The 52,114-nt window shown below is 58.7% G+C and carries 77 protein-coding genes (1 of these 77 cut by a window edge); 6 read left to right on the forward strand and 71 right to left on the reverse strand.

Features of this window, described 5'->3' with window-relative positions:
• Positions 1–104 precede the first annotated feature (104 nt).
• From BDI24065_RS34590 to BDI24065_RS34620, 7 genes are all read right to left on the reverse strand, one after another.
• Complete coding sequence (locus BDI24065_RS34590) at positions 105–347, reverse strand: hypothetical protein (protein ID WP_175034966.1); 243 nt, start codon at positions 345–347, stop codon at positions 105–107.
• 18 nt (positions 348–365) lie between these two features.
• Positions 366–650 carry a hypothetical protein gene (locus BDI24065_RS34595; protein ID WP_175034967.1) on the reverse strand — a complete coding sequence of 95 codons (285 nt, stop codon included), beginning with the start codon at positions 648–650 and terminating at the stop codon, positions 366–368.
• 47 nt (positions 651–697) lie between these two features.
• Complete coding sequence (locus BDI24065_RS34600) at positions 698–1,180, reverse strand: hypothetical protein (protein WP_175034968.1); 483 nt, start codon at positions 1,178–1,180, stop codon at positions 698–700.
• Positions 1,181–1,727: 547 nt separating this feature from the next.
• Positions 1,728–2,045 carry a hypothetical protein gene (locus BDI24065_RS34605; protein ID WP_175034969.1) on the reverse strand — a complete coding sequence of 106 codons (318 nt, stop codon included), beginning with the start codon at positions 2,043–2,045 and terminating at the stop codon, positions 1,728–1,730.
• 45 nt (positions 2,046–2,090) lie between these two features.
• A complete protein-coding gene (locus tag BDI24065_RS34610; RefSeq protein ID WP_085503812.1) occupies positions 2,091–2,285 on the reverse strand; it encodes a hypothetical protein in 195 nt (64 codons plus the stop codon).
• 28 nt (positions 2,286–2,313) lie between these two features.
• On the reverse strand, positions 2,314–2,523 hold the full coding sequence (locus tag BDI24065_RS34615) for a hypothetical protein (RefSeq protein ID WP_175034970.1): 210 nt from the start codon (positions 2,521–2,523) through the stop codon (positions 2,314–2,316).
• Positions 2,524–2,576: 53 nt separating this feature from the next.
• On the reverse strand, positions 2,577–2,741 hold the full coding sequence (locus tag BDI24065_RS34620) for a hypothetical protein (RefSeq protein ID WP_175034964.1): 165 nt from the start codon (positions 2,739–2,741) through the stop codon (positions 2,577–2,579).
• Between the two features lie 592 nt (positions 2,742–3,333).
• Between BDI24065_RS34620 and BDI24065_RS34625 the strand changes: the two genes are divergently transcribed.
• Positions 3,334–3,810, forward strand: coding sequence for a hypothetical protein (locus BDI24065_RS34625; RefSeq protein ID WP_175034971.1), 477 nt, complete (start codon positions 3,334–3,336; stop codon positions 3,808–3,810).
• Positions 3,811–3,887: 77 nt separating this feature from the next.
• Positions 3,888–4,223, forward strand: coding sequence for a hypothetical protein (locus BDI24065_RS34630; protein ID WP_175034972.1), 336 nt, complete (start codon positions 3,888–3,890; stop codon positions 4,221–4,223).
• A 207-nt stretch (positions 4,224–4,430) separates the two neighbouring features.
• Here the strand turns inward: BDI24065_RS34630 and BDI24065_RS34635 are convergent, their stop codons facing one another.
• On the reverse strand, positions 4,431–5,390 hold the full coding sequence (locus BDI24065_RS34635) for a hypothetical protein (RefSeq protein WP_175034973.1): 960 nt from the start codon (positions 5,388–5,390) through the stop codon (positions 4,431–4,433).
• Between the two features lie 428 nt (positions 5,391–5,818).
• A complete protein-coding gene (locus BDI24065_RS34640; RefSeq protein WP_175034974.1) occupies positions 5,819–6,025 on the reverse strand; it encodes a hypothetical protein in 207 nt (68 codons plus the stop codon).
• Between the two features lie 203 nt (positions 6,026–6,228).
• Here BDI24065_RS34640 and BDI24065_RS34645 point away from each other — a divergent pair, with 203 nt between their 5' ends.
• The 3 genes from BDI24065_RS34645 to BDI24065_RS34655 all read left to right on the forward strand — a co-directional run bounded on the left by BDI24065_RS34645 (position 6,229) and on the right by BDI24065_RS34655 (position 8,543).
• On the forward strand, positions 6,229–6,420 hold the full coding sequence (locus BDI24065_RS34645; protein WP_175034975.1) for a helix-turn-helix domain-containing protein: 192 nt from the start codon (positions 6,229–6,231) through the stop codon (positions 6,418–6,420).
• Between the two features lie 189 nt (positions 6,421–6,609).
• Entirely contained in the window at positions 6,610–7,290 is a 681-nt protein-coding gene (locus BDI24065_RS34650) for a hypothetical protein (protein WP_175034976.1), read from the forward strand.
• Between the two features lie 143 nt (positions 7,291–7,433).
• The gene (locus BDI24065_RS34655) at positions 7,434–8,543 is read left to right on the forward strand and encodes a hypothetical protein (RefSeq protein WP_254609920.1); all 1,110 of its coding nucleotides are present in this window, start codon (positions 7,434–7,436) and stop codon (positions 8,541–8,543) included.
• A gap of 91 nt (positions 8,544–8,634) precedes the next feature.
• Here the strand turns inward: BDI24065_RS34655 and BDI24065_RS34660 are convergent, their stop codons facing one another.
• The 8 genes from BDI24065_RS34660 to BDI24065_RS34695 form a co-directional block, all read right to left on the reverse strand.
• Complete coding sequence (locus BDI24065_RS34660; protein WP_175034977.1) at positions 8,635–9,951, reverse strand: hypothetical protein; 1,317 nt, start codon at positions 9,949–9,951, stop codon at positions 8,635–8,637.
• A 73-nt stretch (positions 9,952–10,024) separates the two neighbouring features.
• The gene (locus BDI24065_RS34665) at positions 10,025–10,654 is read right to left on the reverse strand and encodes a hypothetical protein (RefSeq protein ID WP_175034978.1); all 630 of its coding nucleotides are present in this window, start codon (positions 10,652–10,654) and stop codon (positions 10,025–10,027) included.
• 123 nt (positions 10,655–10,777) lie between these two features.
• The gene (locus BDI24065_RS34670; RefSeq protein WP_175034979.1) at positions 10,778–11,950 is read right to left on the reverse strand and encodes a type II secretory pathway component PulF-like protein; all 1,173 of its coding nucleotides are present in this window, start codon (positions 11,948–11,950) and stop codon (positions 10,778–10,780) included.
• Between the two features lie 52 nt (positions 11,951–12,002).
• Positions 12,003–13,940 (reverse strand): ATPase, T2SS/T4P/T4SS family, encoded by a 1,938-nt coding sequence (locus BDI24065_RS34675; protein WP_175034980.1) that lies wholly within the window; start codon positions 13,938–13,940, stop codon positions 12,003–12,005.
• Between the two features lie 3 nt (positions 13,941–13,943).
• Entirely contained in the window at positions 13,944–14,861 is a 918-nt protein-coding gene (locus tag BDI24065_RS34680) for a hypothetical protein (RefSeq protein WP_175034981.1), read from the reverse strand.
• A gap of 7 nt (positions 14,862–14,868) precedes the next feature.
• Complete coding sequence (locus BDI24065_RS34685) at positions 14,869–16,194, reverse strand: hypothetical protein (protein WP_039341437.1); 1,326 nt, start codon at positions 16,192–16,194, stop codon at positions 14,869–14,871.
• On the reverse strand, positions 16,191–17,963 hold the full coding sequence (locus tag BDI24065_RS34690) for a hypothetical protein (protein WP_039341440.1): 1,773 nt from the start codon (positions 17,961–17,963) through the stop codon (positions 16,191–16,193). The genes BDI24065_RS34685 and BDI24065_RS34690 overlap by 4 nt, the downstream gene beginning before the upstream one ends.
• A 13-nt stretch (positions 17,964–17,976) precedes the next feature.
• On the reverse strand, positions 17,977–18,471 hold the full coding sequence (locus BDI24065_RS34695) for a toxin co-regulated pilus biosynthesis Q family protein (protein ID WP_069586053.1): 495 nt from the start codon (positions 18,469–18,471) through the stop codon (positions 17,977–17,979).
• Positions 18,472–18,820: 349 nt separating this feature from the next.
• Between BDI24065_RS34695 and BDI24065_RS34700 the strand changes: the two genes are divergently transcribed.
• Complete coding sequence (locus BDI24065_RS34700) at positions 18,821–19,312, forward strand: lytic transglycosylase domain-containing protein (RefSeq protein WP_095145691.1); 492 nt, start codon at positions 18,821–18,823, stop codon at positions 19,310–19,312.
• A 22-nt stretch (positions 19,313–19,334) separates the two neighbouring features.
• Here BDI24065_RS34700 and BDI24065_RS34705 read toward each other — a convergent pair whose 3' ends face one another.
• The 54 genes from BDI24065_RS34705 to BDI24065_RS34965 all read right to left on the reverse strand — a co-directional run.
• Positions 19,335–19,703 carry a DUF6283 family protein gene (locus BDI24065_RS34705; RefSeq protein ID WP_141715653.1) on the reverse strand — a complete coding sequence of 123 codons (369 nt, stop codon included), beginning with the start codon at positions 19,701–19,703 and terminating at the stop codon, positions 19,335–19,337.
• An 11-nt stretch (positions 19,704–19,714) separates the two neighbouring features.
• Positions 19,715–19,933, reverse strand: a complete 219-nt coding sequence (locus tag BDI24065_RS34710) for a hypothetical protein (protein WP_175034982.1) — start codon at positions 19,931–19,933, stop codon at positions 19,715–19,717.
• A 5-nt stretch (positions 19,934–19,938) separates the two neighbouring features.
• Positions 19,939–20,226, reverse strand: coding sequence for a hypothetical protein (locus BDI24065_RS34715; protein WP_046196920.1), 288 nt, complete (start codon positions 20,224–20,226; stop codon positions 19,939–19,941).
• Between the two features lie 21 nt (positions 20,227–20,247).
• Complete coding sequence (locus tag BDI24065_RS34720; protein WP_175034983.1) at positions 20,248–20,835, reverse strand: hypothetical protein; 588 nt, start codon at positions 20,833–20,835, stop codon at positions 20,248–20,250.
• A complete protein-coding gene (locus BDI24065_RS34725) occupies positions 20,832–21,401 on the reverse strand; it encodes a TrfB-related DNA-binding protein (RefSeq protein ID WP_069586055.1) in 570 nt (189 codons plus the stop codon). The genes BDI24065_RS34720 and BDI24065_RS34725 overlap by 4 nt, the downstream gene beginning before the upstream one ends.
• Positions 21,402–21,523: 122 nt before the next feature.
• Positions 21,524–21,850 (reverse strand): hypothetical protein, encoded by a 327-nt coding sequence (locus BDI24065_RS34730; RefSeq protein ID WP_039341454.1) that lies wholly within the window; start codon positions 21,848–21,850, stop codon positions 21,524–21,526.
• A gap of 151 nt (positions 21,851–22,001) precedes the next feature.
• Positions 22,002–22,286 (reverse strand): H-NS histone family protein, encoded by a 285-nt coding sequence (locus BDI24065_RS34735; protein ID WP_039341459.1) that lies wholly within the window; start codon positions 22,284–22,286, stop codon positions 22,002–22,004.
• Between the two features lie 16 nt (positions 22,287–22,302).
• Entirely contained in the window at positions 22,303–22,584 is a 282-nt protein-coding gene (locus BDI24065_RS34740) for a hypothetical protein (RefSeq protein WP_039341462.1), read from the reverse strand.
• 53 nt (positions 22,585–22,637) lie between these two features.
• A complete protein-coding gene (locus BDI24065_RS34745; RefSeq protein ID WP_039341464.1) occupies positions 22,638–22,904 on the reverse strand; it encodes a hypothetical protein in 267 nt (88 codons plus the stop codon).
• Positions 22,905–22,946: 42 nt separating this feature from the next.
• Positions 22,947–23,375, reverse strand: coding sequence for a hypothetical protein (locus BDI24065_RS34750; protein WP_039341467.1), 429 nt, complete (start codon positions 23,373–23,375; stop codon positions 22,947–22,949).
• Positions 23,372–23,623, reverse strand: a complete 252-nt coding sequence (locus BDI24065_RS34755) for a hypothetical protein (protein WP_039341469.1) — start codon at positions 23,621–23,623, stop codon at positions 23,372–23,374. Before BDI24065_RS34755 ends, BDI24065_RS34750 begins: the two co-directional genes overlap by 4 nt.
• 43 nt (positions 23,624–23,666) lie before the next feature.
• Entirely contained in the window at positions 23,667–24,431 is a 765-nt protein-coding gene (locus BDI24065_RS34760) for a hypothetical protein (protein ID WP_069301969.1), read from the reverse strand.
• Positions 24,432–25,682: 1,251 nt separating this feature from the next.
• A complete protein-coding gene (locus BDI24065_RS34765; RefSeq protein WP_223274457.1) occupies positions 25,683–26,696 on the reverse strand; it encodes a replication initiator protein A in 1,014 nt (337 codons plus the stop codon).
• Positions 26,697–26,760: 64 nt separating this feature from the next.
• Positions 26,761–27,144 carry a helix-turn-helix domain-containing protein gene (locus tag BDI24065_RS34770; protein ID WP_157644983.1) on the reverse strand — a complete coding sequence of 128 codons (384 nt, stop codon included), beginning with the start codon at positions 27,142–27,144 and terminating at the stop codon, positions 26,761–26,763.
• 4 nt (positions 27,145–27,148) lie between these two features.
• A complete protein-coding gene (locus BDI24065_RS34775; protein ID WP_039341476.1) occupies positions 27,149–27,778 on the reverse strand; it encodes an AAA family ATPase in 630 nt (209 codons plus the stop codon).
• The gene (locus tag BDI24065_RS34780; RefSeq protein WP_083264185.1) at positions 27,775–28,029 is read right to left on the reverse strand and encodes a hypothetical protein; all 255 of its coding nucleotides are present in this window, start codon (positions 28,027–28,029) and stop codon (positions 27,775–27,777) included. The genes BDI24065_RS34775 and BDI24065_RS34780 overlap by 4 nt, the downstream gene beginning before the upstream one ends.
• A gap of 334 nt (positions 28,030–28,363) precedes the next feature.
• The gene (locus BDI24065_RS34785) at positions 28,364–28,696 is read right to left on the reverse strand and encodes a hypothetical protein (protein ID WP_069301968.1); all 333 of its coding nucleotides are present in this window, start codon (positions 28,694–28,696) and stop codon (positions 28,364–28,366) included.
• Entirely contained in the window at positions 28,686–29,336 is a 651-nt protein-coding gene (locus BDI24065_RS34790) for a hypothetical protein (protein WP_175034984.1), read from the reverse strand. The genes BDI24065_RS34785 and BDI24065_RS34790 overlap by 11 nt, the downstream gene beginning before the upstream one ends.
• A gap of 231 nt (positions 29,337–29,567) precedes the next feature.
• Positions 29,568–30,062, reverse strand: a complete 495-nt coding sequence (locus tag BDI24065_RS34795; RefSeq protein ID WP_039341481.1) for a hypothetical protein — start codon at positions 30,060–30,062, stop codon at positions 29,568–29,570.
• 20 nt (positions 30,063–30,082) lie between these two features.
• Complete coding sequence (locus tag BDI24065_RS34800; RefSeq protein WP_175034985.1) at positions 30,083–30,526, reverse strand: hypothetical protein; 444 nt, start codon at positions 30,524–30,526, stop codon at positions 30,083–30,085.
• A gap of 17 nt (positions 30,527–30,543) precedes the next feature.
• Positions 30,544–30,897, reverse strand: a complete 354-nt coding sequence (locus BDI24065_RS34805) for a hypothetical protein (RefSeq protein ID WP_254609921.1) — start codon at positions 30,895–30,897, stop codon at positions 30,544–30,546.
• A 60-nt stretch (positions 30,898–30,957) separates the two neighbouring features.
• Complete coding sequence (locus BDI24065_RS34810) at positions 30,958–31,509, reverse strand: hypothetical protein (protein ID WP_175034987.1); 552 nt, start codon at positions 31,507–31,509, stop codon at positions 30,958–30,960.
• A 9-nt stretch (positions 31,510–31,518) separates the two neighbouring features.
• Positions 31,519–31,758, reverse strand: a complete 240-nt coding sequence (locus tag BDI24065_RS34815; protein ID WP_175034988.1) for a hypothetical protein — start codon at positions 31,756–31,758, stop codon at positions 31,519–31,521.
• The gene (locus BDI24065_RS34820) at positions 31,755–32,057 is read right to left on the reverse strand and encodes a DUF7673 family protein (RefSeq protein ID WP_175034989.1); all 303 of its coding nucleotides are present in this window, start codon (positions 32,055–32,057) and stop codon (positions 31,755–31,757) included. Before BDI24065_RS34820 ends, BDI24065_RS34815 begins: the two co-directional genes overlap by 4 nt.
• On the reverse strand, positions 32,003–32,275 hold the full coding sequence (locus BDI24065_RS34825) for a hypothetical protein (RefSeq protein WP_175034990.1): 273 nt from the start codon (positions 32,273–32,275) through the stop codon (positions 32,003–32,005). The genes BDI24065_RS34820 and BDI24065_RS34825 overlap by 55 nt, the downstream gene beginning before the upstream one ends.
• Before the next feature lie 5 nt (positions 32,276–32,280).
• Positions 32,281–32,556, reverse strand: coding sequence for a hypothetical protein (locus tag BDI24065_RS34830; RefSeq protein WP_175034965.1), 276 nt, complete (start codon positions 32,554–32,556; stop codon positions 32,281–32,283).
• Between the two features lie 769 nt (positions 32,557–33,325).
• Positions 33,326–33,502 (reverse strand): hypothetical protein, encoded by a 177-nt coding sequence (locus tag BDI24065_RS34835; protein ID WP_175034991.1) that lies wholly within the window; start codon positions 33,500–33,502, stop codon positions 33,326–33,328.
• A 286-nt stretch (positions 33,503–33,788) separates the two neighbouring features.
• Entirely contained in the window at positions 33,789–34,262 is a 474-nt protein-coding gene (locus tag BDI24065_RS34840) for a hypothetical protein (protein ID WP_175034992.1), read from the reverse strand.
• A 26-nt stretch (positions 34,263–34,288) separates the two neighbouring features.
• Positions 34,289–35,083 carry a hypothetical protein gene (locus BDI24065_RS34845; RefSeq protein ID WP_039341497.1) on the reverse strand — a complete coding sequence of 265 codons (795 nt, stop codon included), beginning with the start codon at positions 35,081–35,083 and terminating at the stop codon, positions 34,289–34,291.
• 394 nt (positions 35,084–35,477) lie between these two features.
• Positions 35,478–36,026 carry a phospholipase D family protein gene (locus BDI24065_RS34850; RefSeq protein WP_039341499.1) on the reverse strand — a complete coding sequence of 183 codons (549 nt, stop codon included), beginning with the start codon at positions 36,024–36,026 and terminating at the stop codon, positions 35,478–35,480.
• 12 nt (positions 36,027–36,038) lie between these two features.
• On the reverse strand, positions 36,039–36,503 hold the full coding sequence (locus tag BDI24065_RS34855; protein ID WP_039341501.1) for a hypothetical protein: 465 nt from the start codon (positions 36,501–36,503) through the stop codon (positions 36,039–36,041).
• A gap of 103 nt (positions 36,504–36,606) precedes the next feature.
• Positions 36,607–36,729 (reverse strand): hypothetical protein, encoded by a 123-nt coding sequence (locus BDI24065_RS41430; RefSeq protein WP_256103105.1) that lies wholly within the window; start codon positions 36,727–36,729, stop codon positions 36,607–36,609.
• Positions 36,730–36,780: 51 nt separating this feature from the next.
• A complete protein-coding gene (locus BDI24065_RS34860) occupies positions 36,781–37,194 on the reverse strand; it encodes a DUF6573 family protein (protein ID WP_069586059.1) in 414 nt (137 codons plus the stop codon).
• Between the two features lie 388 nt (positions 37,195–37,582).
• Entirely contained in the window at positions 37,583–37,945 is a 363-nt protein-coding gene (locus tag BDI24065_RS34865) for a hypothetical protein (protein WP_069586060.1), read from the reverse strand.
• Between the two features lie 70 nt (positions 37,946–38,015).
• Positions 38,016–38,240 carry a hypothetical protein gene (locus tag BDI24065_RS34870; RefSeq protein WP_039341503.1) on the reverse strand — a complete coding sequence of 75 codons (225 nt, stop codon included), beginning with the start codon at positions 38,238–38,240 and terminating at the stop codon, positions 38,016–38,018.
• Positions 38,241–38,284: 44 nt separating this feature from the next.
• Positions 38,285–38,938, reverse strand: coding sequence for a hypothetical protein (locus tag BDI24065_RS34875; protein WP_039341504.1), 654 nt, complete (start codon positions 38,936–38,938; stop codon positions 38,285–38,287).
• Positions 38,939–39,030: 92 nt separating this feature from the next.
• Positions 39,031–39,240: a hypothetical protein gene (locus BDI24065_RS34880; protein WP_039341506.1), complete on the reverse strand. Its 210-nt coding sequence runs from the start codon at positions 39,238–39,240 to the stop codon at positions 39,031–39,033.
• A gap of 18 nt (positions 39,241–39,258) precedes the next feature.
• A complete protein-coding gene (locus tag BDI24065_RS34885; protein WP_175034993.1) occupies positions 39,259–39,525 on the reverse strand; it encodes a hypothetical protein in 267 nt (88 codons plus the stop codon).
• A 14-nt stretch (positions 39,526–39,539) separates the two neighbouring features.
• Positions 39,540–39,938, reverse strand: coding sequence for a hypothetical protein (locus BDI24065_RS34890; RefSeq protein ID WP_175034994.1), 399 nt, complete (start codon positions 39,936–39,938; stop codon positions 39,540–39,542).
• Between the two features lie 16 nt (positions 39,939–39,954).
• Positions 39,955–40,251 (reverse strand): hypothetical protein, encoded by a 297-nt coding sequence (locus BDI24065_RS34895; RefSeq protein ID WP_175034995.1) that lies wholly within the window; start codon positions 40,249–40,251, stop codon positions 39,955–39,957.
• Between the two features lie 48 nt (positions 40,252–40,299).
• Entirely contained in the window at positions 40,300–40,542 is a 243-nt protein-coding gene (locus BDI24065_RS34900) for a hypothetical protein (RefSeq protein ID WP_039341511.1), read from the reverse strand.
• Positions 40,543–40,554: 12 nt separating this feature from the next.
• On the reverse strand, positions 40,555–40,905 hold the full coding sequence (locus tag BDI24065_RS34905; protein ID WP_039341512.1) for a type II toxin-antitoxin system ChpB family toxin: 351 nt from the start codon (positions 40,903–40,905) through the stop codon (positions 40,555–40,557).
• Positions 40,899–41,150 (reverse strand): AbrB/MazE/SpoVT family DNA-binding domain-containing protein, encoded by a 252-nt coding sequence (locus tag BDI24065_RS34910; protein ID WP_076841588.1) that lies wholly within the window; start codon positions 41,148–41,150, stop codon positions 40,899–40,901. The genes BDI24065_RS34905 and BDI24065_RS34910 overlap by 7 nt, the downstream gene beginning before the upstream one ends.
• Positions 41,151–41,356: 206 nt before the next feature.
• The gene (locus tag BDI24065_RS34915; protein WP_175034996.1) at positions 41,357–42,838 is read right to left on the reverse strand and encodes a KfrB domain-containing protein; all 1,482 of its coding nucleotides are present in this window, start codon (positions 42,836–42,838) and stop codon (positions 41,357–41,359) included.
• A gap of 32 nt (positions 42,839–42,870) precedes the next feature.
• On the reverse strand, positions 42,871–43,011 hold the full coding sequence (locus tag BDI24065_RS34920) for a hypothetical protein (protein WP_175034997.1): 141 nt from the start codon (positions 43,009–43,011) through the stop codon (positions 42,871–42,873).
• Positions 43,012–43,014: 3 nt separating this feature from the next.
• Complete coding sequence (gene virB11 / locus BDI24065_RS34925) at positions 43,015–44,133, reverse strand: P-type DNA transfer ATPase VirB11 (protein WP_175034998.1); 1,119 nt, start codon at positions 44,131–44,133, stop codon at positions 43,015–43,017.
• Positions 44,130–45,413, reverse strand: a complete 1,284-nt coding sequence (locus BDI24065_RS34930; protein ID WP_175034999.1) for a TrbI/VirB10 family protein — start codon at positions 45,411–45,413, stop codon at positions 44,130–44,132. The genes virB11 and BDI24065_RS34930 overlap by 4 nt, the downstream gene beginning before the upstream one ends.
• Positions 45,413–46,327: a TrbG/VirB9 family P-type conjugative transfer protein gene (locus BDI24065_RS34935; protein ID WP_175035000.1), complete on the reverse strand. Its 915-nt coding sequence runs from the start codon at positions 46,325–46,327 to the stop codon at positions 45,413–45,415. Before BDI24065_RS34935 ends, BDI24065_RS34930 begins: the two co-directional genes overlap by 1 nt.
• Positions 46,324–47,142, reverse strand: coding sequence for a type IV secretion system protein (locus BDI24065_RS34940; protein ID WP_175035001.1), 819 nt, complete (start codon positions 47,140–47,142; stop codon positions 46,324–46,326). The genes BDI24065_RS34935 and BDI24065_RS34940 overlap by 4 nt, the downstream gene beginning before the upstream one ends.
• A gap of 185 nt (positions 47,143–47,327) precedes the next feature.
• Positions 47,328–48,320 carry a type IV secretion system protein gene (locus tag BDI24065_RS34945; RefSeq protein ID WP_175035002.1) on the reverse strand — a complete coding sequence of 331 codons (993 nt, stop codon included), beginning with the start codon at positions 48,318–48,320 and terminating at the stop codon, positions 47,328–47,330.
• 12 nt (positions 48,321–48,332) lie between these two features.
• Positions 48,333–48,653: a hypothetical protein gene (locus tag BDI24065_RS34950; RefSeq protein ID WP_175035003.1), complete on the reverse strand. Its 321-nt coding sequence runs from the start codon at positions 48,651–48,653 to the stop codon at positions 48,333–48,335.
• A gap of 23 nt (positions 48,654–48,676) precedes the next feature.
• The gene (locus BDI24065_RS34955; RefSeq protein WP_254609922.1) at positions 48,677–49,372 is read right to left on the reverse strand and encodes a type IV secretion system protein; all 696 of its coding nucleotides are present in this window, start codon (positions 49,370–49,372) and stop codon (positions 48,677–48,679) included.
• Positions 49,373–49,377: 5 nt separating this feature from the next.
• A complete protein-coding gene (locus tag BDI24065_RS34960; RefSeq protein ID WP_175035004.1) occupies positions 49,378–51,927 on the reverse strand; it encodes a conjugal transfer protein TrbE in 2,550 nt (849 codons plus the stop codon).
• Positions 51,911–52,114 carry the 3' portion of a VirB3 family type IV secretion system protein gene (locus BDI24065_RS34965; RefSeq protein WP_175035005.1) on the reverse strand. Its footprint extends 132 nt past the window's final position, so the window shows 204 of its 336 coding nt (coding positions 133–336); the start codon falls outside the window, past its right edge — the gene reads right to left on this strand; its stop codon occupies positions 51,911–51,913. The genes BDI24065_RS34960 and BDI24065_RS34965 overlap by 17 nt, the downstream gene beginning before the upstream one ends.

The raw sequence follows: 52,114 nt of genomic DNA on the forward strand, positions 1-52,114 counted from the left end.
CGGCGCGCCGTTCCCATCGAGCGCAGCGCGCGAGCTGGATAGCAAAACGCCCCAGCGCGGGAAGCTGCTGGGGCGTCGATCAATCTCCGCTGGAGCTGGAGTGGTTAGGCGAAGTGTAGAACACCGCCAATCGAAACGTAGGGCTTCGCAGTCACCCAGCCACGGCGGAAGTGGCTGTAGTAGGACTGGCCGGAGAACATGCGCGACTGAGAATCGTAGGACTTCGCAAGGCCGGCTGCGACCAGGGCGCGAGCTGCCGATGCTTCGCGGGCGCCTTCGATAACGACGCTATCGCCGCCTCCACGGCGGTTCAGAAGCGTTTGCATCGTCTTGGTCAGCTTTGCCATCTCCGCCCCCTGCGTCGTTCACCGGCTGCGCGGCTGTGCCACTGACCACAGCCACTCCTGTCTATCCAGCATCCAGTCAACCCCGGTCGGAATCCGCAACGTGTCTTCCGCGACATACGCTCCGATCATAATTGACACGTCGATTTCGAGCGACTGCGTTTCCCCCTCGATCTCACCCATCTCTTCCGTGAGGTCGGCCAACACAAGATCTTGTGCGCTTTGCTCGTCCTCGGCCGGCTTCAAGAATGTGCCGAACTCTGCATCGCTTCCGCTAAGTCTCGCGACGATCAAAAAAAGGTACATGACTCCATTCCTCATCAGGTTGGCCCGCACCAAGCGGGCCGCTTCCATCACATCACTTCGGAAAATGCGTCGGCAAGGGTCACGGCTCCCGCGATCAGCCGGTTCGTCTCGTCGTTGTCTGCGTGGTCGGAGATGACATCCCAGCCGGAATTTCCGTAAACCAGATCCATCGAACCGACGCGCACCAGCTTGCGCCGGTTCTCTTCCGTGTGAGGCCGGTGGATGATGAGGGCATCCGAGTCCGTCGCCATGATCGCGCCCATGATCTCGACCAGATCGCGAGACGACTTGATGGCATATGCTTCGCCGTCCCACACTCGAACGGTATAGCCTTCGCGGTCGGCCAGAATATCGCTCACTGCACGACGAATGATCGCTCGTTCAATCAGGATTCGCAGAATCACGGCATGATCTTCGATGTAGCTGCTGCTCACAAAATACTGACGATCATCGCTCTCTGCAAAAACACGGGTGGACGCTTGCGCGCGCAGATTTTCCAGAACGGCGGCAACTTCGATTTTGTCTTGCATCTCTGATCTCCAGTGGTCGTGCATCATCATGGAAACCATTTTACTCGCCGTATCTCGTTTTGTCTATCGCTTGGCGATTGATTGTCCCAATGGTCGGCAGATATAGATAGACGCGGCGAATTACGCGACGCGCCCGGCAGACCCCCTTTCCTGCAAAGCCAATCCGGAACGTCGATCACCACCAGGCGCTTGCCCCGCCGGTGTCGTCCCTTGCCCGACCGTCCAGTGGACGGGCGGGTGCGACGGTAGGGGGCCGGGTCGGTAGACCTCGGGGCCGCGTAAGCGGACACGACCCCCGTAGCCCGGCGCAGGACTCCGGCGGCCGCCGGCACTCGCATACCACCGCGGCGCGCATGCGCCGCCCGTCGTCGGCATCGAGCGCGGCCGCCAGGACGCGCGAGCTGGATCGAAAACCGCCCCCACGTCGCCGGCGGCCGGCCCCGCGATCGCGACCCGTAGCGGCGCGCCGTCCCCATCGAGCGCAGCGCGCGAGCTGGATAGCAAAACGCCCCAGCGCGGGAAGCTGCTGGGGCGTTCGGGCGCGTTGCTAGGCACCGGTACGACGCAGGACTTCTCGCTCGTACCCCGCACGCGGAATGCAGCGCGCCGGATGAATCAAGCGAGCCGCAGCCTTGGCGCGCCGTGCTACGGCCTTCGTCGCGCCATCCATGCAGACGACTTCGAACGCGGCACCGGCCTGTTCGAGCGCGAGCGCTTTGTTGCGATCGTTGCGGAACGAGCAATCGAAGTGAGCGAGGTTCGCCCAGCGCGTGGCGACAGTGAAACGAAAACGCGCTTCGTTCCAAAGCAGCTCGACGCGAATGCCGTCGATGTCGAAACTGCTGCGGATGATTTCGGTTTGCATCGTCGTTCTTGGGTTGCTCAGTGTCCGCCGTAGCGGGCCAGGTGGTCAGGCGCGATGGATGCAGCAGCCGACGCCGAGGAATTCGCTCACGATGTACGTTTCGCGGAATTTCCGGAAGACGCGCACGCCGAGCGCCGGGTGAGCATTGCGGTTCTTGCGAATCTCGCGGGCTGCCTTCGCGCGGGTGATTGCTTGTTCTTCGCCGTCGTTCCAGCGAAGCATCATTTGCGGCTTGCTCATGTCTTTCTCCTGTAGCGGGAGCGGTTGGTCAGGATTTGGTCGACTCGATCACGTTGCTGCGCCGGGTTTCGATCTCGGCCTCGCGCAGCGTGTCGAAACCCCTGACGCCGCAGCCGGGGTCGTCTGCGAAGTCATAGCCGTTCGCGAGCATGACCATGTAGCCGTTGCCTGCGTCACGCTCGTCGTCAACGTGCGCGACCCATGCGCGGGACTCAATGCGTTCGATCATCGTTGCCACGTCTTTCTCCTGTAGCGTGAGCGGTTAGCGGGTGCGGTTAGCGGGTGCGGTTGTTACCAATTACCTGCCATACCATTCAGGCGGAACAATTGCTTACGTGCAGCGTCGTCCCAAGCCTTCGCGATACCTTCGTCCTTTTCATACTTGCGATAGCCACGTGCTACCTCTGCGCTACCGAGCATTTCCCGACGTGCTGCGCGCTTTTGTTTGTAGTCCATCGTCGTTCTCCTACCGCTTAGCAGTTGTACCAAACCGCGACACTAATCCGCACTACGCGACTACGGTACGGCGTGACACGGGCATGACGCGAAGCGCATCCGCAACAATCGTGCTCGTGCGCGCACCCGTACGTGGAAATGCTATCTTCGATCGCACTACGCCATTCGGCTGCATTGACGCCGGCTGGCAGCCGGGCAAAGGCCACGTAGACGGGGCCATTCGATACGTCTGCGCCATCATCACGCGCAGGACTGTATACCTTGCGAAACGGCGTGTGCTTGACCGTGCCCAACTCATCCCATGCGTCAAGGTGTTGGAATGCACCGACAAACTTGCGCGTAACCCGACGTTCGACATGCAACGTATTCATCGTTCCTCCTTCGCTTCGACCATGTAAACTATTTTACGCCATGTATCTCGTTATGTCTATCGCTTTACGATTGATTGCTTCAATGCTCGGCATGCGGCGATAGACCATACGAATTACATCATAAACCTGACAGCGCGCCATGCGATACAGCGGCCGCCGGCACGCAGCAGCGGTGCGTTGTCCGGGATATACTGTATATCCATACAGCACTGGCGCTAAAAATGGGGACTGTTTGGGAATACCAGTGGGAGTACACCGATCTCGATAGCGGACAGGTGAAGCTGTACCCGTTCTGGTTGACGAAGAGCGAGGGCTTTCGGTCGGACAGGCTTACTGAGGGATGGGGCCGGTGCCTAGCCCATACGCGCCGCGAGCGCGTAGGGCCGCCAGAGTGGCGCGAAGCGCTTAAGGTCAAGCCGTACGGCACGCGACCGCTGCCAGAGTTCGAGCCGCCGATGCATGGCGAACTGGTTGATCTATACCGGCGCGAACGCGACCAGGACGTGAGGCGCGTAATCCTCGAAGTCGTGCGTGCTCGACGTGTAATGGCTGAGATTGAGCATCTGGTTGCTATCGTTCGCCGTGAATACGGCGACGGGTTAGTTGCGATGAATCTACTCCGGTGCCTCGCTCAAAATGAACGGTGGCGAGTTGGAGACTTTGGAGACTCGAAGAAGGGCGGCAAGTCCGGCGAGTGATCTGCCTCGATCTCCTGATGAACGGCGAAGGCAACCCACACCGCTTCATGCCGCCTCGCTCTAGGAAGGAAATGGGGATGCGGTTATCCACCGGCCGCCGCTGGCGGCCCGTGGATAACCGCATCGCGCCCCTGCCTCTTGCGGGCCGGGCGCTTCCCCATTTTTTTGACCTCGATACATCAGCTCTCAGTCCGCTTCCGCGCACTCCGGTCAATCTCTTGCAGCTTTACGCTGTATCTCTCTTCAGCGGTTCTTTGGCGGATAGCGAGCGCATCCAGCGCCTCTTGAATCGTCGTCTTGAGCTGCGGGAGGCTCGTTGCCATCTCCAACGCGCCGGATATGGTTTCGATTGCTGTCCGCTGCAACTGGCGAATCTCTGCGCTATGCCTGATAACAAGGTCTTTGAGTTTTGACATACGCCCTCTCTTTGTTTGTATAACGTTACGTCTATCGTATGCCATGTAACTCGCTACGTCTATCCTTTTGCGTGCCGATTTTTTCTATCGGTTTGCTATCTCAATAGCTGCCGGGCACGGACGAAAAAAAGCCCCTGAATTACAGGGGCAAACGAGGGGCGGGACGTGCAAACTGGTTTCGCTACTTACTTCCTCCGATAAGGCTCAGGACTCTTCACCCAGCAGACTCGTTTGCCGAGGATCGCTGCCGCTTTCCTTCTCTTCGGCCGGCTCGCAGATTTGCTCAGCTTCGAGCTGGGCCGCCATCAGCTCTTTCAGGACGCGTGCGGACACCGGAATCGTCACCTCGTCACCGACCACCGCTACCTGAGCGCGCACGTCCTCGGGCATCGAAGAGAACAGGGCGTTCACGTTCGACACGTACCGATCTGCCAGCGCACGGGGTAGAGCCCGTCGCTTCGCGGGTGCGCGGGCCGCTTTCGCTTCACGTTTCGTTACCTTCTTCCGACGCTCTTCGCCACCTTCCGTTACCTCCATCGGGGCCGCCGAGATGATCTCGCGAAGCACGGCACCAGCATTCTTGCCATGCTCTCGAATTGCGTCGATCGCCACATTCACGGTCACCATTTCTTCCGCGACGATCTCCTGCAAATCGATATCGGCATTCGCAAGCATCAGGGCCTGGTCGATATGGGGCAGAGAGACGCCACGCTCTTCGGCGATTTCCGCCTTCGTCCAGCCGAACTTCAACAGCCTCTTGTAGCCGTCCCCTTTCTCAAGCGTCGACAGCTCCGCCTTTTCAGCCGAACCCAGCATGTGAAGGGTACTTTCGGCCGCATTGCCTCTCCATTCGCGCGCCTCGATTCTCCGAATCGGATGCCCTTCAGCGATGGCGAGCAGTGCGCCGCGAGTCCGGCAATGACCGTCGCGCACGATCTTCTGACCGTTGACCATTTCGACGTCGATGGCCGGAAATGATGCACCTTTGATGTACGCGTGCTTGTACCGCTGAATCACATCGCGGAGCTTCTTGGTCTCCCTGCGAAGGTTGAAGCCTTCTTCGAGTACCAGAGTCTGCGGATCAACGTAAAACTCCGTACGCTTGGAAACGGACGGATCTTCCTTGTCTTCCGCTGCCTGCTTGAGCGAGCCATGCACCTTCATTCCGCTTCTCCTTTTCGTGTCTGTCGTGTCCCAACCACCATGAAAACCATTTTACTCGCCGTATCTCGTTTTGTCTATCGCTTGGCGATTGATTGTCCCAATGGTCGGCAGATATAGATAGACGCGGCGAATTACGCGACGCGCCCGGCAGACCCCCTTTCCTGCAAAGCCAATCCGGAACGTCGATCACCACCAGGCGCTTGCCCCGCCGGTGTCGTCCCTTGCCCGACCGTCCAGTGGACGGGCGGGTGCGACGGTAGGGGGCCGGGTCGGTAGACCTCGGGGCCGCGTAAGCGGACACGACCCCCGTAGCCCGGCGCAGGACTCCGGCGGCCGCCGGCACTCGCATACCACCGCGGCGCATGCAGCCGACAAAAAAATGCCCCGGTGCGACGAACAGCCGGGGCTTACGCAATCATGGAGCGTCTTTACTGAAGCCGCGCGCGCCCCATCAACCACATGCCTCCGACGACAAACACGACGGAAATCAGCAGGCGCAGCGCCGAATCCAAGTTAGCGCTAATGAAGAAAAAACTGCCGAGAGAACCCATCAGGCCAACAAAGCCCAGCGCAGACAAAACAAAGCCAGCGAGCAATATCAATGCCCCGGCTACCCGTATTTCCATGATCTTCATATGCCCCCCTTAAACGTCCAGATGACCATCAGCATATCTTTCGTAATTCGCATTGTCTATCCATTTTGTCGTTTGACTTTTAGATCATCCTCTCGAAGCTACGAGACTTAGAACCACTTCCCGATCCAGCCGGTACAATCGCACGACGCAAGAACCCGGATTTACGGCCGTACCCGGCCAAAGTTGAGAACTCTAGCAAATCCATGAGCGAGACCACGCCCCTCTACGGCGAAGACGCGGCAGCGCTGCGGAAGAAGGCCGGATTCACCCAGCAGCAACTTGCTGACCGCTGGGGCTTAAGTCGCGGACAAATCGGCCGATATGAGAAGACGGGGCAGATTGTCCCCCCGAAAGTTGCCGACGCGTACCGCGGACTGGCCGTCGTAGGCGGCTAGGCCCCTCAAAATGCCGCACCCATGCAGCATTTGAATCATGGATGCGATACAATCGAAACGATCGGACTGCCGGTCGGTGTCGCCTGACACACCTATATGCAGGTAACAATCAGAGAGAACCGCGCTCCGAGAATGGGCGCGGCTTTGTAACGAACACGCGCCGTCCAGTTGCGGCGCTGCGGGGAACTCATGACCAATAATCGCACCGCGCGTTCGCTTCGGAGCGTTATCGCCGTCTCGATCATCACGACCGGGGCTGTCCTGCTTGGCTCGACCTCGATCGCGCAGGCTCAAGAGGCGGCACATAGCGCAGCGACCGAGCCGGAATCGCAAGTCGCCAGCGACGAGCCGGCAAACCTGAACGACGACACCAACCGCTTTGTCTACCGGCGCTACACGAACGACACGCGGACGAACGATCGCCTCAATGCGGTTTTTCATCTCATCCAGAGCCAAGGGAATGGCCTAACGTGGGATGGGGAGTCGAAGCCAGCGGATGACCCGAAAGCGGCCCCGGCAGTTGTGGCCGCATCGAAGACTGGCGACGGCGCGAAAGTCGGCAAGGCCGATACCACAAAGACGGCTACCGATTCGGCTTCGCCCCCGGCACCAGCCCCGGCCCCTGACCCGGTGCTGACGTGGGCATTCCGACCGGACGCCACGGCACAACAAACGCTTTCCTCATGGGCAAAGATTGCTGGATGGAACGAGCCGACGTGGACCGCCAAGAATCCGTTTCAAGGTCGCGGCGAGATTCACGGCACGTTCATAGATGCGCTTCGGGCGCTCGCATCCGCAGCGCCCCAACTCAACTTCAACGCATCGCTCGATAAGAAGAGCATCACCGTTACCGACGCGAGCGGCAGTTAAGTAAAACGTTACGTCTATCGCAGAATTTCCGCGATAGATTTTTTTCACCCGCATACGATAGACATTTCGTTTTACGTAAAGTACGATATAACCACGGTGCTCGAAACGCATCGAGAGGCCAACAGATTTCCAACGGAGAATCCATGAAGCGCGAGGAACAAATGAAGAAAGCGGCGAAGCTCATCATCGCCACGTCGATGGCGGCATTCGTAGCCGCTTGCGGGGGCGGCGGGGATGGCGGTAGCAGCAACACCGGCGGATCGTCCGGCGGCTCGAATCCGACTCCGGTACAACAGAACGCAACCGATCCGTACACCGGTCAGCCCGCGGCCGGCTCCGCCACGAACCAGATTTCCGGTTCGGTCGTGAGCGGCGCGACGGCAGGTGCAACGGTCACGGTCTATACGCTGAACAACGACGGCACGAACGGCGATGCCATCGGCACCGCAATTACCGATGCGTCGGGCGCTTTTTCGATTGCGCTGCGCCAAGCGCCCACTGGCATGATCCGCATCGTCGCGACGGGCGGCACGTTCAGCTCCGAGGCCGACGCGTCGACTCAAAGCAACGCCACGCTCGAACTGGTCGCACCGTACGTCACATCGGCACTGAACACGTTCGTCGTCACGCCGGTCACGCACTACGCTTCCCAGCGAGTCTCGTACCTGACCAAGCAGGGCCAGTCGCTGATCGCAGCGTACCGTACGGCATCGTCGGCGGCAGTCTCCGTGCTGTCGGGCCTGAACGCGATCGCGACGGCAAATCGGGCGCACAGTGGCGTCGATTACCTCGCGATCACGCCTGGCTCTTCGCAGGACACGCTGAACGCTTATGCCGATGCGCTCAAGGCGCTCGAATACTACGGCGTCAAGTATGACCTTCCGTCGCACACCACTGTCCGCATCTTCATCGCGACGTCGATCGCCGGCAGCAACGGCGTGACAGACCAGAACGGCCAAGCCGTCAATGTCGGCGCGTGGTCGGGGCAAGTATTCAACGAATCGACCCCGCTCACGGTGGCGAGCATGGCCGGCGGGATCTCCGTGCAAGATGGCGTCGCCTCGATCGTCCAGCAGATGAACGCGACCCAAGCGTGCGCAAGCGGCGATCACACCGCGTTCTATGCGCGCTACCCGCTGGCGGCAGGGCAGTCGGACTATCTCGATTCGACCACGTGCGCTACGTACACCAGCAACATGAACGCGATCAGCGCGAAGATCCCGACGAACAACCGTTCGAAGTACGTCGGCTGATAGCGAGCCCTCGATAAAGCACAAAGCCCGGCGTTTGCCGGGCTTTTTTTACTGGCGCGTACGCACCTCGAAACGGCCTGACGCCTGGCCGTCAATTGCATGTAAGTCCGGTCAGCGCGCCCATGAACGTCCCAACCGCAGTGATGACGGTGTACGCGTTCTTTCCGGACGGGCAAGAGCAGCCGCCCGTTTCGGGGTTCGGCCCAAGGCACGCTCCATCGGTATAGCGGTAGTAATACGCTCCGCCGTGCGTCGAGCCGGCAGACTTCCACACACCAGATTGGCAAGAAAGGATTTGTCCGTTCGGATCGGTCGTGATCCCGTTCCCGCCACACCCCCAGCCTGCCCACGCAAGGGCCGGCAGATTCACCACATTGCGCGCGGTCAGCACGCCGTTAACGGTCTGATTGCCAGCCGCGTATAGGTCGCCGTCGACCTGCGCGCTCCCCGTTGAATGGAGCCATCCGCCCGTGACCGAGCTGTTGCCCACGACGTTCTGACCCACGACCATCCCGTCGTTACGGATATACGCTGCGGGGCTTGCGCCACCACTCGGGCCAGCACCGATCGTTCCACCCGCGTACACATCCCACGTTCTGACGCCACCACTCCAACCGGCGGGCAAATCGGTTGCGCTATAGCCCGACGTCGCGATGCGGCCCGATGCCGTCACCGAGTTTGTTGCAACGTCGCCAGCGTTCTTGATGGTGGAAGTAGCGAGGGTCCCAACGTTGTTCACGTCGTTTCCGTTTGCATTCATCGGCCCGGTCAACGCGCGGCTACCGTCCGTCTTGTAGAAGGGCAGGGTATCGACGTACCCCGTCGTCAATGACCCAGCTCGCATCGCGAGCGCGCCGGCGGCACCGCTGTACGTGTTGGGGAGATTCCACGACGCCCCGCGCGAGAAGTAGGTTCCGGGATTGTTTGGCAACGACTGGCCGCCATCGAAACCGGCAGCATTCACCGCAAACCCCAGCAGGTCGTTTCGCACATTGCCTTGCACGTCTCGATAAGGCGAGGACTCGACCAGGGCGGGCAACTGACAGCCGACACCAGGACAATTCGTCGGGGTGATTGTGATCTTGAATGCGAGGTTGCCCGGATTGTTGGTGGTGTATCCCATCGGCAAAAAGCCGTACTTCTGAAGCTCCGCGATCGTGGGCGAAGTCGGGTTCGCGAGCGTAATGGGTGCGCCGTTCGGATCGACCAATCCCGTCCCCGTGCGGCCGGAGAGCTGGTCTCCATTTTGCGCGATGAACTTGTTAATCCCTGCCTGAAGGCCGCTCATGTACTGGCCCGTCTGAATCGCGGTAGAACGCTCGTTCGCCCTCACTGCCTGCATGTTGGAGTTCGCAAGCGCCATCGTCATCAGAGCAACGCCGAGAGTGGCCTCGAACATCGTCGTCATAACTTCCCCCGTAGGTTCTGTAAACGCAAAAAAAAGCCGACCGCACGAAAGTGCAGTCGGCAGGTCGACGGCTTTACTGACGCTGCACGACGATGCTGTTATTGGTCGGTTGGCACGATGCGGTCGGATCGAGCTGACCGCCAAATGCCTTGACCGAAGTACCGTTCAGCGACATGGTTGCTGCGCTCCCGGCAACACCCGCGACGATCTTCTTGCAGGTCTCGTCAGTCACGCCTCCGACCGTGTACTGACCGGAATCGTTGGCCGTCGTAACTTGGCCGGGCGCAACTGCGAGCGTACCGCCGCCCTTGAGCGTAACGACACCACCGCCGGCGTCAACGATAGTCGAGAAGTTCTTGAACAGACCCGACAGCGACGCGTTTGCCGTCGTGAATTTCGACCATTGGCCAACGTACAGGTTGCTTGCGTTAGCGCCCAGCTCGTTGAACTCCTTCACGAAGTCGGCACCGTTCTGCCCGGCACGTCCACGGTTGAACCCGTAGATCGCCGTAACGATCACCGCTGCGGCGAGAATCGCCCAAAACATGAACTCCCCGATCGTTGCGCCGGACTGCCCGCGCGCGAGCCGGTGATTGATCGGCCTGCCACGATACAGACGCTTTGCGCCATCGATCTTTTCGACGTTGCCAACTTCGTTGTCGAACACAACCACGTTTTCAGCAGACACCTTCATCTCGTTCATCACTTGTTCCTTTACATTGATCTCAAAAAATCGAGCCTTAAAAAGCTCGCTCTGCTCCTAATAATTCGGAATACACATCAAAATTAGATCATAACAATCATACTCGAATTACCCCCCCGTTAACTAGCGTGAAATCTGTGTCGGCGCATTTGAATAACCACTCGTAGACACCGCGTCTTGGAACTGCCATCCCATGTAATTGAATCCCCCCTGAATCGCGACAACGAGAATCACCAGCACCGCGCGCGAAGTGTTCTGAATGCGCTTCGCTCGCTTCTCCAGCTCTTTCGGCGCAGTGTCCAGGATGGTGCCGCCAACCTGCTTTAGCATCTCGGACACGTCAGCGTAGTCGGCAATGTCCATCATCCGATACTCGGTCTCGCGATCAACCATACCGGTTTGAAAATTCTCGCCTTTTCCGTGTGGGTTCTCTTCGAGGTTGTGCACGATCCGGAGAATGTGATGCCGAAGCCACACGCTGGCGTTGGGCTCCATCATCTGCAATGCCTTGGGAACGGAAACTACTTTGTTGTTGACCCGTTGCGTCACGGCAGCAAGGGCTACGATGAATGACGCGGCCTGAAACTCCGCGTACAGACGGAAGGGTAAGACGTGTCGATCGAGCCACTGCCGCCACCTTCCAACGTAGTTCGGTACGGCCCACTTCACGATCGAGATCGAAACCACGATGAAGACGATCCAGAGCGGCCAAACTGTTCGAATCGACACGCTCATCCAGTGCATGATGACCGCAATGAGGCCGAGGTCAGAGACCGGCACGTTGGGCGGTAGAGAGCTTTCAATGTCCGGCACGATTCGGAATGAGTACATGCCGATGAAGATCTGAGCCGCAACAAAGACGAAGAGCGTGGACAACCAGATTGATGCAACCGCTTCTTTAGTTGCATCGAGCGCAGTAACGACCTCCCCCAGCTCCTTCAAGCCCTTGGTCAAATCCCCAGCTCGCTCAGCGATCATGAGGGGCGCGTAGTCCTCTTCCGGAACGCTGTCGCGAATCGCTTCTGAGAATGACCCGTCGATCATGTAGTTGTCGAGCCATCGAGCGGCGAGCCGTCCCTTGGGCTCGTCAGGGTAGCGGTCAGCGATACGCTCGATGTGAACGCTGATGTTCACGCGCGGCTGACTCTCCATCGTTGCCGCAAGGTCGACATAAAATGCGGCACGCTTTTTCTCGAACCGCATCTTGTCACGGGCGAACTGATCCCAAAGCGGTCGAAACAAGCGGCTGATTCCGTCACTAAACGGCTTCGTGATCTGCTCAAGTATGTCGCTCATAGTTGTCTATTCCGGTGAATTCGCTGATGTATCCGCTATCGCGCTTACTCGGCTATGCAACCGCTTCGAGGTTGCCGTGCGTCGTGGACGATCGGTGCGTGAGTCGCTTCAGGTCGTGCTCGTAAGCGTCGATGGACTGGAATCGCTTCTCGGCCTCGGTCAAGCAAATTTCTCCGAGCGAAACCTTGTACATCGAGATTTCAAGCGGCGACTTTCCATCCGAGTTGTCGCTGTCGAATCCGGCAACACGAAGAGATCGGTAGTAGTGCAGCAGCTCGATGCTCCTTGCGTCGCGCACTAAACGCATCATGTCGTCGGACGGCTCGATGATCTGAGCGATCAGAGTGCGCCCACGGATACCGTTCAGCTCCGGAACACCTTCACGCGCGCAGTGCGAGCAGCCGATCGGATTCCGCACTCGGATCTTGCTCACATCGATTTGGAAAAGATGCTCAAGGCGTGCGAGGAATTCGCTATTCGCAATCCGCAGTGATTCGACCGCGATCGTCGCAACTGCCGAGTCGCCGCTATGACTCTCGATCACCGATCGCAGGAAGCCGGGCGTTTCGTGCGATGTCGCCAATAGCGAGCACATCGGGCAAGTCTTCGGGACGAGCGCGAGGTGAACCATCATCTTCAGGAAGCCAGGAAGCGTGACAATGTCGCGGGCCAGGGCGAACTCTTCGCTCATCAAGCGATTGGGAATCGCAAGGGCGTTCGGTGCGTGAATCGTCGTGAAGCCGCGTTGGCCGGCCAGCACAGCATCGCGAAATGCGCCCGTTGTGCTGGGGTCTCGCAGCTCCGAAATCACCGTCACATCGGGGTCTGTTCGCTTGTTCTGGAGCTTGAAAGATGCGAACGCATCCGAACCTTCATCGTCGTTGAGACCACGCGACGCGGAATGCTGATTCGAGCCTTCGTGGTTATGCAAATACTCGATCGGATCTTCTGCCGAGTTGATCTCGTAGTACGGTGGCATCAGATTGATCAGCGTTTGGAGAAACTTCGACTTGCCGGAGTTAACGCGCCCGGAAAATATCCACCCCCCGCCGTCCGTATACAGCTCGCGCATGATCGCCCGCTCCTGATAGGGCGGAAGACCCGCGCCGTTCGGCTGCATCCCTACAGAGGTGTATGCGTCGTTGACGTCGACCTTCATAACCCGCAGCACAACCTTCAGCCCCTTGTGGGTCGGCAACTGAGCCCATCGGAAGCTAAGCGACTGCCCCGATATGACTTCTTCGAGCTGGCATTGCAGCGCCAAGGTGACGCTGTAGCTACTGGTTGTGGTTGAGTTGCCCTTGAACGAGTACATGAAGCCGAGCATGCGCTGCATCTGGTCGGTCGTCATGCGAAACTTTCTCGGCCGAATCACGTTGCCGTCCATGCGGAATCCGACTTGCGAATACTCGCGATCGAGCTTCAGCTTCATGTGAATGTCGGATACACCGTTATCGAGCGCGAAGTCGACAATCTCGACAAAGAGCTTGAACAGCGGGCTATCTCGATCGGAGCTGCGTACGCGCGTTGCGTTGCTGCCGCTCTCCGCGCGTGCCAGCTCAGACACGACAGCTTGCGTTGCAACGTAGATCGCCGGTATATGCGGACGGTGTTGCTTCTGAAGCTCCGAGTACACCTCATCAACCACTTCGGTATTGAGCATGTTCCGCGTCAGCACGATTGCGAACTGATCGCCGGAAATCTGGATCGGGCAGATGGATTGCCGATACTCAGCACGAATTACCGTCGATTGGATAGTGCGGCGGAACTCGGGCAGATCGGCGGTCTGAATCACTTCTTGAGACGCGACGACATACTCACCGTGCCGCATGGCTTGATCGTCGCCTGCGTCCTGTGCCACCACCGTGCGCGAGAACTGGCGAGTCGACGTAACGGCCGGCGTGGTCGGCGCGTTGACAGGCACATTCGCCTTTTCCTCGCCGCGACGACGCACAAAGCGCGAGAACAGCTTCGGGAATTGGATGTGCATAGCTCAGCGCATGTAGGGGTTGTTGGGAATCACCGGGAACCCGGGCATCGGTGCTTGCGGTCGAGCCGCTTCGAGCGGACGCGGATCGGCCTCGAAATCACCCTGCGCATAGAGCGGCCACACGTAGCGGGCTCGCCCTTTCGTCGCCGTAAGCGCCGAGTCGGACACGTCGGTGATCGTGTACCCCTCGAACTTCTTGCCCTTGTAGACTGAGATGACGCGGCCGTTGATCGCGAGCTGGCCGCGGAAATTGTTTTCGCCTCCGTCGACGTGAACGCCGTACACGGAGAAGAAGCACGGCTTGTTGTCGTCAGGACACGCAGCGCTGAACCGCCGATTGGTCTTTTTCTCGGGTGCGTCGCCAAGCTGAGCGATACCCTGCTGATTCGGCGGCGGAAGAGGCGGCAACATGGCCTGTTGCGCACCTTGCGGAGCAACCGTCGACTCACTGCCTTTCAACGTCGCGAGCTGGGCCTGATAGGCTTTTCGCTGGTACAGATCCTCCCAATCACCCAGCGACGGCGCACGATCAACGCCGGGTTGCGGTGCTACGGTCTTGGCAGGTTCCTGCGCGGCTACCGATGCGACAGTCTTGGCAGGTTCTTGCGCCGCAACCAGCGTCGTGGTGCTGGCCTTTGCCACTTGGACGGGCGCAGACGCAACCGGCGGCTGCGGTGCGGCGAAAGCCGGCTTCGTGGCCGGTGCCGGGGCGGGAGCTGGGGGAGCGCTCGTCGGCGCACCGAGTCCAGGCGGCGTTGAAGCGACCACCTTCGGCACCGGGCCAACGGGCGCTTGCTGAGCGGTGGCGGATGTTTTCTGGCCAAGCGGCAGGTTGAGCGACGGCGACGCCGATGCGGCGAGCGGCACACCGATCAGCATGCAAAGCGCGGCGGCTGCGATAGTGGTTTGTCTGGTCTTCATAGTGGTCTCAGTTGCGTGTGATGGCTTCGCCCTCGATCGAAATCTGATATGGCGTGTCGTCGGAAGCGCTGGTGGATTTGTTGATCGTCAGCTCCGCCTTGCTCAACGTCGCGTATGCGGGAAAATCAGAAAGCAGCTTCACGAAGTGAGATGCGCCCTCGATCGTCCAGTGCGACGCCTTGTAGGCGACTGCCGCGACTCCTGCGGGCTGGACACCGGGAGGAATGAGAAACGCCTCGGCATCATTGAGCGACGCTTTCTTGACGAGCTGGCTTGCCGATTGCAGCGTCGACGTGAAACGCATCTGCCGATCGGCGGCCGTACCTGCTGACGTCAAGACCGTATTCAGCGTTACCTTCTTGACCGCTTGCGGCGACGCATTGACGATCATCTGGTCTGCCGTTGGGAGATACGTAGCGCTCGATGCGTATTCCTTCGGAGCGGCTGCGATGAAGGTCTGATTCGTCGCGTAGCTCTTCAAGTCTCGGTCGTAGGTGAGAGCGCATTGCGCGCGCCCATCCCACGCTTGGTACGATCCGCCCTGCGAGCCAGGAGCACTGAACTTGCACGACACTTTGGATAGAGACCATCCACCGTACATGGTGGTGAGCGATCGTATCCAGTCGTACCACGACGAGAAATCGCTTGCCCTTACGACGGGATCGAGTGCGTGCGCCTTCAGGCTATCCGCGTACAACTCCGTCGGCGTCTTCGTCGCAACCGGGTCAGGGGGAAAGAAGTAGTCAGCAGCCCTCGGCGCCATAACTGCCAGCACGCCGACAGCGACGATGGCGACGGCGACTTTCTTGTAGAGCGCCGATCGGCTTGGTGGCTTCAACAGACAAGTGCTGTCTGCATGTTCCGCCAGCTCCGCGAGCGTAAGCGGCGTTGCCTCGCCAACGAACGACAGATTCGTTTCACCCACGACCGCAAACCCGGATTCACCGCATTTTTTGCCGAACTCGATATACAGCTCATGGGCCTGCTGCTCGGTCAGGCCGATTTGATCGAAGCGACGCAACGGCCTGCGCTGCCGCACACCGATGAGAGAAATCTTGTCGTCAGGTGTCCGGATCAGCAGCAGGGCATCATCGGGAAGCCCCGGTACACGAAGAAACGCGGCGGCAGCGGCGAAGATCTGCCCAGCCTGCGAAGCGGACGAATCCGACTTCGGCAGAAACCCAGCGTAGTCCGCTTTGTCCGCGTGCCAAAGCAGTGGCGATCGCATCTCGCGGGCTCGCCTCGCCGCGATCGTGGCATACGAGCCCGATTCAACAAGCAGCCGCCATTCCATCCCGAAGGCGAGTTTTTTCCCGTTGATTTCGCTGATCATTGCGCTGGCCCTTGCTGTCCGGCGTCCGTGTCCTTGATCGTCGCGCTCATGACCAGCAGCGTTGCGGTACGCGTGCGCGAAGCATTGACCGATCCGCCGGCGAGCAGCGGAATGTTATGGCCGAGCGTACGTCGATCGTATTGCGCCGTGTTCGAATCGAACACCGTCAACACGGTTGTTGCCCCGTTCCGGATGATCGCGTCGGTAGAGAGACCTTGCCCGGTCGTATTGACGAGCTGGACGGTCTGCTGATTCGAACCGGAGCCCGACGTGAACGGCTGAATGCTCTGCAACACCGACGTATCGAGCGAAACCGTTACGGCGACCGAGTTGTTATTCGTGACGCTCGCATACACCAGCATCTTCAGGCCGACTTGATCTTGGGCCGTCGTGACACCAGGAATGCCACCAGTACCGCCCGCCGTTGCCGTCGCGGGGGTCGTTTGCGAAACGTAGGAGAAGCGAACGCGGTTGTTGTAGTAGTGCGTGTGACGGTTCTGCACTTCGAGAGGAATGTCATCGGACGATGCCGTATTCCCCAATTCGGCAAGCGCCTTCACTGCCGCCTGCGTGCCACTGAACTGTCCGGAGGTGATCTTCGCACCCAGCTCTCCGGCGTTCGCGGAAACGAGCGAGATCGGTGACGCAGACGTGAGGATGAAGCCCGGAACCTTGTTCAAAGCTTTCGTCAGGACAGCCTGCCAGTCAACGCCGAGTTGCCCTGTATCGTTCAACGTCACCTGAACGAGCCGCATATGGACCGCGACCATCTTGGAAAGCAAAGCGCGATGGAAGTTGACGATCGATTCCGCTCGTTCAACTGCATCCTTCGTGTCGGTGATAGTGATGGTGCCTTGCGAAATGTTTCCGCTGACCGATCCCGATCGGGTCATCACCGTTTGCACATCGTTGAGGATCGACGTGATTTCATTGACGTTCTGAGCCTCGCTCTTCAGGGCCGCCTTGTCCTGCCCTTGGTTTTGCAAAGCATTCTGGTTGTTCGACAGCGCGGTGTTGTTGATCTGGTCGGTCGAATAGCTCATGCTCGAAGGCCGAACCGGCAGCAGCCACGTTTTCGTCAGCATGCGATAGACGCGAATGACACCCTTCTTTGCGTCCCACTCCCAATTCACGCCGATGCGTGTCGTCATCAGGTCAAGAATCTGGTTGAGCGGCATCTCGTCTTGCGTAATCTCGACCTCTTGCGGCGAGTCTTGCCCGGAGTAGCCGGACGAGACCAACCCCCCGCCCCCCGTCACGCTCGAAAGGGCGGGCAGGGGGCCGGACGCGAGACGGCCGGGGCCGGCCGGCATAACCGGGGGAACCGGCCCGTTGCCGCCGCTGGGGCTATCGTCCAGCTTCTGCGTGCGCGGAAGCAACGCGTTGGCCGGCAGGTAGACGTCGGACGAGATGACAACGGGGATCTTGGTCGCAAGCGTGATCTGCTCAGCAGCGACCGGCAGGTTGACGCGCTTATTCGGAAAAACCAGTTTGACCTTGACGCCGCGCTGCAACGGAAGCGGAAGCGTTGCGCTCGGCGGCAGAGCTACGCTCTTGCCGGCGAGATAGGGGTGATCGACAAATGCGCTTTTACGCCGCTCTTCACGACCATTCGTGATCTGGCTGATGAGACTGCGCGATGCCGTGTCAGTCTCTGCACCCGCGTTCGTAACGAATTTGTTCGTGGATTGAGTGAGCTGCGGCGAAACGCACCCGGACAGGACGAGCGACGAGAGAAGAGGGTAGAGGACGAATCGTTGTGCTTTCATGTGCGTGCCTTGGTCACTTGGGATTGCATTCAGTGCTCGTCGGAAGCACGCGCACCACGTTGTTGGTGTAGAAGCACGGATGCACCGGCAAATCCGTGCTCAACGTGGTATCGAGCACTGCCTGAACCGCATCGGTGAACGAGCCAGAGAACGGTGACGAGGCGACAACGGGAACGTCCTGCCCGACTTCCCAAAACGTCGTCCAGCCCGCTTGCTTGCCCCAACGAGCGAAGAGCCCTTGAAACGTCTGATCGGCCGGCGTCGCCTCCCAAAGCGGGGCAACAACGAAACCCTGCAGCTCGGGCGTTGCGGCCGACACGGCGGCACCAGCGGCCGGAGCTGGCGCAGTGGTAACGCTCGAAGCAGCCGGGTTCGCGGCTTTCACGACAGGGGCGCTCGAATTGCTCGATGCGGGTTGCGGCGCGCTCTGCGCCGGGCCGCCCTCGATGACAAGCGCGGCCTGGCTGAACGCCGGTACCAGAGCGAGCGCTACCAATAGCTTCCTCATTGCATTCCTTTTTTTCGTTGAAGGGACACGGCTAAGCCCGACTCCACACCAGCGGCGAGATAGCACCTGCCGACAACGAAATGCTATCATACCGACCACTAAAAGATAGCTTTTAGTGGCCTAAAAGACGCATTTGTATCGGAAAGGGTCGGGCACTGCTTGATACGCGCCGGGATAGCCGCCAACTCGGGGGAGCGCTTCGGGGAGGTGAGACCTCGGGGAGTCGGGCGGCAAGGGTCAGCTAGTGCCTCAAGGAACAGTCCGCCATGCCGTAAAGGGATAACGGCATAAGTGCATGTTTCCTGAACCCTTTATGCACTTTTGGTAGACGTCTAATGAGGAAAAAGAGATGAAAGACCGTCTGAACGATCGGCTGCTCCGGGCGGCCGTGATGACGATCGGGATGGGAATGCTTTGGGCAACTTCGCTGCCGGCGGCCAGGGCGGATTGCTTGGACGACGCCGCGAACTACTGGAGCGTGCCGACGTCGCTGGCGCGAGCGGTCGCGATGCAGGAATCAGGAATGCGGCCACGCGTCGTTTCGAAAAACACCAACGGCTCGCGCGACATTGGCCTGATGCAAATCAACTCGTCTTGGCTTCCGCGGCTGAAGCAATACGGCATCGGGGAAGAAGACCTACTAGACGCCTGCAAGAACGCGTATGTGGGGACGTGGATCATGGCGCAGAACATTGCGCAGCTCGGCTACAACTGGACGGCCATTGGTGCGTACAACGCCGTCACACCGAGCAAGCGTGACGCGTATGCACGGAAGATCTACGGGCAGCTCATGAGGTTGCAGGGCGGGGCAACGACCACCGGGCCGATGGCAAATCAATAACCCTCGGCATTCCCGAAAAGTCTCACCACTCCTCGTTGCCGCACGTCGCACGCAGCTTCGCAAGCACGTCGGGATAGCTGTCGTGTAGCTCGGGCCAGTTCTCGCCGGGCGTAAGCGCGTCGGGCGATATGCTCCCGCGCCTAACGGCCATCCGCACGCGTGGATGGCGGTGGCCGACCATCGCGAGCCAGCCAGCGCAAGGGATTTCGCTGCCTAGCTTCGACTGATGGCACGCGAAAAACGACGCACCGAAGTCCGGCCCGATGCCGCGCTCGTCGGGGCACGTACCCGCCAGGGATTCAGCCAGCGCGAGACTGAAATTCGGAATGTCGCCAGCATCCTGGTCAACGCGCCACGGGCATGATGGACACGGCCGCGCCGCAGCCTTCATGGAGCACTCGCTCACTGGCCCTCCATTCCTTTCGCCAGTGCGATGCAGTCCCGAATCGATCGCACATCGCCAAGCCTCAGCCGCATTGCATCGAGCTTGGCCCTTGCTGCGTCAGCCGCCGCCTGCACAACAGCGATTTCCTCGGCCGTTTCTGCGCCGCCATTGTCCATCAGTGCGACGACTGCGATCGAGTACAGGCGTGCTGCCCGCACGACGGTTCGCTTGTTCATGGGTGTCACCTTGCTTTGACCAACTCGTTGAGCGCCGATCGCGCCTCACCGTCAGATAGAGGTGGCTCGAAGTCGGACAGATGGAACCAGAGACGTGCAGCGTCCTCGCCATTCAGATGCAAGGATTCGCAGACCTGCACCACTGTTTGCCGGCGAACCAAATCCGCGACGGCCAGCACGCCTCGATCGGTCTGCGAAAGCGACGAAACGCCATCGAAGCCGCTTACACCAGCTTGCGCGTGGAAGTGTTCGATCAGCGCCTTATCTAGCGCGCTCAGGTTGTATTCGATCACGTGGCGGCCTCTTCGGTGTCGTCATTCAGTGTCGCTCGAATCTGCGACGGGAGCGACTAACACCGGCCGTCCATGCGAAGCAGCCTCCCTGAAGCGTGCAATTACGTCCGCATCCGAAGCGCCGGGTTGCAGCACCATCACATTGCGGTCAACGGAAACAATCTGCACGGCGTTCGCCTCCAGCTCAGCCGCCACATCACGTACCAGGCTCTCGAAGAACTCCGGCGGAATCCACGTACTTCCCAACAACACGGTCAGGCCGTCGACCGTAGGAATCGCTTCATACGCAAGAACCATAACGCCGCTATCGTGTTCCACTCGGAGGCGAGCCGACTGGCGCGCACTGCTAACAAACACGGGTTGCTTGGACGAGTCGATGGAAAGCCATTCGTATGCCCATTTCCACATCTTCAGAGCATCGTCCGTCGAAAGTTCAAACGGCAGCTTGCCGTCGTCAAGATGCTGGCGTCCGAATACGATATGCGCTTGCGGCTTGCGGATACGGATATTGCAGCGCGCGAAGTTTGCGCCATCGTTGAACTGATGCGCGACACGCTCGAACATAGACTTGTACCGGTCGGACGAAGACTTGTACTGCTCCTTGCTCATACCGCCTCCTTTTTGCCACCGTGCCCCTTGATAAGCGCGTCGATCTCTTCGAACATTTCCGCCGGCCCCCTGTAGACGCGCGTGTCCTCCATTGACGGATCGAATCGCTTCATCAGCCGCTGGGATGCCTGCCACGGAAGATGCCGGGCGATGTTGTTCTTCTTCGCCAGCTCGATGTTCTCGACGCCATCGACCAGCACGCCTTTCGCTAGTTCGAGCGAGTGCGGCTCAAGCATCGACAACTTTTCGAGCGCATTGAACTGCTTGCGCGTCAGCATCTTGCGTCCCTTGTGCCGCTCTACGATCAGGTCGATCTGCACGAAGACCTCCGGAGACCCCGTGTAGGTGTGCATCTGCGGCTCTTCGAGAGCCAGCAGGCGCGTAACAACTTGGTATGCGTACTGGCGCTTACGCCCATGCTCTTCCGCCGCCTCGGCATAGCCGCGGCCCTCGACCAACACCGAGCGCGCGATCGCTACCGCGTCTTCCTTCATTCTCGATTTCATCACAAGCGCGTCAAACTGCTTCGGCTTCAGACGTGTCGTCGCCATGTTGGTTGTCATCATATGGTTGCTAATCCCGTAATTATCCCCCACTCGCGGATCTTCCTCGAAGACCACTGGTTTACCCCGAAAGCCAGCGACCGGACAGGGAAGGGAAGTCCCCGCCGGCGTTCCGTCGTAACGCGTCACTCGGCAGCTACCGGTACAGCACGGATCGCTTCGATCATGCAGTAGGTCAACGGTAAATCCGCCCCACGCATCCTGAGCACCGCACGAAACTTGTGCCGATCCGCGTCTGCCGGGCGCATCGAGAACGCCACATACACCGGCATCCCGAACGGAATGCGACGCGTGCTCTCGCGCCCAATCAGGTGCGCAATGCGCTTTGTCGCGTCTTCGCACGCCTGCAACCGCATGGAGTGCGGCAGCTCCCCGATTGTGCAGGCGTAGCGGCTTCGTTCTCGGCCGTCAGGCCCAAGTGCCTCGTACGGGATCTCCAAATAGTTCGTCAATCTCTGCTCCTTTGTATTTCATATTGTCTATCGCAACTCCATTCTACGTGAGCAATGCAGACTTTAGCAATAGACATTTCGAGATACACGAAGGAAGCAAAGACATAAAAAAAGCCGGGGATTCCCCGGCTCTTTTGTTCGCACACTGGCGTCAGATTGCGAAGCTCTCGCGATCCTTTCCCGCGATCCAGCGAGGCGGCTTTCCACGCCCCGACCACGTCGCGCCGGAATCCGGGTCGCGGTATTTTGCCTCCACGGGCTTGTGCTTGCGGGTACGACGGCGATCCCCGAGCTCGTCGGCGGAGATGCTGTACATCTCCATCAGCTCGCGGATCTTCGCAACGGCATCGGCCCTTTCGCTTTCGCGCACCCTCGCAATTTCTGCTTCGAGTTCTTCACGTTGCTTCAGAAGTTGCTTATACGATGTTGTACTCATAGCGGTTTCGTCCTTGTTACTTGGCCTGCGAACGCTCGGCGGCGATTTCGGTAAGGCGGTTGAGAATCAGCACATTCGTTGCGTTCAGTTGAGCCAGTTGCTCAACGATCGCGCTATCTGCGCTGTGCGTCCAGGCGGCATCCGCTCCGCATTTGAGCAGCCGCCCGTCAGCGTCGATCGTCACGGTTCCGGGTGTGCACGCAGTTGCAGTAGCCTTGACCGCCTGAGCTGGAACCGGCTCGGCAACTGCCGCAGACGCCATTGCAAGCGATGCAAAAAGGATGGCGATTTTCTTCATCTAGATTCTCTCCTTGGAGTGATCGGGGTTATTTGAATGACAGCCGGCCGTGATCAGTGCTTCGCCGCTCTTTCGGATGTCACATTGACCATCAGCGGGCCGTTCGGCCCACTCGCACATACCTGACGCGTCCCGTCCGGATAGTTCAGTATGTCGCCCAACGCGATGGGCACGTTCGCATAGACGCAGCCGGTCTTACCGAGTGCAGTGAGCTGCGCGCCGGTGGTAGTCATGCCTGATCGTTCGGTAACGGAGTACGTGGCCGAAGACGCGATGGCCGGGATGACGAACAGCATGGCGACAGCAAGTTTCTTCATCATTGAATGCTCTGGTTGAAAAACTATCGAACTGATGCGGAATAATTAATTCTTTGCGCGGGTAAACGTCCCTTCGGCCGCCGCAATCGTATCGGCCGACGTCACTCGCATCTTGTCGGCCACGGTTTGCATCGACACCCAGCTAGTGCCGTTCCGTTGCTCAGCCCATGCAACTTCGAGGCTGTTGCCATCTACCGTGTAATGCCCGCGATAGGCGTACTCCTGGCGCTTGTTGTCGGTAAATCGCAGCTCTGCACCGCTACCATCGAGAATCAAGACGTAGCGGCCGTTCGAATTCGATGCCGTGTACTTGCCGAACAGGCGGGAGATTTCCCGCGGCACGGTCCCGCTGGCCGGGCCGTGCTGCTCTTCAGCCTGCATCGCACGAAGTGTCGGTTCGCCCCATTTGATATAGCCGAAGAAGAGCCCCAGCCCGAGCAAACCGACCATCAGGAGACGAATAAGCAGCGTCATTCGCCAGATGCCCCCGGAGCGGCCGCCGGCAGCGACGAAGCCTTACTACGCGCTTTGATCTCTGCCTTGGCGCGACGGAAGAGGGGGCGAAGAGTGAAATACCCGGCTACGATCGTGAGCGATCCCACACCAGTGCTCACCAGCGATACGTAGCCGGGCATGATCGCGGCGAAGCCGATTCCAAAGCCAAAAACCATTCCTCCGATCAGGTAAAGGAACGAACCGATGGGGAGAAACCTGAGAGACATTTGAACTCCTTATGAAAGTGGAATATCGTCTGCGTCCGCCGGCTTATGCGTCGGACTCTTCTTCGTCGGGAATGTCGCCAGTCACCATGACCTGACCGCAGGGAACGTGAACGAACTCGCCTTCCATGCCTTTCTTGCCCCACACTCGCTTCAGACACAGCGGACAGTGGTAGCGGCACTGACCGGACGCCGGTTCGGCCTTCTCAACAACCTTGATATCGAGCTTCTTCACCTCGTCTTCCGTCAGCCCGATCCGCGTCTCTTCGGGCAGTTGGTGCAGGACTCGAGAAAGCTCTTGAACCGTCACGGGAAAGCGATCGAGCCACGACAGCGCGAACGATTCGGTAAGCAGCTTCTCGCAGGCTCTCTCGAACAGTCCGCCCTCGATCACGTAGGCGTCGATCTTCTCGCCCGTCATGCGCCCGCCCGGCTTACCGGTGTGGCTTGGCATAAGGCCGATGCTCTGCAACTTCTCTGCGTAGTTCTTGTTTGCGTAGCGACGGCGACCAGGCTGGCCAAAGTGCTTTTGCCAAGCGAACGTCATCTGCAACACCAACGTCTTCATGCTCTCCGTCAGCGTCTGAACGGCGAAGTATTGGGGATTCAGTGCAATCTCATCGATTTTCTGCGCCCCCTTTCGATTGACCCATCCCTCTGCGGTGAAATAGCCGGCAGTCATTTTCTGCCGCTGCAAGGTGAGCAGTGTCGGCGGAATATCCCCACCGAACAGGTTTTCGTTGAAGTGATCGAATGCCGCCTGCAATTCGGCGGACATTTCGGCGGTAGGTTTGATAGTTGGTGTCGACATGACGTTACCAAAGATCGATTAACAGCATTCTAAACGTCATCTTTTAGATAACCAAATGTTTATTTTTAGTGGGCGTGCGAAGAAGGGCATAGGACTTTATCGGCAGCACATGCACCGTCATTGAGGGTAGCGAGCTGGATGACCGCAATGAGGGCATCGCGAATCGCGGGCATAGCGCCGCGCGTGGGCCCTGACCACGGCTACCCATTGCCCGGTGGCAATCAGCCCGTCCTAGAGGCTGTAGTTGAGCCAGAGAGGGCGACGACGAGGGGCGCGCCCCCCTCTCTGTAGACTTTTGGGCGTTGGTGTTTCGTGTGAGGTGTTCGCAGGGGCTTCAGAAGGACGGCGTAGCCGGCCTAGCCGGGTTGAGCGGGCGCAGCGGCTGCGTAGCGGACGCTGCGGGCGCGATTTATCCCGGTCTTAGCTCCTGGCGCGGCGTAGCCGCGGCGGGAGCTTAGACCCCAAGCGAGGGAGAGCTGACGAGGGTTGGGGTCGTCAAGGCGCGAAGCGCCGTGTTGGCCCCTTTGGGGCGTGGATTTGGTTTGGTCTTCGGTCTTGCATCTGGCGCGGCTTGCCGCGACGGATGCTTAGACCGCCCGGAGATGGGAGACCGGGCTTGCCCGGTCGGGTGGGATCGAGAAGAGGCGGGAGCCTCTTCGGCGCGTTACAACGTTAAAAAAAGAAGCGTTAAAAACCGCGCGCGTGTTACGTTTCGCGGAAGCCTTGTGTGGCGCGCCTGAGCGGCCGAAATTCATCCGCGAAACCCGAAGCCGAGCATCCGCGAAACCCGACAAATGGCATCCGCGAAACCCGACAGAGGCATCCGCGAAACCCGGTTTTCGCGCGGCCTCTGTGGATAAGTGCCGAAAACATCCGCGAAACCCGGTTACTCGCTCGGTGAACGAAAGAGGCGCACTTTGTTGCCTGTTGATGCCTAAATCGCTGAAATCCCCGCCCGTATTGGCCTCTGGCGACGTCGATACCGCTGGAAAACATCCGCGAAACCCGGAAAAAACATCCGCGAAACCCGAATCCGTGATTCGTGCTTTCATCCGCGAAACCCGGAACGAAGAAAGGCCAGTAGGCGCGCCTGCAGTGGATCGGCAGCGATGACGTACGGAGAAAAGATGCACTGACGCGAGCCGGCCGCGCACCGGCGGCCAGCTCGTCCAAACGGTGAGGGCGAGCGAAAACATCCGCGAAACCCGGAACGGCGCGGATGCTGGTAGAACTGTCAGGAGGGGGTGGGGGTCAGGCGGTCAGCGTTTCCTTGGTCTCAAGGGCTCTGAACCAGTCGTAGCACCCTTGGGTACGGATGTGCTTGGAAAGCGCAGCGGCATCGCGTGTGTAGAAGACCACCATATCCGGCCGCCGGCTTTGATCTAGGGCCATACGGTACTCGGGCAGCGTGTCGGCCTTGATGATCGCACGCAGCTCCGATCGAAACTTGGGGCGATCACGCCGGAATCCGATCTTCTCGGCCAGCAGGTCGATTCCGACCTCCCACATCGCCTTATCTGTCCCACAGTGCTTTCGGGCGACCTCGTACAGCTTGCGCTCGATCGCCTTGCCGAGCTGGAAATACTTGCGATCGAGCGTGAGCACTTCCAGCTCCAGCAAGCCGTTATAGATCCAGTCGGAAAGGGTGACAGTGAACGACAGCACGCGCTCGACGTTCTCGCCCTTCTTTTTGTTGAAGCTGCGCTTACCGGAGATGACCGAGTAGTTGGTGATCAGCGAAAAACCGTCTGCCTGGCGCTCGCCACCGGTCGGGATGTTGGTTTCGATCGTCGTGCCGCGAAGCCGGCGCAGCATGCCGAGAATATTCTCGTAGCCGCCTCTGCTGTCGTCCCGATCGGTGGCCTTGATAAAATCGTAGGTTTGGATCTGCACAGTCGGAGAGACGGGCAATTTCCGGTTCATCCGCTCGACAAGCTGCGATGCGACGTACAGGATCAGATCCTTGTCGAAGACCGTTGCCGCGCCCTCGCCGGACGGGATAATCCGGACGGAGCGGTTCCCACGCTGATACACCCGCGTCTCCGTGTCCTTGTTCTTCGAGAGGGAGTAAAGGGGGATCTCCATCGACGCCAAATCGTCCTTCGGCGCGACGTCCACCATGTCGGCAAGAACCAGCTCAAGTTGCTGGGGCTGGCCGACATTGCGTTTCCGCCGCGGCGTCGACGTGTCGCCCTCGTCCGAACTGCGGACGACCGGGCTTGGCCGGGCCTCGCTGAGCAATGTAGCCTGCATGGTATTCTTCAATTCTCTGCTCCTTAACAGGAGATTGGGCCGTGTCGACTCTTGGCACGGCCTCTTTTTTGATGTTTCAGACCGCTTCCGCGATGACCCCGTGCTTGTGCAGATACCGATACACAGTGCCTCGCGTCACCCCAAATTCCTGACAGACCTTCGAGACCTTTTCACCGGCCCCGTACATGGAAAGCAGCCGTTTCTGATCTGCTTCGCTCAGTCGCTCTTTGGCCCCGCCGTTCCGGCCGCGTGGTCGGGGTAGAGACGTCGCCGGCGGAATCGAGCCGCTGAAGTTGCGTTCGAGCTTGTCGATCGCAGCAACGATGCCCGACAGCAATTTCACGTCGGCCTTCGAGAGATCCGGCGCGTCGGCCAGGCGCATTGCTCCGCTTCGAAGCTGCTCGATCGCGCTCAGTCGATCACGGTCGGCCCGTGCCGCCTCTGTTGCGTTTGAGGTCATAGTTCTAGCGCCCCATCGAGCGGTGATGCTTCGCCGCATGTTGCATCCCGGTCGGAATGGCCGTCTTGGCCCAATCGGGCAGTTGTCGGGTCATGTGCTTGACGCGGCCGTTCTCCATCGATAGCAGTAGCTGCCGCCTGAGCCCACTGTTGTCGAGCACGTACGCTCGATCTGCCAGCGTCAGGGCTTCGGATAGATGGGAGAGGCTTCGGTCAAAGCGGCGAAAAATGTCATCAAGCGGAACAGGGTGGCCGCCACTTCTGACCCGTTGCGCGACACGACCGGCCGAGAGCTGCGCGTCATCCAGTCCGACGAAAAACAGGTTGACCTTGTAGCCCTGCGCAGCGGCCCGGCGCATCAGCTCCAGCTCACCTTTACCGGTCAGCGTGGTTTCGACCGCGAAGCTCTTGCCTTCGGACAGTAGCGCCTGACGCTGCGCGATCGCGAGCCGACCGGCTGCAACCATCGTCGCGGGCGAGCCTTGATGCCCCGGATTGATCTGATTGGCAATGTCGTCAGGATTGACGACAGGGATGCGGCCGGCGAAATGCTGGCCGGTCAGCGTGGTTTTGCCTGCGCCGTTTGGCCCAGCGACAACCCATAGCTGTGGTCGGTGAGGTTGTTCCACGCTCACGACAGGGCCAGCTCCGAGACGACGTGCTCACCCTTACTGTCCCACGTCACCAGTTGCCGGCGGCCATCGGGAAATCGCTTCTCGATCGTGCCCTTCGGCGTGTTCTCGGTTTTGCAATACACCGGGTTTCCAGCATCGAGATGACGGCGGGCAACGGCCCCATCGTCGCGTGCGATATCGCTGGAAAACAGCGTCCAGAAATCGCGCTCTTGCTGCGGCGTCATAGTCTCGATGTTCTCGATCCGAATCATGCTGTACCTCTGCAAATGAGCTTCTTCAGTGAACCACGCGCGCCGCGTTTGCGAGCCAGTGCATAAGCACCACGCAGAACGGCACACCGTAAACCATCCCGACAAAAAGGCGAAAGGCATTCATCTATTTCTCCTATGCCCCGCCGTCGATCGGGCAGGGCGATCAGCGAGTCATCCAGTGGTACAGGATGTACATCGCAGGTATCCCAAACATCACAAACAATCCCCAACGGAACATGGCGCGTCCAGCAATGTGAGCCCCGCCGAATCACGGCGTATCTTTGATTACTATACACATTACTGAACACACCTACAAGCAACGTCCGCGTGTTGCTTACTGGCTCGCGACGTCGCGGAAGGGGTTCACACTGCTGATGAAGGTATGACCGAACAACCATTGCGTACCGCATCGGATCACGACCGTACCAGCCTGCTTCTGATAGACCTCAAGCGGCTCGTCCGGACACCTATCGCGTCTTAGGGTGCCAAGCGCCTGGTAGTCGATCGCACCAACGTCGACGCCCAGGATTCGCGGATAGTAGCTCCCGTTGATGAGATACAAACGCTCAAGCACGTTGAACACGCAGGCGAGAGAAACGCCGCAGATGATCGCGGTTTTCACTACGCGCAAGACACGCCGCGCGACGGCCGGCTCGTTACGATCCATCGGACTTCCCCTGCCAGCTCGCGCGATTTGCTTTCTCGATTTCTTCAGCGGCCACATCAGCATCGCGTTTCGCAATCGCCCTTGGAAGAGCGTAGGCCATAAGAGCGCGAATCGAGTCGGCCGCCTGCCCGGCACTCACTCGCTCAGGCATCGCGTAGACCTCGACCCGCGGCAACTCAATACCGTCTTTCGTGGTCAGTCTCGTTACTTTGAGGTTGAGTTTGCCGTCGACGCTTTCTCGCAAAAGCGCTTCGACGTCGATCTTTTCCACCACGAAGTCACCCTTCATTCCATCCAGAGAAACTACGCATGTGTACTTGTACTCATAGTCGTCATTCAGCCCATACACGGGCCCCGCAACCTTCGAGCGATCCGGCGTACAACGCATGCTCTTCAGATCCTTCGTCACCTGAACTCCCGTTTTCACAAGAGCCAGTTCGACAGCATGGTTGTAGGCCAGTGCTCGATCCGGCACGGCGTAGGTTCCATAACCATGAAACGCGATCAGGCCACATCCCGAGAGAATCGCCCCCAGGATGCACACCGAACGGGCAAGCGGCCGCGACCACACGAGCAGCCCGCCGAACGCGAGCACGACGCCCAGAACCCACAAAGCAATCTTCAGATTTCCGTAGTCCACATATTCCCCGATGGTGGTTTATTAAAGGAGATGAGTTACGCCATTGATGATGTAACTCAGGATCAGTACCGCGATGAGAACAGCCGCCACGCCAACTACTTTCATACCGTTCGTCTCCAGAAGAACACATAGACAAAGGATAGACGACTCGAATTACATTCGTCAATCACTTTGTCTATCGCTATCAAGAGATTTTATTCTGGCGAATACTGCCAGCGTAGCTGCGCGGGCTTATCGCGCGAGGAAGAGAAAGAAAAAGCCGATGAGAGTTCCGATAAGGATGGCCGAACCAATGGATGACTTCGGCTCGGTGAGCTTTCTCCTAAGCTCGCGCCGGCGTGCCCGTGCTGCTTCGATCTTCGCGATCCGTGCGTCTTCCTCCCGAGCCGCCTTCTCTTCATCCAAAAATTGCTTGAAGCCGACCAGGACGATACGAGAGACTGCCTGAGAAATGAGCAACGCCAACGCGCCGAGCGAGATCCACGCGACGACGCCCAAGAGGTAATAGTAGAGCTGGCTCACCCAATCGATCACAATCAATCCCCGGAGCGATGGTGCAATCGGCCAATCGGGGGCACCCCGTTCAATCATCGCTCTCACTTGGTCTACGATCGGCGCGCCTACCTCGCCCCTGCAAAAGCGCACGGCATGCCACATCAATGTGAGACCGGATACGGCCCCTGCAACGTGAATGGCAGCAGCTCCTACGCGTCGGATCTTGTTCATCAATTCTCCTTTGAGGCACTTCATAAGAACATATCGCGCCGGCATTTGACGGGCTTTCCGTCCTTCCAAACCGGGTCGCGGATTACAAAGGTCTTGATCGTGATTTCATACGCCTGTCCGGTTCCATCACATTCGACAAGCCGGCCATCACGCGTAACGTGCATCTTGCCGTCTGCGACGCGTTGCGTAACCGGCACTGGATCGGCTTGTGGCATGACCATCGAAGCGGAAGGCATCGAGGCTGCGCGGGCGAGCGCAGCGCCGTCGATCACGGACACCGAACCGCCGTAAGCGTACGTGCCCACGGCAGCTAGGATGAGCGCGCCAAGCGCTTTCGTGGACAAGATTAAGACTCGATTTAACATAATGGTATCTAGCAAATTTTTTGAATTGATCGCCGGGTTGCATGCATTTTCTGGTCGATCAAGACTCGCGGCCAGATCGAGCACAACAGAAGTCAGCATGCGGGCCGCGCAACACATCAGCACACGGGTATCCCGCTACCGCAGCTAAAAGACGCCGCATGCATGATGCGAAGGATAGGCTCGGCGTCAATCCATTGGCTGTGCGGGCCGGGACAAGCCATTAGTTTGCCGTTAATGTCAGTAGCAAATGAGAACTGACCTACTGGCGCTGAACAGTCCTCATGGGGCTGCACGATCTGCAAACCCGATGCAAGCCACTGGGGCTGTTCGCGCGGGTTGAGCTGATCGGCAGCTACGGTTGCCTGCTTTGCCTCTTGCTCGTGTGCCGTGCCATTGACGAGCGCGTCTGCGTGTACCGAACCGGACACCAGGGCGAGCGTGGCGATAGCCACAAGGGACAATCTCATCATGTGTAATTTCATTTTCTGACCGATTCTAAGACGCGCAACAGCACGCCACAACACGCAGCTTCATTGCAGAGTAGCCCCATTGTTGTGGCTGATATGAACTACTCCGGCATCGTCAAGATTGACGAAGACCCCCGGCACCGTTTCATTCAATCGCTGAAACGATTTCTCCAAATTCCGGGTGAATACCTCGTCGTAGCGGCTCCTGAAGTCCTCGTAGGCGGCTCCCCCTAACATCCCGTTGTACCCGCCAGCCTCGTCGACGAATGGCAAGACCAGTTCTCCCCAAATTGGCAGTTCGGGGCCACCGAGTTTCGCGAGGAAGTCACGATGAGTCGATAGCGCCATACTCGCGCGGCTGCCTGACAGAAACTGGATGCAGCTTACCCACGAATGGCCGGAACCGATTGCGGTCCGAAGCGTGTAGTTCAGTTGCTTTAGCTGCTCAGGATTTGGCGCATCTACCTTCTCGGATGCGAGCTGTTTGAGCACCATCAGTCCTGCGATTAGACACATGACCTCTCTACGGTCGTCTGCCTTTTGCGAGGCAAGCACGGCAGACAGTTGGCCCAGCATGCGACCCAAGAATTGGTAGAAATTCTCATCGAATAGCACTTCGTTCTCCTAGTGCATCGGTGCGCTGTATGAAGGCCATACCAACCAGTAAAGAACGCCAGCCACCACGAAGCAGAGCGTTAGCGCGGCCTGAGCCAAAAGCTTCTGCTCGCGCGCGCTCAATCCCCGCTTCTTCGCAGCATCCTGCGCTGCGAATGCGAAATAGCTTCCGAGGACCAAACCGATAAACAGAACGATGACAAACCCGTGGATATATTTAAGTATTGGCGTGAAATCCAGCATCGTCATTCCTTCAGCAGCTCCGGCCTCCACTCCCGCACGACGGCTTCAAACTGCGCGCTGTAGCCAAGCGTGTCCGGGTAGCTGTTCGCGCGCGATGCGAGGCGAAACACCACGCACACATCCTCCATGATGGCGTCATCGAGACCCCATGCAGTGGTCAGGTCGTAACTACCGCACTGGCCGGCATTCCACCACGCCAGTAGGAAGTCAGCAACGCGTCGGCTCTGCCCCGTGTCGCCGGCGGCGATCTTCAGCAGATTTTCGAGAGCCAGCTTCTCGGCCGGAAGCATTTGTTCAGGACGCATATGTTTCCCCTCAATAGACGTTTAACGGCAACCGGCCGAAGCGGGACGCTCGCGCGCCAGTGTTCCTTTGCCAACAGATGCGCGGCCTTCGCCAGTCCCTCACCATACTTCTCGACCATGAGCGCCGCAAAAGCAGGCGTCTCGGCCCCGCGAGCAACGTCGCTCCTGCGGCCGGCCGCGTAGTTCTGGATTTCATCAATCAGGGAAGCGGTAGCCATATCGCTCACTCCTTCTGCCCCAGATTCCCGGTGCCTTGAAGCCGCATGTAGTCGTATGCAGTTTTCCCGCTGCCCGTGCTGCCGATGATCATCGTATGTCCCAGCCCGGCCGATAAAGCCACTGCGGCAAGGGTGATTGTCACGTCGCCACCGCATTCACTGCATACCGCCACATCACTGTCTCCGTCGCGCGACGCGTTAGCGAAGAACACCGTGCCCGCGTGCCCACAAGACGAACAGGAATACTTGTACGGAACGTTAAATGTGCCTCTGCTTGCCATTGTTTCCTCTCGTATCAATTTGTGGCCACCAACACTGCACCGGCTATCGCGTTGAACACCACCAGACCCGCCACATAAATCGCCCACGACCGCCACCCGTCTGTAACCCGAACGCCGAACAAGCTCGTCACATAGGCCCACAACATCGACACTGTGAATATGACGGCCACCGCCGTCGCGCGTCCAGAGGTCGGCCGATTCAGCTCGACTCCGAAAATTTTTGTCGCCATATCCGAACCACTCTCCATCATGAAGTCAGACCCACGGCCACCTGACGCTGGGAGTCGGCGACTCACTCCTTGCCGTCATGTACCGCCGCACACACAGCGCCAGCACACCAACCGCGATGACAGCAAAGCCGATGTGAAGCAATGGCTGGTTGTCGCGAACAAGAGCACACATGTTTTCCGCAACGGGCGTCCCAAGGTTGCAGGAGTCGGCCCCCAACCAATCGAAGACTTGAAAGGAAAATACGAATAGCCACTTGAATCCGTACCAAACAACTGCGAGGAAAGCTACAACATATGCTGCGTACCTGATAGGCGCGACCGCATGGAGCAATGCACGTATCCGGGTCATATCTACCTCCTGTCAGTATTCCCACGCAAAGAACGGCGGATACGGCGAATCAGCGAAAGAACCACCGCCGCCCATGTACCCACAAGGATCGCATACGCCACTTGGTCAAGCAGCCCGAGGCCGACGAGCCAAGCCGCCCACGCATGCAGCGCGGTGAATACGGGTGCGAACATAGTGGTCGACTCCAAAGTCACAGCTCGTATTTGCCCATGAGTTCCACCTTGCGCAGTACCTTGCGGTGGTAATCCTCGCGAGCCTCTACTGTCGGCACAATGTCTCGCTTCGCAGCGAGTGTGGCTTCGTATGTTGCGAGCCATGCTGTCAGCTCCACCAACTCGCGCAGTTCCGCTTTAGCCTGTGTCCACATATCTACCTCACCTATTTCCTAAAAAAGAGTGCCGTTGTGATAAGAAAAATTATCTCGTTACTCTGGTCAGAGAAGCGCAATCCGGGCCATCTGAACCATTGAGCTTAACGCCCCGTCGCCGGTAGCTGAGAGATCCGCCCCGTTCGCGGTGGAGGCGACAAACGCGCGCAGCTCGGCCAGCGGCATAGACAATGCACGCTCGAGAATCGCGTGAGCCAAGTCTCCAGTAGCCGCAGACCAAGGCGCATCGTCGGCAGAATAGCGGGCAGCGATTTGATCTCGAACATTAGCCATTTGCCACTCCCGCTGACTCGTCATCGACCGGCGGCCGCTTCGTCATGATTGCGCGATACCCCTCCCCCCGCTCCACTCTATCGATAAATGCCTGCTCAGCGAGCCTGTCATCTAGCGCGTAGAGCTTGTCGAAGAGGTACGGGCGTGCCGATTGCGTCGCCTCATTGACTTCGATTGCAATCAAAGCCTTTGCGAATTCGGGAACCTTTGCGTCCTGCGCAATCCACAGAAGACAGTCATCGAACACAGCGACATTCGCGTCCGGCAACGACGAAGACGAGAAGCACCATACGATTGTCGCGAGCATGCAGAACACGCCGAAAACAATCAGATACGGATGATGGTTGCGGACTGCGAAAAGCACTACCGCGGCCATAACTGCGAACGCGATAGTTGCCTTTCCGCGCACCCGCTCCCTTCTGTCCTCGTTACGTCTCCACGCTTTTATGGAATCTCTAATTTGCATGTATCTCTCCTTGATTACCGGCAACGTCATGCCGAAAGGTACTTGCGCTCGATGGAGCGCTCCCACAGAAGACCACCGATGACAATTGCGGCCGCGACCGGTGCGGCAATCCACCATGACACGCCGACGCCCCGGCATCCCACTGCAATCGCAGCGGCGAGCAGCGGCATGCCGACATGCACCGCTAGCGTCCAGCCGGGCAGCTTCCCTTCCCCGGCCTCCTTGCCCGACTCGTCCACGATCGCGGACTCCGTTTCCGGCATCGACTTCGCTTCCGTACCAGTTTGCGCATCAACGAGCCCGGACGCATCGATCACGTCGATCACATCATTCGCGCCAGGTGCCGATGGTTCAGGGGTGGATTGTGTCGGCTCGGGTGGCAGCAGCAGCACTCCATCGACCGGACGCGCCGGCTTATCCCACCGCGGAGTGCCCCACGGCTCGCCAGAGAAATAGTGTCGCCGAAACGCCTCCAAGAGCGCGACGTGATCTCTCCCGTTCTGAGACGCCACACCCTTCAGCCGGGCGTAGTCCTCACTACCTCGTCTTTGCACGCTGTAGTCATCGGAGAAGTCGCAATACCAATCGTGTCGGTCGAGATCATCGAAATACTGCTCGATGGCCACGGACGGATAAGTGACCTGCGGCTCCTGCGCTTTCGCTTGACGGTAGACCGACAAACCATCGTCGCCGGCGAGCTTGACCACTGCCCCGTATGCGGGCGCATCGCCATCAACCACAACGAAGTACCCCTCTCCGGTGTCTTCCTCGTAGTGAACCAGTTGAGCGTCGACAACGGCCGAGCCAAGTAGGTCGCTCATCTTGTCCCGATCCGGGGCAGTTCCAGAGGTGACGCGAAATGTTGCGCCAGCACTACCCACCCCCGGAAAAAGGTGGCTCGGAAGATCCGGGTTCGATGCCGGTTCAACTCCAGTGATCGTGATTTCAAGCCTCATTCCATATCCTCGCGCATAGATAGACATTATGATATACCGTGTAATTCTATTTGTCTATCTCACAAAATGTCATTCCGGTTCCGCCTGAATTCTCGCGGGTTGTACACACTCCGCTTCCAGCGATCCGAGTCTGTCGGCATTCTAGTCCTTCTCTCGCGTCGCTCAGCCCGCGTAACGAGATACGTGATACCGCCCCCGATGGAAGCGGCAATTGCGATCAGTTTCAGAATCTCCGCGACATAAGCAGCGCTCACCGGCATCAGTACCTTCCGTTGAGATCCGTGCTTTCCTGCCACAGCCGACGCCATTCGGCATCGTACTGAGCGGCGATGGGCTGGACGTTGCGCAGGAACAGGGCGTTCTCGGCGTTCTTGTAAGAAGCCGACGACGAGAAGTTAAAGCTGCCGGTTTCGACGTGGCTACCGTCGATCACCATAAACTTGTTGTGCTGGTCTTGATATCGATCGTTGAGCCGTACTGGGACGCCTTGATTCGCCAGATACCATACTGCCGAATACTGCCGCGAGTTCTGCGCCTTGTCCGCCACAACCGCGACCCTCACCCCGCGCCGTTGCGCTGCGACCAACGCCGTCGCGATCGGCTTGCTGGTGAAGGAGTAAGCAGCAACGAGAATCGACGTCTTCGCCTGCTCGATCCCTCGAACAATCATCGGCAACGCCGTACCGGCCGGCGAGAATCCTACCTCGTAGCCCGCACCAGTCGGCATCGGATCGGCCGCGGCGACAGCCGACGCAAGCGCAGCCGCAACGCAGAATACGAGCCCTACCCCTCGAACGCATTTCATCATTGATTCCCTCTATCAGTTTCGAATATGAGTTCGCACGCAGCGAGCCACATCCGTCGACGTCAATTCATCCAGCACCCGCCCGGATCTTGCGTCTATTAGTTGCCAAGCCCCACTGGTGCGTCGCCGCGCTCTCGCACCGGGATAACGCACCTCCAGAATCAGGCCGATCCGCCTCTCGCGCTGCCGCTCGACCATGCCCTTTGCATGTAGCGCCAGAAGCATGACCGCGATCAGCACCAGGCTAACTGCACCGACCGCTCCCGCGCAGTACCACATAGCCACGCTGACACCCCACGTCCAGCGTGCGGCCCATTGCGCAAGCCACACTGCACCGGTGAACGCAAGTACAACCATAAGCAGCGGATACGAGAGTCCCAGCATCGATGTTGAGCGCCCGGCCCATCGATGAAGCGCAAACGCGACGATGAAGCAAACGACGAGCTGAAGGGGCGTGGTAGATAGGACAATCATCAGCATATGGTCTTCACGCTTGCGGCTAGTCTGGCGACAGGATCAGACAACGTGTTAACGGCAAGGCCGGTGGGAGCTGAAACCAGCCCATTCCGCGACCACCAGAGCTTCACCGCTCGCCCTCCGCCACAAACGGATGCTGAACGACCACAGTGGTCGCCCGGCGATCGCGCGGCACGGCGAACGGAAAAGCCAAGACAGATGCAGAGACAAGCAGGAAAATTTCGAGCATTTTGGGTTCCTCGCGAGCGCCTGCGGCCGTCGTGGCCGCAGGCGTGGGTGATCATTCACTTGCCAGATAGATGGTGAGCGCGGGCTGGCCTTCGTCATCGGCCTCGACTTCTGCGCGCAGCGAGACGGGCGTGGCCTCGCTCTGCCCGGTGGCGACCCTCAGCACCGCGAAGTCCGCGCTACGCGCCTTGCTCGTCTTCGAGCGAATTGCGCCCAGGGCAGCAAAGAGAACGTCCCATACGACGTCCGAAGTACCGGCCTCGGCCCACTCAACGCACTCTTCCCATGCTGAGCTGGTCATGGCAACGGGAACGCGAAACCGGCACTCGTTGGCAAACTCTTGCGGAACCGGGACGATCTCGCGCTCTGCGATTGCGACTGCCCGGCTGTAGCGTGCGCTCCGCGCAATGCCTGCCGGGATATCAACCGAATCGGCGTCGCTGACCGCCCGAAAAGTGTTTTTCATCTCTGCTCCTGTTGTTCGTCATTTATGGGTCTATTATATTTTTTGTAATTCGTTATGTCTATCCTTTTAGCGATTGATTGATCTAATCGCGTCGCGCCAATGATAGACATATCGACATACCCGACGAAGCCGAAGCAGCGGCTTATATTTCAGACATCCTCAATTTCAAAGTGGGTGGCGGCATACATCGCGTTGCACGACCACACTTTAACTCCATCTCGCTCGAATATCGCGATTCCATTAGCTACCCGCAATATCGCGGTCGGCCATACCAAGCTATGACCATTCATTCCGGCGGCTATAGCGTTTCGCTCTCGGCACTTCGCCATGTACCTGCCGTCAGGCAATCCGCTTTCGCCCGTCGTGGCTTTCTTTCCCATCACCATCCTCACGTATGCTGTCGCAAGCGCAACAGCTCGTTCAAACGTGCTTGCGCTGCTCTTCTGTCGACACCGGTAGGGAAATTCGTATCGGGATCTGCCGCGGCATCACGCAAGCACGCGATAACCTCATTGGCGACCAGCGGCCGGTCTTGTAAACGACATTGCATACCAAGCGAAGCGATAAGCGCACGATCCTCGGTCGGCATCGAGAGAATGGACGGCCAGACGAGCTGAACGCGCTCGATGGCCCGTTTGCCGTCCTCACGCCCCGCTGTACGCCCAACCCATGTTGCCACCGGCAGTAGAGTCGCAAAGACCGCGACGCCGGCCACAGCGATGAACAGATTCCGTTTCATTACTTGGTTCATTTTTCCCGATCACCAGCCATCGCGAGTGTTCCGATTTCTAGTGCCGGCCGCGCCGGCGAATTTTCCGTGGTCAGGTGCTCGACGCGCTTGCCGAACTTGATTTCGCGTCGATATCGGTGCGCAGCGCGATGATCGCCTCGAAATACCGACATAGGTTGTAGATAAAAAACCAACCGTTGAGTGCAGCGAAGGAAACGATCATCAAGAAGCCAGTGCCAATATCGAGCTTGCTCGACACGAGCGAACAAAACACGAGAACTGCAAAGCTGAACGCAGCGCTATATTTCAAATTCATTTTAATCTCCGCACTTTCCAATGCCGCGCGTGGCGGCGAATTTCCTATGCAATCTTTCGACGTATCGCAGCCTTCAACTCGGCCGGGCCTTGCTTGCCCGCTTGAAGTCCGCGCTCGGCCAAATACAGATCGAGTTCCAGCTTTCGCACCTTCTCGGCCAACTCGGCGTTTTCTCGCGCGAGCCGGTCGCCACGTCGAGTTTCCTCTTGCAACCGCTTTTCGTACTGCTCATCTGACCGTGACAACGATCGCCGCCGTGCTATCGAGAACAGGACGCCACGCTCCGCATCGACGTCGGCCTTGTGTTGAAACGCGTGCCAGTCGCTGAACGCTGAACCCGGCGACGGCCATCCGTTTCCTGTTGGGCGCAGCACGTCGAGCACGCTGCGCCCTTGTGCGTATAACAGTCCCCAACGCTCCGGCAGGTCGCACACTTCAATTACACCAGGCGGGCACAGGTAGAAGCGATACACCCCCAATCCGCCTGCCATCCGATGCGGCTTGCGTGCGTCAGCGAGAAAATCCGACCGTGACGCCTTGGCTTCGATTACCGCCGAACAATTCGTGCGAAAACCGATCACGTCGGCCTGCTCTCTCGTACCACCCGTGACAAGTTCGCTAGCGACGACCGAGAATCCTTGTCGCTTCAGCCACTTCTCGCCAAGCGTCACCAGTTGCTTGTGAACGTCGCCAGCCATCTCGCAATTTTCCGGGTTCATGGGGTGTTAGCTAATTCGCGATTAACGCGCACAAGTCGGTCATCCATGCTGGCCACGCCAGCGAATTTTCCCTACCGTGGGTAACGGCCAGTCAAGGCGACAAAGCCAAGGCGCTTCAACAGCGGCCAGCACGCCACGCAATACGCAGACAGGCCAAGGCAAAGCGGGATCAAGGAGCCGATGATGGCCGACGCGATCAGGCCAATGAGCGCGAGCGCTGCCCCGAGGATGAATGCCCGGAGACTCTTTTCGTCAACCGTGCGATTGAGGTTCTTGAACATGGTGCAATTTTCCGGGGTTTAGGCGGGCAACTTCGACGGCACCGCTGACATACCGTAGATCGTTTTGCCGATCGTGAAGTGATGCCCGTCGCGCGCGAGAACAGCGCTCTCAGCCGCTTCGGTTGCCGCGATGGATGCCACGAGCCCATCGCGCAGCTTCACGGCGTCAGCGAGCGTCAATTCAATTGCGACACCATCAAGCGTTACCACGACTGGATGCTGGACGATGCCCCCGACCACCGTTCGCGCCTGCACCCCACCCTCAAACGTTTGTTCGTTGTACATGGTGATTTTCCGAGTTAGTGGTTAGCGGTTTGCTTGGCGTAGAACTGCTTGAGTTCGGCAAGAGCGGGGCCAATGTCGCGCCCGTCTGCGGCGTCAGCGGCGAGCTTCCGTAGAATTCGCAATTCGTCCACCGCTGCCAAAGTGACCCCTTCGCCTTGCAACGCGCTCGACAGTACGCTTGCAGCAGATGCCTGAAGGCTCTCGACGGCACCGGCCATCTGACCGCTGATGGCCTTCGAAAGAGTTCCACCGAAAAGGCCCGCATCACGGGTCAGCTTGCCGCTGATTTCCTCGTACACGCCAGAGGCGAATCGACGCCCCACACCCTCGACCATATTCCCGGCTAGCGACGACGCTCCACTTACCAACTCGGGGGCGCTCAGCAAAGCCAAATACGCGATTTGCTCGATCATCTAATTTCCCGATCCGTTACTCGATGGCCATACCGAACGATTTCTGGATCACGCGCAAGGACGCGCGTAGCTTTTCCGTGCTTTCAACGGTCGGTTCGGGTACAACAGCGCCCGGCCCGAAGTGGACGCCGTGCAGGCCGGCAAGGAGTTCAGCCAACTCAGTACCAGGAATAGCGTCAACGCGCATCTGCTGCCCGAGAAGACGGAGCAACGTCGCATGCAGATACAGGTCGTGCGAGTTGATATCAAGGCCGTCTTGCGGAATGCTGATGCCGAGGTACGTCAGAATTTCGTGAGGTGTGAGCTTCATCATTTGCAGTGAGTTTTCCTATTCGTTGAACCCGAGCGACAACCCGTCGTCTCACTGAAACGATTCGTGGAGCCGAGCCCGAGCGGCGATTTCGTCGGCGGTAAGCTGTCGCACGTCCTGCCCGTTGATCTGCCACTGGGTTCCATCGGAGAGGCGCGCGGTAAGCACGCCTTCACGCCCCAACACAGCGAAACCACGAGTCGCCTCAACGACTTCGGCGGCACTCGGATTGACCGTTCGGATCGCGGCGTCGGCCTCTTCGATCCACTGCCTGTTTGGCTGCAAGAAATTCATTCGCTTATTCCGTTATTCCAAAATGGTTTGCAGGCGAGCGAGCGCATCTTCGACAACTTCGACCGGTGCGCGCTCAACCTTGCGGGCACCCCGCGCTTCAAGATCGAGCGTGCGAACCATGTTCACAAGCGCCACGCCCTGCGTTTCAGTTCCCGCACCCGAGAGAGGCACGGCGAATCCGGCATATCGCGCGAATTCGCCTCCCTGCGTGATCGGTGCAACGAGCGCCACGCCGAGCGCGTTGAACGCAGCAGGCGAGAGAACGAGCGCGGGCCGGAAATCCCCTTGTTGCTCCTTCCCTATCGTGGGATTCAGGCTGACGCGCACGATATCGCCACGCTCGAATTTGACGCGCCTCACCATGCTTCATGCCCCACTGGCTTTGCTTCGACCCAGGCAGCAAGGTCAGCGGGTTGCGGAGCATTCTGGTCGCACTGCGCGACCAGTTCATCCAGCGAATACTTACGGCGAGCAGGCGTCAGCAACACGCCATCGGGCCGCACATCGGCGTTCAGCGAACTGCCTGCCGATGCGCCGATCTGCTCCAGCAATACAGCGGGCAGCCGGACTGCCGCGCTGTTACCCCATTTCTGAATTTTTAGTTCCATATCTCGCTCCGAATGTATATCCATTGTAGATACCAACCACGAAAATGGCAAGCGGCTTGTATCTACATTGATTCTACACGCGGCTTGCCTCACGGCCCCATAAATGGCTACCCGGTTTAACGGCATTCCGCGCCGAAACTCAATAAAAAAAAGCGCGCGGCACTGTTGTGTCGCGCGCAAGGCACAAAGGCCGGCAGAGAATTCGATCAGCGAGACATGCCACGCTTCTTCGTGGCGGCCGGCGGCTTCGGCCGCTGATGGTCGCGCTGCGGCTGGGCCGCGTAGAGCGGCTGAAGCGTGTGCGCCTTCGTCAAAAGATCGCGAGCTTGCTGGGTCCGGGCCTCGACGCTCGTTCGAATGTGCGAAGGAACTTGAAACCCGCGACGTTCCTTTTCCACGTCCTTCTTCTGGTCGCCATTGCCATGCTGTTGCTTGTCGCCGGACTCGGCTTGGGTCTTGCCGGTCAGAGTCTTTGCTTGGTCGGCTCGCTCAGCCACCTCAACCATCGTCGCTATCCGCTCCTTCATCGCCGGCGACGCGGTTTTCTCGAACAGGTCGGGCGAAACGCGCTTCAGCTCGCCTGCATACTCCTGATGAACATTCACCTTCGCAGCGATCGCATCGATCTGCGCCCCGGCCGCCGCACCGCGCGCGCCAGCCTCCGTACTGGAAGACAGTTTGTCGACAACACGCGGATCGTGAGCGAACAACACTTGAAGGTCTTTCGCTACTTCAGCTCGCGCGCGATTCGCCTCCATGCTCTCGACGGGCCGCGTGTGATGCGGCGGCTGCGGCGCAACGTATGCGGCGGTTGCCTCGACCGGGATCTGCGGAATGCCGGCGGCGTACGTCACTGCGAGATGCGAGCCGATCTCCGGCAACTTGTGCTTCGCGATCTCGAACATCGAGTGCTTGAACAGCTCTTCACCGACAAGGTGATAGACGCTCTCTTTGTCCTTGTGCAGCACCTGGCCGTCATAGGTTCGATCGGCCTGACGATTCGCCTCGATGGCTTTTGTCAGGTCGTATCGGCCATTCGGGAGTCCGTTGCTATCCGACGTCTCGACAGCCTTCAGATACCCCTCGCCATCGGGCGCTTCAACACGTCTGACACCATCGGCCACCGATACATATTGAGCTTGCATTTTTTCCTCCACCGCTGCTTCTGCTCCCCGGATAGCCAACTTCTCCGCATTCGCCGTTCCCTTGAACTGGTTTGCAATGTCTGCTTCCCCGGCCGATGGTGACGCCCGGTGCTCGCGGACGTTCTGTCGATTAGCCGTGTCTGCATCCGATGCCGAGTCAAGCCCGGATCGGCTCGCATCCCGCCGGTACTGCTCAACCATCGCGAATGCCTGCTCCTTCGGGACGATGTGGATGCTGCTGCCGTCAGCGTCGTGATACGCGTCCGACACGCGCTTTTCGACAAGCGCGTTGCCTTGCATGTCGACGGCGTAGATACGAATCTGAGACTCGATGTGCTCCCGTCTCTCGCCGTTCACCAGGCCGCGATACTGCTCAGGAACGGTGTTGGCAACCCGATCCGAATCGGTGAAGATCGACGGCCACTCATGAATAGCGCCGCTAGGGAGATCCGACACCGAAGTGCCCGACCATTTCGCTACCTGATTCGAGAGTTCGTTGTATTGAATTTCTTCGAACGATACATAGTCTGCTTCATGTTCCACATTCTTCTCCAGACGATTGGACGGCCCTGGCTTCAGTGCAGCTCGGAGTTATCAATGGTGTCGCGAATATCGAAATCGTGATCGCCGCGCCCTCCCCATCCGTCGAACTCCTCGAATTCGTGTTCGTTGTCCGGGTCGGGCGGTTCGGTAGGCGGCGTTGTGTGTGCTTCCATTCGTCAATCCAGCAGTGACAGTCGATATATCGGATCGTAGTAGATGGCGGGTACGTGTCGCCCCTTCGCGCGATCGAACGTGAGTTGCACGACGACGTTAACAGTCTGTCTGAGCAACATCAAGATATCTTTCAGGTCAATTCCGCCCCCCGTCGTAGATTGCTTGATGAGCATCGCGAGGCGGAAAAATGCATCCTTCGGCGAATTGGCGTGGGTCGTTGTCATCCCTCCGGGATGCCCCGACGCGAGCACACCGGACAAGTAGAACATGGCTTCGTCGCCACGCAGCTCAGCCATAAATACACGATCCGGCGTTTTACGCATCGCGCTATGAAGAACGTCCTTCGCCGTCGCCCCTTCCAGTTTCTCGTCGTCCTTATCACTTTGCTTCCGATACAACAGACGGTTGTTGTTGGGGTGGTTCGGCAACGGCATTTCGGGAGTGTCTTCAACCGTTATCAGTCGCTCGTAACTCGGAACGAACTCGACACATGAACGCAAGTACGAAGTCTTGCCGCTACCTGTAGCCCCTGACACGACGATGTTCTGCTTTGACTCGACGGCAAGTTTCATGAAGGTTGACCAGTTTCCAGTCCTCGCCATCTCCCAAAGCGCACGTTCCTCATCGAGCAAGCCAGCCTCAATCCGCTTCCGTTGATCTTCCGGGATCGACAACGCGAACTCATGACGCGTATGGGCGTAGTAGCCCATGTCAACGAGATGGTCGTGCGGGAACGATCGCACCGAGTGCTTTCGCACGTTGAGATAGTGCTGCTTCTCCGGACAGGTCGGCGGGTGAGTCATCTCGATTCGCTCACCCGTCACCGGCATGTGACCCGACAACGACGTGTTGAAGCGGTCGAATGGCTTCTTCGTGAAGTTAGCCAGATTGCGGCCCAGCGTCGCTAGATAAGGAAAATCCAGCTCACGCACTTCGACGTAAGACCAGTGGCCTGACTTCCACAACCACGCCCCGCCGGGCTCATCAATTGCGATTTCTTGCACGTCGTCATCGACCATGTAGGGATCGAGCAACCGCAGTCGATGTTTCAGTGCGTCCAGCTCCTCCGGATCGAATCCGTCCAGACGAGCCGCGACGTGTTCCTGCTCCGTGAAGTTCATTGTTGCGCTGATTCCAGGTGGTATGCGCTGGAAAAATCCAGATCCCGCGCGACGGTGATCGAGATCTCATCGCCTTGGTTCTTGCTGAAAGTGGCCGTCACATCACGTCCCTGCTGCAAGATTTCCGCGGCAGCGGTCTGCCCGCTATTCAGCGTGTTTTGCGGAAGAACGATGTTTGTGCTTCCACTGGATTTGCTCGTCAACGCTTGCATACCACCCTGAATCAAGTCTTGCATGGAGGAGAAAAGGAACGCGCCACAGAAGCGTTCGCAATAGTGGTTGTCGATGCTTCCAGTGAGGCCAGCCGCGCCGAGCGTATCAGTGCCGGGCGAATTGACTTGAATCGCGACATGCAAGGGCGTCACGATTCTCCCCCACAGCACCGGCGCGCGCGTCTTCCCTCGCTCCGGCCCCTTTGCGATCTCACCATCGACCGTGCTTCCACGATCGATCAGGACTACGCGACCATCCATGCCGTAGACGGGTCGCGCCACAGTGCAACTCACGAAGCCCAGCGTGTCGCTGTTGATGGCAGTATCAAGCGTGCAGGAGATGGGCGTTCCCTTCTTGACGGTGAAGGTCGGATTCGGGATCAGTGTGGCCGTAACTTTCGGCGTCGACGTCGGAATCAGCCGCGCCGAAAAGTCACCGCTTTGCGCCGAACCTCCATTGCCGCCCATGCCGGGGATTGGGAACGCCGGCGTAATACCAGGCATTCCGCCCGGCTGCTGAGGTTGAGCCGAAACCGGCATGATTCCCGAATCGCCACGTCCGGGCATCGCTCCCATGTCGCTCCCGAGCTTGCGATCGAGGACGATCTTCTGATCCGCCTCTCGCTTCGCCTTCTCTGCTGCCTGCGCCTGCATACGCTGTTGTTCGAGCTGGGCATTCGCTTGCGCCATATCTGCCGAGCCAGCGGAGCTGCCGCCGCCGGTCGGTGCGCCCATCATCCCCGGCGGTAGCGGAGGTTGGCCACCAGCCGCCGGCATGCCGGGAACCGCCGCAGCGGTCGCACCGGTCGGGACAGACAGGGTTGGCGATTTCGGGGGAGCTTGATCGGCCTTCTGCTCCTGCTGCTGAAGGGCAGTCGGAACCGGGCCGCCGTGTGCCGGCAGATACCAGAATTTGTAGCCCAGGCCGCCCAAAATGACGCCGACTGCTGCAAAGGCCGTCAGCCCCCCGATCAGCTTCTGACCGGGGGTAGCACCTGCTACTGCCTGCTCCTTCAGCTCGATGCGATCCTGGTCGGCCGCTTCAACGGTTTTGTCTCTGAGTCGCATTATCTGGCCTCCTCGCCGGCCTTCGCTTCTTCACCGGCGGGGTTCAAAACTCGTTGAACGTCCGGAGAAATCGTATAGGTGTTTGTGTTTGCACCGCTCGGGTTGAACTGACCGTCGATCAGGCATCCAGCAAGACGGCCGCGCCGGATGATCAGCTTGCGTGCGACCGTATGGACAACGAGCATGTCGCCTTCCATATGCGACGCAACACGCGATTCGACACCATCAACGCCCTTCTCGTAGACCTGCGGAAGCGCGATCGTGCTGGGAAACAGGATGAAGGTCAGTTCGCCATTGTTGTACGCGGCAGTCGGAAGCAATTCATCAGGGCCGATGTAGCCGTAGTCCGCATCGAGTCGCCCTTCTCGCTTCGCACGCTCGAACGCCGATTCGAATCGCGCCTTCGCCTTCACTGCTTTTACCTTGGGATCGCTCGCAGCAACCGCCTGACGTTCCGCAAGTGGATAGTCGATGTTGAGCTGCCAAGTCGTCGGCAAGTGCGCCTTCTTCGCGCTCGCGCGCTTCTTCTTGCTGGATTCGTCGGGCTGCTGAGCCAGCTCGAAGCTGTCGGCCGACATGGCCACCGAGAACCAGTATTCGTGCCGATTCGTGACGACAAGCAGGTTGGTGTCGCCGTCAACCGCCTTCGGCACGAAAGCAATCTGGTTTCCGGAATATTTCACCGTCCATGCCGATTTATCGCCCATGCCGTAGTCCATGACAGTCTCGCCTTCACCGAAGCGAATCCGCGTCATCATCCCGACCTTGCCTTGAACGGCGATCACATCGCTTGTGAACGGCACAACCTGCAAGTGCTTATCCTGCGGGCTGGATTCCGGGACGGTCAGCGCGTGCGCTGCTTCGCACGCGAACATCGCTATCAGCGCAGCGATGCGTAGCGTACGGATCTTCATTTGTTGCCCCCGTTGACGATCTGAGCCGGCTGCGGATACTGCTGCACAGGCGGTTGGGCCATGTAGGGCTGCTGCGGCGACGACGGCGCTTGCATCACGCCGGCAGGCGTGAGCGTTCGCGACGGGCCGTCAGTGTCGGCGTGGTAGTTCGTCACTTCGAAGCCGAACGCGTTCAGCGTGTAGTCGTCAAGGTCTGTCGGGACATTCGCCTTGCCATACTTGAACGTCACCGTCGAAACCATCCGTTGACTCGTCGGCGGAAGTTGCCCAACCTGCGTAATCAAGTCGTACCGAACCTGAGCTACGTGGACACCAGGCTCACTCGTCGGCAAGAACGAGTACGAGAAGTTCTGGAGCAGCTTCACGTCGGCCTGACCGAAGACGTTAAGCGGCGATTGCTTGTTGAGATCCGGCTTGTAGTACGCATCCCATTGACCGCGCAGACTTTGCGACGACATAAGCCATACCGTCTTGTAGTTCGCGTCGGCCTCTGCGCGAGAGAAACCCTCTCTCGCCTTCACGAACCGGCCGAGATCCGAAACAGCACGTTGATTGAAGTCAGGGCTGCCAGGGGACACGACAGCCATGCTGTCGCGCTCGATCTTATAGTCGCCAGTCGCTCGATCGACAACGATTGCCGTTGCGATGATGTGTTGAAGCTGCATCAGCGGTGAAACAGAGAGCGCCGACAGAATCGCAACGCTCCACCCGCTGATTGCCCCCCACTTGTATTGCTTTAACCGGCGGTCCTTCGTCTCCTCGTTGTGCTCTTCGAACGTCACATTCTCGGCATAGACTTGCTTGGGCGTTCTCATGCCAGATGATCCTCGCAGGTAAGCGCTGCGCGCGAGACGGGAAGGTGATTGACGGCCCGCGGCGTGCCCTTGCACTCCGGAGGCGGCGGTTCAGTCGTGCCACACGCGGACAAAGCGAGGGTTAGCGCCGCGAGAGCGGCGACAGTGATTTGTTTCATGTTCTCTGCTCCTTGCTATTTTTTGCTTTAGGCTTTTTTTCCGCCCGCCATTGCTGCCGTTCGAACCGCTTGCATTAGCATCAACCCGCCACTTCCAACGCTACCGCCTTGTCCACCGGTCATGCTCGCGACGATCGTGGGAAGCTGGATCTCGATGAAGAACAGCGGGATGCAAATGAATACGAGCTGGAACGCGATGCTCAAAATGTTCAGCGACGCTTGCGCGTAGCTCGGATCAGGCGGCAACACAGCTTGCTTCAGCAACCCTGCAATCTTCTCCGCCAAACTCGCGTCGGCCCCGGCGGGCGCGAGCCCCCCCACTGCGGTAGCCAGCTTCGTCATGTAGTTGTCGGTGATCTGAACGAACATGACGATAAACAGCGACGACACGACGATGAGGAAAACGAAGTACAGAATCGTATTCATCCACGACCAAAACCACTGTTGCGTCTGCTTCCACATCAGCCAAACCACAAAGAACGGGCCAACCGCGAGTGCAAACGCGAGGCCGAACTTCGCATAGAGCATGTTGTAGGCGGCCGCAACCAACAACAGAATCGACGCAATCGCAACGAGTACGAGCGCAACCAACATCACTACCCCACCACCGACGTTCAGGTTCTGGAAGTTGTCGACCATTGCGACGGCGATGCCGTTGCATAGCCCTTCCATCTTGTCATCGAGCGAGTCGAGAACTTGGCTCGGGTTCCCGCTGGTGCCAATGGCGTGAGAAAGATCAGTGGGGAGCTGAAACAGCGGGCCAGATATCCACGATGAGTAGTAGTTTCCGGCCGCGTAGAGGATCAGCACACACACGAAGCCTTTCCAGAACCAGTCCTGCACCGGGGATTCGATCTTGCCCTGCATCAGCAGCAGCGACCACACCAGGGCGGAGATGCCGAACATCACCCAGCCCACCGGCAGAATGTAGTTCGACATGCCGGCCGCTGCGGTTGTAAACACGCTGTGCAGAACGCTGTCGACGCTCTGAAAAAAATCCGAGAAAGTGGCGGATGCCATGGTGTACGTTCCTTACTTCAGGCGAACACGCAGGCCGACGAACCCGGCGGGATTAGCGCGGATGAGCTTTTCGGCTTCGGCCATCGCGGCGGTATGTGCGTCACAGTTGACGCCCTTGCTACCGCCCGCGATCTCGCCTTTGCAAGCCTTGTTCAGCGCGAGCCACGGTTCGGCATCGGTGCCGTCGTAGTAGGTATGTGCCGCCTTGATCGGATCAGCAACCGGCTTCGCTTCGGACGATTTCTGATTGTCCGCGTCGGCCTTGTGCTGACCACACGCCGCGAGCATGGTAAGCAGAGCTGCGACCGTGATCGTGTAAATGGGTGCCCTCATGATTTTTCTCTGTTAGAACTGGTTTAGAAGCGGATGCCCGTGCCGCCGGACAGCATCTTTCCCGTGGAAGCCGACGCGTTGAGTCGGTCCATCTTGTCCTGCGCGTCCTGCATCACCTTGAACATCGCCAGCTTTTGCGATTCAGCAGACTGCTTGACTTGCTCCAGTGCGATACGAGCTTGAAGGTCTTGGAGCGACTTCGGGTCGGGTGCAGACTGGATGCTCGACAAGAACTGCTGCAAGTTGTCGATGTTCTGCGCGGCAGCTTCGTACCCCTGCGAGCCGACGTACTGCGACAGCGATGCCTGTTTCCAGCGCTTATTGCAGTCCGCTTGCATCGCCGCATTGCTGTAGCCCGACTGGCAGCTCACGATCGAGTTCTGCTGTTGAATCTCCCCGAGCGTGCCGCTGAGACCGGCCAACGTCCCGTTGATGCTGCCGCTCCGCAACGCGTTCAGAAGTGCTTGCTGGTCAGGCGTGAGGAACTGCGTGAGCAACTTGTTCTTCAGAAGGTTGGAAATATCGCGCAATCCGTTCAGTGACTCGAATTGCGCCTTGATTTGGTCGTACTGCGCTTTGAGCTGAGCGACCTGCTGAGCGGCCTGGACGAGCTGCTGAGCCATGTTGATGGCCGCCATGTTGTCGTAAGTGGGAACGCCCTGCGCGTGCGCGCCGATCGTGAACGTTGCAGCAACAGCGATGATGATCTTCCGCAGCATGATGATTAGCTCCTTGTCTTAAAGAATTTCGGCAACCAGATGTTCGGGTCATCCCCGTTTTTCTCGATCAAATCACGCACCAGCATGACGTTCTCGATACTCGCTGACAGCACGGCATTCATGTCATCCATGCCCGAAAGATCGTTGCGAACCACTACGGACTCCTTGCCTTGCTTCAGCAAAAATTGGCCCGGCTCTTCCAGCATGTCAGTGGTAACGAACTTGAATTCGCGCGCCGTCAGCTTCATGCCGTCGATGTAATCGGCCCGATCTGCTTTGTCGTTCGGCAGATAGATCTGTGTCGGGAACTGTTGCAGCAGCGTCCCCTTGATTGGCGAGGTGGTCAGATCCGTCGGATCTTGCGTATCGAGCCCGATCAGGCCGAGTTGCTTTCGTACCGTCTTCGCCTTGTTCTCGATCATCAATTGCATGTACGGATCTTTCAGCGCCTTCCATGCCTCAGTGATATCGAGAACGAATGGGCTACCGTCGATAGCAGATTCGATCTTATGGTTGATGAGAAGCTGGATCGGTGTGCGCGCATATGCGTTGTCAAGGAACGACGTCATGTCGAACCCGAAGTCATTCGCGCCAGTCAAATCGAATCGATCGTATGCGTTGTCGAGAACCCATCCATACGGACTTTCGCTGCCTACCCAGCGACGCAGTGCAGCCTTCAGACCAGTAACCACCCCGCCCGCAGTACGTACCGCATCAACCGGCCCAGGGAGCGTGTCCATGATCCGCGAGAGTCGACGGGTGGTCGGCAGGTCGTACACGTCACCGATCACCTTGAGCAACGTTTCCTCATCCGAGCCGGATCGCGTGTAGGTCGGATCGCTCTCTGCGCACCACATCAGCAGAGTCATGATGAACGAGCGATTCTGTGGTGTATCAGGCAGGCCAAACGGATTGAGCCCGCTCGGCTTGCTGTCCTCGAACCGAAAATACTTTCCGCCCATTGCACAGACAAGGATCTCTTCGCCGTAGTCCTTGTCCCATGCGAACGTCTTGATCGGGCGCATCCCCGCGTCTTTGCGACGCTTGCGCAGCAGCGCGCGGAGGAATAGCTTGGTCAGCGTCTTGCCACTGCCGGACGGGCCGATGATGGTGTAATTGCCCAGCTCTTTGCGGTGTTCCCTGACCGAACGCCCTTCCAGCTCTGCCCTTTCCTCTTCCTCTTCGGTGATCTGCTTCTCGTCCTCGTCATCGACGTATTCGAGTTGCACCCCCTGATCTTTCATGCTCTTCCGGGAGACGTGGTAGTTGAAGAAGTACGGCGCGCCGCTCGTCGTCTTCAGGACGGTGATCGGCATGCCCCACTGACTCCCATCTGCGCGCCCCGTCATGAAGTTGTGCATCGGGAAGAAGGCAGCGAAGTTGTCGGTGCTGATCGGCATCGCGTCGAGCCGATCCAACAGGAAGTTGCCCGGCAGCATGCTGAAATACTGCGAAATCAGTTTGCCGCGACGCTTACGAATCGCGATCATGCTCTTCTCTTCAAGCGCGGCAACGGCCATGCCGATGGCCTCGTTGACCTCCTTGATGGAGTCGCCGTAGACCGTCAGAATGAATTCGTGCTGGCCCATGCCAAATTTGCCAGCCGCAAGATTGCTGCGCGCGTCACGCAACTGCTTCAACTGGACGGCGTTGGCCGCTTCATCGGTGCTGCTGAAGTTGTTGATCTGCTTTTCGAGAAACTTGTCAGCCTCGTTGAAAGGCATGAACGTGAGCGACTGGCTCAGAATGAACTCACAGGGCAAGCGCAGCAGCGGATGAAAGATCCGAGCGTTCGCCATTTCTGCGCCGTACGGGGCCTTGAGGCCAATGATGCCGGCGTAGCGCGAGCGCGTCGGCCCCATGATCTCGATGACTTCGGTGCCGAAATTGAGATCGTTTCGCTGGATTCCGTATCGAACGGAGAAGGTGTCGAGCGGCACCGGCGACCACTCCCCATTCAGAATCATTCCGTAGAACGACTGAAGGTCGGACACAGCCGGCTTGTCATCGAACTCCCGCACGCCAAGGACGGTCGGCTGGAACCGGCGCATGCTTCGAACCAGTTGCGCAGTGATGCGTTCCATTTGCTCAAGCGCGACTGCTGCAACGGCCTGGCCACCCTTCTTGTCGAGCTTCGCGCCGATACGCTCGGCACGCCCCGGCGCAGGACGATATACGGGCGAGAGGAACAGCTCGTTCACATAGTACGTTTGCTTGCCGACACGCTCGGCGTATTGCGATCCCAGCATCTCGGAGAACGAGTTGTCGTACTCAATGCCCGAAATGTCGTACTGCAACTTTCGCCTCACCAGATGAGACCACAGCGCAACGCGCGCATTGTTCGCGCCCAGCGTATTGATGGTCGAGAACCATTGCCGCGTGTACCCGTCCAGCTCCTCCTTGCTCATCGTTTCGAACGGAATGCCGCGGAACTGGATGGTCGACGTCACGTCACGCTCGATCGTCGTACACGTCGTTGCGTTGAGCTGGCTTCGATACGGTATGTACTTGGTCGCGGGCGTTTCGTTGGTGATCAGGTCAGAAGAGACCGTCATAGTCGTTCGTCCTTGCTTTCGGCGGTTCTGCGCAGAAGGTCACAACCTTTTCGCCCTGCAGCCCTTTGTTTGCCACAAAGAGCCACCAGTGATAGATGTCGGCCTTCAAGGTGGATAGCCAGTGGTAGTCGCCGGCCGTCTTGACAACGAAATAGAAATGAATCGGTACGAGGGTGAAGACCCAAAA

Origin of the sequence: Burkholderia lata, from assembly GCF_902499025.1 — a bacterium.
Taxonomy (GTDB): Bacteria; Pseudomonadota; Gammaproteobacteria; order Burkholderiales; family Burkholderiaceae; genus Burkholderia; species Burkholderia lata_C.

Excerpts from the sequence above, each read along its gene's own strand:
- BDI24065_RS34590 (WP_175034966.1), bottom strand. The coding sequence starts at position 347 with ATGGCAAAGCTGACCAAGACGATGCAAACGCTTCTGAACCGCCGTGGA.
- BDI24065_RS34595 (WP_175034967.1), bottom strand. The coding sequence starts at position 650 with ATGTACCTTTTTTTGATCGTCGCGAGACTTAGCGGAAGCGATGCAGAG.
- BDI24065_RS34600 (WP_175034968.1), bottom strand. The coding sequence starts at position 1,180 with ATGCAAGACAAAATCGAAGTTGCCGCCGTTCTGGAAAATCTGCGCGCG.
- BDI24065_RS34605 (WP_175034969.1), bottom strand. The coding sequence starts at position 2,045 with ATGCAAACCGAAATCATCCGCAGCAGTTTCGACATCGACGGCATTCGC.
- BDI24065_RS34610 (WP_085503812.1), bottom strand. The coding sequence starts at position 2,285 with ATGAGCAAGCCGCAAATGATGCTTCGCTGGAACGACGGCGAAGAACAA.
- BDI24065_RS34620 (WP_175034964.1), bottom strand. The coding sequence starts at position 2,741 with ATGGACTACAAACAAAAGCGCGCAGCACGTCGGGAAATGCTCGGTAGC.
- BDI24065_RS34625 (WP_175034971.1), top strand. The coding sequence starts at position 3,334 with ATGGGGACTGTTTGGGAATACCAGTGGGAGTACACCGATCTCGATAGC.
- BDI24065_RS34630 (WP_175034972.1), top strand. The coding sequence starts at position 3,888 with ATGCGGTTATCCACCGGCCGCCGCTGGCGGCCCGTGGATAACCGCATC.
- BDI24065_RS34635 (WP_175034973.1), bottom strand. The coding sequence starts at position 5,390 with ATGAAGGTGCATGGCTCGCTCAAGCAGGCAGCGGAAGACAAGGAAGAT.
- BDI24065_RS34640 (WP_175034974.1), bottom strand. The coding sequence starts at position 6,025 with ATGAAGATCATGGAAATACGGGTAGCCGGGGCATTGATATTGCTCGCT.
- BDI24065_RS34645 (WP_175034975.1), top strand. The coding sequence starts at position 6,229 with ATGAGCGAGACCACGCCCCTCTACGGCGAAGACGCGGCAGCGCTGCGG.
- BDI24065_RS34650 (WP_175034976.1), top strand. The coding sequence starts at position 6,610 with ATGACCAATAATCGCACCGCGCGTTCGCTTCGGAGCGTTATCGCCGTC.
- BDI24065_RS34655 (WP_254609920.1), top strand. The coding sequence starts at position 7,434 with ATGAAGCGCGAGGAACAAATGAAGAAAGCGGCGAAGCTCATCATCGCC.
- BDI24065_RS34660 (WP_175034977.1), bottom strand. The coding sequence starts at position 9,951 with ATGACGACGATGTTCGAGGCCACTCTCGGCGTTGCTCTGATGACGATG.
- BDI24065_RS34665 (WP_175034978.1), bottom strand. The coding sequence starts at position 10,654 with ATGAACGAGATGAAGGTGTCTGCTGAAAACGTGGTTGTGTTCGACAAC.
- BDI24065_RS34670 (WP_175034979.1), bottom strand. The coding sequence starts at position 11,950 with ATGAGCGACATACTTGAGCAGATCACGAAGCCGTTTAGTGACGGAATC.
- BDI24065_RS34675 (WP_175034980.1), bottom strand. The coding sequence starts at position 13,940 with ATGCACATCCAATTCCCGAAGCTGTTCTCGCGCTTTGTGCGTCGTCGC.
- BDI24065_RS34680 (WP_175034981.1), bottom strand. The coding sequence starts at position 14,861 with ATGAAGACCAGACAAACCACTATCGCAGCCGCCGCGCTTTGCATGCTG.
- BDI24065_RS34685 (WP_039341437.1), bottom strand. The coding sequence starts at position 16,194 with ATGATCAGCGAAATCAACGGGAAAAAACTCGCCTTCGGGATGGAATGG.
- BDI24065_RS34690 (WP_039341440.1), bottom strand. The coding sequence starts at position 17,963 with ATGAAAGCACAACGATTCGTCCTCTACCCTCTTCTCTCGTCGCTCGTC.
- BDI24065_RS34695 (WP_069586053.1), bottom strand. The coding sequence starts at position 18,471 with ATGAGGAAGCTATTGGTAGCGCTCGCTCTGGTACCGGCGTTCAGCCAG.
- BDI24065_RS34700 (WP_095145691.1), top strand. The coding sequence starts at position 18,821 with ATGAAAGACCGTCTGAACGATCGGCTGCTCCGGGCGGCCGTGATGACG.
- BDI24065_RS34705 (WP_141715653.1), bottom strand. The coding sequence starts at position 19,703 with ATGAAGGCTGCGGCGCGGCCGTGTCCATCATGCCCGTGGCGCGTTGAC.
- BDI24065_RS34710 (WP_175034982.1), bottom strand. The coding sequence starts at position 19,933 with ATGAACAAGCGAACCGTCGTGCGGGCAGCACGCCTGTACTCGATCGCA.
- BDI24065_RS34720 (WP_175034983.1), bottom strand. The coding sequence starts at position 20,835 with ATGAGCAAGGAGCAGTACAAGTCTTCGTCCGACCGGTACAAGTCTATG.
- BDI24065_RS34725 (WP_069586055.1), bottom strand. The coding sequence starts at position 21,401 with ATGATGACAACCAACATGGCGACGACACGTCTGAAGCCGAAGCAGTTT.
- BDI24065_RS34735 (WP_039341459.1), bottom strand. The coding sequence starts at position 22,286 with ATGAGTACAACATCGTATAAGCAACTTCTGAAGCAACGTGAAGAACTC.
- BDI24065_RS34740 (WP_039341462.1), bottom strand. The coding sequence starts at position 22,584 with ATGAAGAAAATCGCCATCCTTTTTGCATCGCTTGCAATGGCGTCTGCG.
- BDI24065_RS34745 (WP_039341464.1), bottom strand. The coding sequence starts at position 22,904 with ATGATGAAGAAACTTGCTGTCGCCATGCTGTTCGTCATCCCGGCCATC.
- BDI24065_RS34750 (WP_039341467.1), bottom strand. The coding sequence starts at position 23,375 with ATGACGCTGCTTATTCGTCTCCTGATGGTCGGTTTGCTCGGGCTGGGG.
- BDI24065_RS34755 (WP_039341469.1), bottom strand. The coding sequence starts at position 23,623 with ATGTCTCTCAGGTTTCTCCCCATCGGTTCGTTCCTTTACCTGATCGGA.
- BDI24065_RS34760 (WP_069301969.1), bottom strand. The coding sequence starts at position 24,431 with ATGTCGACACCAACTATCAAACCTACCGCCGAAATGTCCGCCGAATTG.
- BDI24065_RS34770 (WP_157644983.1), bottom strand. The coding sequence starts at position 27,144 with ATGACCTCAAACGCAACAGAGGCGGCACGGGCCGACCGTGATCGACTG.
- BDI24065_RS34780 (WP_083264185.1), bottom strand. The coding sequence starts at position 28,029 with ATGATTCGGATCGAGAACATCGAGACTATGACGCCGCAGCAAGAGCGC.
- BDI24065_RS34785 (WP_069301968.1), bottom strand. The coding sequence starts at position 28,696 with ATGGATCGTAACGAGCCGGCCGTCGCGCGGCGTGTCTTGCGCGTAGTG.
- BDI24065_RS34795 (WP_039341481.1), bottom strand. The coding sequence starts at position 30,062 with ATGAACAAGATCCGACGCGTAGGAGCTGCTGCCATTCACGTTGCAGGG.
- BDI24065_RS34800 (WP_175034985.1), bottom strand. The coding sequence starts at position 30,526 with ATGCTGACTTCTGTTGTGCTCGATCTGGCCGCGAGTCTTGATCGACCA.
- BDI24065_RS34805 (WP_254609921.1), bottom strand. The coding sequence starts at position 30,897 with ATGATGAGATTGTCCCTTGTGGCTATCGCCACGCTCGCCCTGGTGTCC.
- BDI24065_RS34815 (WP_175034988.1), bottom strand. The coding sequence starts at position 31,758 with ATGACGATGCTGGATTTCACGCCAATACTTAAATATATCCACGGGTTT.
- BDI24065_RS34820 (WP_175034989.1), bottom strand. The coding sequence starts at position 32,057 with ATGCGTCCTGAACAAATGCTTCCGGCCGAGAAGCTGGCTCTCGAAAAT.
- BDI24065_RS34825 (WP_175034990.1), bottom strand. The coding sequence starts at position 32,275 with ATGGCTACCGCTTCCCTGATTGATGAAATCCAGAACTACGCGGCCGGC.
- BDI24065_RS34830 (WP_175034965.1), bottom strand. The coding sequence starts at position 32,556 with ATGGCAAGCAGAGGCACATTTAACGTTCCGTACAAGTATTCCTGTTCG.
- BDI24065_RS34835 (WP_175034991.1), bottom strand. The coding sequence starts at position 33,502 with ATGTGGACACAGGCTAAAGCGGAACTGCGCGAGTTGGTGGAGCTGACA.
- BDI24065_RS34840 (WP_175034992.1), bottom strand. The coding sequence starts at position 34,262 with ATGCAAATTAGAGATTCCATAAAAGCGTGGAGACGTAACGAGGACAGA.
- BDI24065_RS34845 (WP_039341497.1), bottom strand. The coding sequence starts at position 35,083 with ATGAGCGACCTACTTGGCTCGGCCGTTGTCGACGCTCAACTGGTTCAC.
- BDI24065_RS34850 (WP_039341499.1), bottom strand. The coding sequence starts at position 36,026 with ATGATGAAATGCGTTCGAGGGGTAGGGCTCGTATTCTGCGTTGCGGCT.
- BDI24065_RS34855 (WP_039341501.1), bottom strand. The coding sequence starts at position 36,503 with ATGCTGATGATTGTCCTATCTACCACGCCCCTTCAGCTCGTCGTTTGC.
- BDI24065_RS41430 (WP_256103105.1), bottom strand. The coding sequence starts at position 36,729 with ATGCTCGAAATTTTCCTGCTTGTCTCTGCATCTGTCTTGGCTTTTCCG.
- BDI24065_RS34860 (WP_069586059.1), bottom strand. The coding sequence starts at position 37,194 with ATGAAAAACACTTTTCGGGCGGTCAGCGACGCCGATTCGGTTGATATC.
- BDI24065_RS34865 (WP_069586060.1), bottom strand. The coding sequence starts at position 37,945 with ATGAACCAAGTAATGAAACGGAATCTGTTCATCGCTGTGGCCGGCGTC.
- BDI24065_RS34870 (WP_039341503.1), bottom strand. The coding sequence starts at position 38,240 with ATGAATTTGAAATATAGCGCTGCGTTCAGCTTTGCAGTTCTCGTGTTT.
- BDI24065_RS34875 (WP_039341504.1), bottom strand. The coding sequence starts at position 38,938 with ATGGCTGGCGACGTTCACAAGCAACTGGTGACGCTTGGCGAGAAGTGG.
- BDI24065_RS34880 (WP_039341506.1), bottom strand. The coding sequence starts at position 39,240 with ATGTTCAAGAACCTCAATCGCACGGTTGACGAAAAGAGTCTCCGGGCA.
- BDI24065_RS34885 (WP_175034993.1), bottom strand. The coding sequence starts at position 39,525 with ATGTACAACGAACAAACGTTTGAGGGTGGGGTGCAGGCGCGAACGGTG.
- BDI24065_RS34890 (WP_175034994.1), bottom strand. The coding sequence starts at position 39,938 with ATGATCGAGCAAATCGCGTATTTGGCTTTGCTGAGCGCCCCCGAGTTG.
- BDI24065_RS34895 (WP_175034995.1), bottom strand. The coding sequence starts at position 40,251 with ATGATGAAGCTCACACCTCACGAAATTCTGACGTACCTCGGCATCAGC.
- BDI24065_RS34900 (WP_039341511.1), bottom strand. The coding sequence starts at position 40,542 with ATGAATTTCTTGCAGCCAAACAGGCAGTGGATCGAAGAGGCCGACGCC.
- BDI24065_RS34905 (WP_039341512.1), bottom strand. The coding sequence starts at position 40,905 with ATGGTGAGGCGCGTCAAATTCGAGCGTGGCGATATCGTGCGCGTCAGC.
- BDI24065_RS34910 (WP_076841588.1), bottom strand. The coding sequence starts at position 41,150 with ATGGAACTAAAAATTCAGAAATGGGGTAACAGCGCGGCAGTCCGGCTG.
- BDI24065_RS34920 (WP_175034997.1), bottom strand. The coding sequence starts at position 43,011 with ATGGAAGCACACACAACGCCGCCTACCGAACCGCCCGACCCGGACAAC.
- virB11 (WP_175034998.1), bottom strand. The coding sequence starts at position 44,133 with ATGAACTTCACGGAGCAGGAACACGTCGCGGCTCGTCTGGACGGATTC.
- BDI24065_RS34930 (WP_175034999.1), bottom strand. The coding sequence starts at position 45,413 with ATGCGACTCAGAGACAAAACCGTTGAAGCGGCCGACCAGGATCGCATC.
- BDI24065_RS34935 (WP_175035000.1), bottom strand. The coding sequence starts at position 46,327 with ATGAAGATCCGTACGCTACGCATCGCTGCGCTGATAGCGATGTTCGCG.
- BDI24065_RS34940 (WP_175035001.1), bottom strand. The coding sequence starts at position 47,142 with ATGAGAACGCCCAAGCAAGTCTATGCCGAGAATGTGACGTTCGAAGAG.
- BDI24065_RS34945 (WP_175035002.1), bottom strand. The coding sequence starts at position 48,320 with ATGGCATCCGCCACTTTCTCGGATTTTTTTCAGAGCGTCGACAGCGTT.
- BDI24065_RS34950 (WP_175035003.1), bottom strand. The coding sequence starts at position 48,653 with ATGAGGGCACCCATTTACACGATCACGGTCGCAGCTCTGCTTACCATG.
- BDI24065_RS34955 (WP_254609922.1), bottom strand. The coding sequence starts at position 49,372 with ATGCTGCGGAAGATCATCATCGCTGTTGCTGCAACGTTCACGATCGGC.
- BDI24065_RS34960 (WP_175035004.1), bottom strand. The coding sequence starts at position 51,927 with ATGACGGTCTCTTCTGACCTGATCACCAACGAAACGCCCGCGACCAAG.